Origin of the sequence: Mameliella sp. CS4 (assembly GCF_019392335.1) — a bacterium.
GTDB lineage: Bacteria > Pseudomonadota > Alphaproteobacteria > Rhodobacterales > Rhodobacteraceae > Antarctobacter.
This window is the reverse complement of record NZ_JAHXRQ010000001.1, coordinates 615,257-670,489: the sequence shown is the minus strand read 5'-3', so window position 1 is coordinate 670,489 and position 55,233 is coordinate 615,257. Positions and strand designations below refer to the sequence as shown.

Here is a 55,233-nt window from a genome sequence, read left to right as displayed (position 1 = left end):
CCTGCCAAGATGAAGGCCTTTTTCGATGATATCGGGGTCGACAACCTGCCGCTGCACCGCGATCCCCGCTCGATGCTGGCGCGACAGATGGGCGTTCTGGGTCTGCCGGTGACGGTGATCCTGAACCCCGAGGGACAAGAGGTCGCGCGGCTGACCGGGGACGCGGACTGGGCCTCGGACGAGGCGCGCGCGGTTCTGACGGCTCTGATCGGTGGCGGTGAAGGTTGAGCGCCCTTCGCTTGCGCCAGGTCCGACAAGGAAAACCCCCGTCCAGCGGTGGCTGAACGGGGGTTTTCGGAGAGAGAGAGAGAGAGAGAATTCTGGGGCGGCTTAAAGCCTCGTGTCGGTCGGGGGCCGTTTGACCGCTGCCCGAACGGCCTGCAGTGCGGGCTCCCGCGTCGGGCGGGACTGCAGCGCCAAGGCCACAAGGCCAATCAGGCAAAAGGCTGAAAACGTCATCGTCACGTTTGTTTGCTCCGGGTCGTCGGCCCCCACCGACCAGACTGAAAATGGGCAAAACCGGGGCGCTGGGCAACTGTTTCTGCCCATTTTCGGCAAAATGGCCCCGAAATGCGTGACAGTGCGCCTCTGCTTTCGGCATTGTTTCCGGATACTGTGCAAATTCCGCCACATTTGGCCCGGCGAAACCTCACTGCACCACTCGAATCGCGCGTGCCAAAGGATCAAAAGCGACAAGGCGGATCGCGGGTCGGGCTTTCCAGACTTGCGCGAGGCGGCGCTTTTTCCGATTGCTGTCATCAACCTGTTGCAGCGTTGCCGATTTATTGTGCACATACTTGTAACGGGTTCGTGAGGCTCCCATATGTTAAGTATACCGTAGTATACACAATTTCGGATTAAGCATGTTCGACCTTCTTCTGTCGAACGGGATGTTCCCGTTCACCCTCGCCCTTGCAATGCTCTTCGGCCTGCTGGCACTCGAGGTGGTCTTTGGCCTGTTGGGCGGGACACTTCTGGGCGCAGGGGCGGACGGGCTGGATGCCGACGGGCCGGACCTGGATGTCGACATGCCCGACCTGGGCGACATGGACATCGACCTGGGCCTGGACGGAACGGACATCGACATCGCCGATCTGGAACTGGCAGAGCCGGACCTCGACATCGACACGCCCGACCTGGACACCGACTTGCCCGATGGCGCCCCCGACGGCGCCCCCGACGGCGCGGGCAGCGTGGCCGCCTGGCTGGGTTTCGGCAAGATGCCGGCGCTGATCTGGCTGGCGGCGATCCTGCTGGCCTTCGGCCTGAGCGGGCTGGTGATCCAGACCGTGGCCGACAATCTCTTTGGCGGCCCGCTGCCCTCCTGGCTGGTGGCCCTGCCCGCAGGCGCGGCGGCCATCTGGTTTGCCCGCCAGTTCGGCACGCTCTTTGCCCGCCTCCTGCCGAAGATGGAGACAGAGGCCCTGTCGGAACGCCACCTTGGACGCCGCACCGGCGTCGTGACCCAGGGCACCTCCGCCCGTGGGCGCCCGGCCGAGGTCAAGGTCACCGACCGCTACGGCAATATCCACTACCTGCGCGCCGAACCTCTGCGCGACGACGCGACGATCCCGCAGGGCACAGAGGTCATGGTGCTGCGCCACCGGTACGAGAAGGGCTACCTGCTGGTCGCGCTTTCCTGAGTTATTTCCAACTATTAGGGGACTAGAATGGACAACATACTACCCATTGCCATTATCGTCGTGGCCGTGCTGGCCTTCATCGTTTTGATCATGCTGGTACTCGCCCGCCTCTACCGCCGTGCCACCCGCGAGGTCAGCCTCGTCAAGACCGGCGCCGGCGGCAAGAAAGTCATCATGGACGGCGGTGTCATCGTCATTCCGCTGTTCCACGAGGTCAGCCCCGTCAACATGAAGACCCTCCGCCTTGAGGTGCAGCGCAACGGCGAGGCCGCGCTGATCACCCAGGACCGGATGCGCGTCGACGTGGGCGTGGAATTCTATGTCTCGGTCATGCCCACCGAAGAGGGCATCGCCCGCGCCGCCCAAACCCTCGGCGACCGCACCTTCGACATCAGCCAGCTGCGCGAGATGATCGAGGGCAAGCTGATCGACGCCCTGCGCGCCGTGGCCGCCCAGATGACGATGGACAGCCTGCATGAAAACCGCGCCGATTTCGTGCAGGAGGTGCAGAACACCGTCTCCGAGGACCTGACCAAGAACGGCCTGTCGCTGGAATCCGTCTCGCTCACCGCGCTGGACCAGACACCCTTCGAGGCGCTGGACGAAAACAACGCCTTCAACGCCGTGGGTATGCGCCGCCTGGCCGAGGTGATCTCGACCTCGCGCAAGGAACGCGCCAACATTGAAGCGGAGGCAGACGTCGCCGTCCGCCGGGCCGAGATGGAGGCCGCGCGCCACAAGATCTCCATCGACCAGGACGAGGAACAGGCCCGTATCGAACAGGTGCAGCGCATCCAGACAATGCGCATGGCGCAGGAGGCCGAGATTGCCGCCCGCACCGAGGATTCGAAGCGCGAGACCGAACGCTCGCGGATCGCCCGCGAGGAAGCCGTCCGCACCTCGGAAATCGCCCGCGAACGCAAGATCCGCGAAGCCGAGATCGCCAAGGAGCGCGAACTGGAAGTCGCCGAGCAGGAACGCCAGATCATCATCGCGCAGAAATCCGAGGAAGAAAGCCGCGCCCGCGCCAGCGCCGACCTGGCCCGTGCCGAGGCGACCAAGGCGATGGAGGCCGTGACCACCGCCAAGGAAGTGGCCGAGGCCGAACGGATCAAGCAGATCGCCCTGATCGAGGCCGCGCGTGAGGCGGAACGCGATGCCACCGCCATTCGCCTTGCGGCCCAGGCGGAAAAGGATGCCGCCGCCGACCGCGCCGAGGCCCGCCGTGAAGAGGCCCAGGCCGAGGCCGACGCAATCACCACCACCGCCGAGGCCCGCAAGCTGGACATGCTGGCCCAGGCCGAGGGGACGCGCGCCCTGAACGACGCCGAAAACGCGCTGTCGGATGCGCTGGTGTCCATGCGTGTCGACCTTGCCCGCATCGAGGCCCTGCCGCGCATTTTGGCCGAGGCCGTCAAGCCCGCCGAAAAGATCGACTCGATCCGCATCCATCAGGTCTCGGGCCTGAATGGCGCGGGTGGCTATGGCGGCGCAGGGTCATCCGAGGGAAAGGCCCCGGTGAACCAGGCGCTCGACTCGATCATGGGCATGGCCGTGCAGATGCCCGCGCTGAAAAAGCTGGGCGAGGAACTGGGCATGACGATGGACGGCACCATCGACGGGCTGATGGGCACGACGCCCGCCGCCCCAATCGCCCCCGAGGCCGCAGAGCCCGGTCAGGACGACGCCGCGCCGGACGCCCCGGAAGAGCCGCGGCACTAAGCGTACTCAGGCAGCGCCCCACATTTGGTGAGGCGCTGCCACAATCCTCTGATCAAGAGACATACTGCGTAGGGCGGGATTTATCCCGCCGCACCGTCAGCAAGGCCCGACAGACCTTAGCGGCAGTAGGCGCCGCTGCCATGCCGCCGGGTGTCAAAGTGGAAATGATCCTTGTGGTAGCCGTCCGATCCGGGCCCCAGGACCGTGCCGAAGACCCCGCAGGCGTCCTTGTGCATCCTGCGCAGCGCCCGGCCCTTCCGACCCCTGCCCCAGTTGTCCTCGACCGTGATCGCAGAGCCGTCCTTGAGCAGCACCGCCGAAATGTCGATCGCCTTGCCCCGGCCATGTTCGGAAATCGGCGCGCCGGGCCGGTTGTTGCGGGTCCGGCAGGAATAATGCGCCGCGACCTTCAGGCCGGTCAGACCGCCGCCGCGCCGCCCGACGGCCGGCTTGGCGGTTTCCCGCACCCAGACCTCCAGCGCGCGCGCCGTGGGACAGTCGATCAGCGCCGCCTGGCTCAACCGCACGTTGCCCACCGATTGCAGGCGCACCGCATCCTGGATACCGCAGCCGTTCAGCTTGCCCGGAACAGCGCCCACGACCTCGCCCCGCAAGGAGGGGTCACCACACAATCCGCGTCCGTCACTGCTGGCAAAGGCATTGCCAAGGGCGCCACGCACCCCGTCCAGACCGTTGCCGACACGTTCGCGCACACCGCAGGATCCAAGGATTACCAGACAGAAAAGCCCGAGGGTCAGTCTTTTCACCGTTCCACCTTTGCGCGGCCAAAGTCCGGTTTATCAGTATCCTGCCCGGCCTCCAGAATGCCACGGCGGATGGCCCGCGTATGGGTGAAATAGGCATGAAGCTGCTCACCGTCGCCGGTTCGGATGGCCCGCTGCAAGGCCATCAATTCCTCGGTAAAGCGGCCCAGGATCTCGATCGTGGCGTCCTTGTTGGTCAGAAAAACGTCCCGCCACATGGTCGGATCGCTGGCCGCGATCCGGGTGAAATCGCGGAACCCCGCGGCCGAGAACTTGATGACTTCCTGGTCCGACACGCGGCGCAGATCGTCCGCGACCCCCACCATCGTGTAGGCGATCAGGTGCGGGATATGGCTGACCACGGCACAGACAAGGTCGTGGTGCTCGGCCTCCATCACCTCGGTGTTGGACCCCAGCGCCTGCCAATAGGCCTGCATCCGCTCGACCTCTGCCGGATCGGTGCCCTCGACGGGCACGATCAGGCACCAGCGGTTGTCGAACAGCGTCGAAAAGCCTGCCTCGGGGCCGGAATGCTCGGTCCCGGCCATCGGGTGACAGGGCACGAAATGCACGCCCTCGGGGATATGCGGGCCGACCTCCTCGATCACCGTGCGCTTGACCGACCCCACGTCGATCACCGTGGCGCCCGGTTTCAGGTGCGGGGCGATTTCCTCGGCCACCCGGCCCATGACACCCACGGGGGTTGCCAGCACCACCAGGTCCGCATCCTTGACCGCGTCGATCGCGCTATCGCAAACCTCGTCGCACAACCCGATGCGCCGCGCGGTTTCTCGCGTTTCCTCGGAACGGGCATAGCCGGTCACATGGGTGGCCACGCCGCCGCGTTTCATCGCCCAGAACATCGACGAGGCGATCAGCCCCAGGCCGATCAATGCCACGCGTTCATAGATCACCGTCATCGCGCACCTGCCTTGAACAAACCGATGTTATGCGCAACGCGCCGGCACGAGGGTTCATCCCCCACGGTGATCCGCAGGCAGTTGGGCAGGTTGTATCCGCCCACGCGCCGGACGATCAGCCCCTGGCTTTGCAGGTACAGGTCACAGGCCTCGGCCTCGGCCTGGTCGGCAAAGCGCGCCAGCACGAAATTCGCGGTCGAGGTATCGCAGGGCACGCCATGTTCGGCCAGCGCCTCGGCCAGCCAGTTGCGCATACGGGTGTTCTCGGACCGGCACTTTTCGACATAGGCGGTGTCGTGCACCGCCGCCTCTGCCGCCGCCAGCGCCGTACCTGACAGGTTGAACGGGCCCCGCACGCGGTTCAGCACGTCGATGACCTCTCGCGGGCCATAGCCCCAGCCGACGCGCAGGCCGCCCAGGCCGTAAAGCTTGGAGAAGGTCCGCGTCATCACGACGTTGTCGCGGTGTTCCACCAGCTTGGCGCCGCCGTCATACCCCTCGACATATTCCGCGTAGGCGCCATCCAGCACCAGCAGGCACTGTTCGGGCAGACCTTCGGCCAGGCGCTCGATCTCGGCCAGGCCGATCATCGTGCCGGTGGGGTTGTTCGGGTTGGCGATAAAGACCAGCCGCGTCTTGTCGGTAGAGCCGGCAAGGATCGCGTCGACATCGGTGACCCGCTCACGCTCCTTCACCTCGACCGGGGTCGCACCGGCCGCCAGCGCGCTGATGCGGTACATGGCAAAGCCGTGTTCGGTATGGACAACCTCTGTGCCCGGCCCGGAATAGGCCTGGCAGAGAAAGGTGATGATCTCGTCCGAACCGACGCCGCAGATCACCCGATCCGGATCGACGCCGTGCATCTCGCCGATTGCCTCGCGCAGGCCCCGGTGGTCGGTGGAAGGATAGCGATGCAGCTCGTGAACAGAGCGTTTCACGGCCTCCTGCGCTGCTGGGCTTGGCCCGAACGGATTCTCGTTCGAGCTCAGCTTGACCACGTTGGTCACCCCCTCGACGTGGGATTTGCCACCCACGTAAAGCGCGATGTCCATGATCCCGGGCTGCGGCTTGATCGCTGTCATTTCAACCTCCAAAAGCCCCCCGTGCATAGCGCCGTGCCCTTGCTTAGAAAAGCCACAAACGGGTTCCATTCCACGCCCCGCAGGATACGATGCCGTCAGAAGTTTTTACGGACCCAATTCATGCGGACGCTGTTTGCCATTTTCGTCGCTCTGAACGCGCTTCTGGTCGTTCTATTGCTGGTCTATTTCGGCGCCTTTGCCCCGCGTATCGCGCTGCATGTCCTGGCAGATCCGGCGAACCGCGCGCTTGAACCCGTCCTGGTGGACTGGGCCGAGGACAACAACGCCGAGCTGAGCTTTACCTATCGCGGCTCCGCCGAGATCGCGCGCGACCTGTCAGAAGCGACGGTCGGCGCGTTCGATGCCGTCTGGCCCTCGGATTCGCTGTGGGTGACACTTGGCGAAACCGGCAAGGCCATCCGACATGCCACGCCTGTCCACCATTCCCCCGTCGTGCTGGCCCTTCGAAACTCGACGGCAAATACCCTGGGGTGGACCGGGCGCGACGACATCACCCTGCAGGAGATCCGGGAGGCCGCCGGTGAAGGCAGGTTCCGCCTTGCCATGCCCTCTGCCACCCAATCCGCCACCGGCGCCGCGACCTATCTGGGGATGTGGCACAGCCTTTCGGGCACAGAGGGCGCATTGACGGCAGAGCACCTGGCCGACGAGTCCCTGCGCGACGACATGCGCGCCCTGCTGGACCGGTTAAGCCGGACCTCCGGCGGTTCGGGCCCGCTGACAGAGACGCTGGTGGCGAATTACGAAGCCTTCGACGCGCTTTTCGCCAGTGAGGCGCAGGTGATCACCGCCAACCGGCAGTTGACCGCCAAGGGGATCGAGCCGCTGCAGGTCTTCTACCTGCCCGGAGCGCAGCCGGTGCTGGAATCGCCGCTGGCCCTGCTGGCCGAGGGCGACGAGGACAAGGAAGCCAAATTCTTGGAGTTGCGGGATTTTCTCGAGACAGAAGAGGCACGGGCCCTCCTGTCCAGGCAAGGCTTGCGGGCCGGATCGGTCGTCGAACCGCTCACCGGGGCACCGGACGATTTGGACAGGTCGGTCTGGAACCCGGACTGGGGCATCGACCCTGCCCATGCCCTCACCCCCATGCCCCTGCCCGAGGCCCCCGTGATTGCCGAGGCGCTGGCGCTGTATGACACGGAACTGCGCAAACCCGCGCTGACGGTCTGGGTGCTGGACGTGTCCAGCGCCATGAGCGGCCAGCCCATCGCCGACCTGAAAGACGCGATGACCGGCCTGTTGCAGCCAAGCCCGCAGGACGTGAGCATCGTCATTCCCTACAACCACAACATCCTTGATCCGATGGTGATCGAAGGAGAGGACACGGCAGCGGCACAGGCCGCCCTGCGCAGTTTCGGCACCCTGCAGGCCACGGGCGGCATGGACATGTACTATGCCGTCTACGAGGCTTTCGAGGCGATGAGCCCCTATGTCGAGGACGGGACGATCCCGGACTACCAGCCAAGGATCGTGCTGCTGGCCGCCGGATCGTCCGACACGGAAAGCCGCATCTCTCTGCTGGCCTACCGCGACCAGACCGGCTTTACCAAGGATGTCCCGATCCAGGTCGTCGCCTTCGGGGACGCGGATGCCGGGCAGCTTGCCGAACTCTCGAACATCTCTTCGGGGCGCCTGTTCCGGGCCGAAGGCGACATGGGACGCGCGCTGCGACAGGCCGGGGGGCTGTGACGCGCGCCCGGCCCGGTTGCCAGCCCACAACGGCCTGCAGCAGATAGCCCCGCGCGACCCGCCAGACTGCGAACAGCACGACGTAGAATTGTTCCCCGACCCCCTTGCTCCAGGTCTGCAGCAGGGGCCGGAACTCTCCGACCGGGCCCCAATATCCGCTGGTCAGGGAAGCCAACAGGTTGTTGCCGAAGAACAGCGTCACGACAACGCTTTATCCCAGATTTTCGTAGGGGTCGGGCAGCATGACAAACCGGTCCAGCGCAAGGCAGGGCAGGATCACCGGCAACACGGCGACGGCGCGCCGCCCATCGACCTCCGGGCGGTATTTCATCGAGGCAAACCCCTGTCCGGTCCCTGTCCGGCCGGAAAGTCACGGCTTTCAATCACGCCCAAGGCGGTCATGGCCCCGGACTTTCAGACGACAACTTCCATGGCCTCTTGTTCGCCGACGCCAAAGACACGTTTGTAACGCGCGATTTCATCCGCCGGGCCCATCGCCTTGTTGGGGTTGTCCGACAGTTTCACCGTCGGCTTGCCCTCGGCGCTGACCGCCTTGCAGACCAGGCTGAAGGGCGACAGGCGGTCGTCCTCGACCAGACCACGGAAATCATTGGTCAACAGGGTGCCCCAGCCGAACGACACCCGGACACGCCCGGTGAACTGCTCGTAAAGCTCCAGGATCTTGGTCTCGTCCAGACCGTCCGAGAAGATGATGAGCTTGTTACGCGGATCCTCACCCCGGCTTTTCCACCAGTCGATTGCGATCTCGGCGCCGGTGGCCGGATCACCTGAATCGATGCGGATACCGGTCCAGCCCGCCAGCCAGTCGGGCGCGCGCTGCAGGAAGCCCTCGGTGCCATAGGTATCCGGCAGGATGATGCGCAGGTTGCCCTCGTGTTCCTCATGCCAGTCGGCCAGCACGTCATAGGGTGCCCGCGCCAGCGCGTCGTCATTCCCCGCCAGGGCCGCATAGACCATCGGCAGTTCATGCGCGTTGGTGCCGATCGCCTCCAGATCGCGGTTCTTGGCAATCAGGCAGTTGGAGGTGCCGACGAAACTCGGCCCCAGCCCTTCCAGCATGGCCTGCACGCACCAGTCCTGCCACAGAAAGCTGTGCCGCCGCCGGGTGCCGAAATCGGCGATGCGCAGTTCCGGCACCTGGCGCAGGTGTTCGACCTTCTGCCAGAGCTTGGTCATCGCCCGGGCATAAAGCACCTGCAATTCGAACCGCCCCATGTCGTGCAGCACTGCGCGCCCGCGCAGTTCCATCAGCACCGCCAGCGCCGGGATTTCCCACAGCATGACCTCGGGCCACTTGCCTTCAAAGGTCAGCTCGTACTGATCGCCCACCCGTTCCAGGTGATAGGGCGGCAGGCGCAGGTTCTCGAACCAGTCCATGAACTCGGGCGTGAACATCTGGCGCTTGCCGTAAAAGGTGTTGCCGCGCATCCAGGTGCTTTCGCCCCGGGTCAGGCTGAGCGACCGGATGTGATCCAGCTGTTCGCGCAGTTCGCCCTCGTCGATCAGTTCCGCCAGTGGCACATGGGTCGACCGGTTGATGAGCGAAAATGTCACCTGGGTGTCGCGCTTGTTGCGGAACACCGACTGGCACATCAGAAGTTTGTAGAAATCCGTATCGATCAGGGAGCGGACGATCGGATCGATCTTCCACTTGTGGTTCCAGACCCGTGTCGCAATGTCGACCATGCCCGTCCTCCGTCGCGTCAGCGGTCAGGTAAAGCTGAACCAGCGGCCTCACGCAAGCGTGACGCCCGCCTCTTTCATCCCGTCCAGCGCCGCCTTCAGCGACCCGTCAAGGTCGATCCCCCGGCACAGGTCCTGCCGAACGGTTACCGCAAAGCCCAGTTTTGCCGCATCCACGGCAGAGAAATTCACGCAGAAATCCGTCGCCAGGCCGACCAAGGTGAGGGTGTCGATACCGCGTGTGCGCAAATAGCCCTCGAGTCCGGTGGGAGTCTTGTGGTCATTCTCGAAAAAGGCCGAATAGCTGTCGATCGCCGCGCGAAAGCCCTTGCGGATGATCAGGTCGGCGCGGTCCATCTCCAGCTCGGTGTGGAAGTTCGCGCCGGGCGAGCCCTGGATGCAGTGATCGGGCCAGAGCACCTGCGGACCATAGGCCATCTCGACCATGTCGAAGGGCGCCTTGCCGTCATGCGTCGAGGCAAAGGAGGAATGCCCCGCCGGGTGCCAGTCCTGCGTCAGCACCACGGCGTCGAATTCGGCCATCAGCGCGTTGATCGGCTGCACGATCTCGTCGCCGTGCTCGACCGCCAATGCCCCGCCGGGGCAGAAATCATTCTGAACGTCGATCACGATCAGGGCGTGCATGGGCCATCTCCCGTTTGCGTCCTTGGCGCAGCATAGGGAGGACATCCGGGAATTGCCATGCCGCGCGGGCACTGGTAGGCGTTGCGCCCTTCCGGACAGGAGATTCTGACATGGCACGGCTTGGCGTGGATTTCGGCACGTCCAACACGGGGGCCGCCGTCATGGCGGGTGGACGCCCCTACGCGATCCCGCTGGAACCGGGGGAACAGACGCTGCCCACGGCGATCTTTGTCGATTTTGCCGAACGAAAGTACCTTTACGGAAGCCGCGCCGTCCGCGCCATGATGGACGGCGCCGAGGGCCGGTTCATGCGCGCGCTCAAGAGCATCCTGGGCACGCCACTGGCGCGGGAACCGCGTCGGCTGCTGAACGAACGCCTGACCCTGATCGAGGTCATCGCGCGCTTCCTGGCCGAGATCCGCAGCCGGGCAGAGACACACACCGGCATGACGTTTGACACCGCCCTGTCCGGGCGCCCGGTGCATTTCCATTCTGCCTCGGCCGAACGTGACGCGCAGGCGTTGACCGACCTGACAGAGGCCTACCACCTCGCCGGGTTCAAATCCGTCGACTTCCTGCCGGAACCCGAGGCCGCCGCGCGGGCAGTGGACGGCACCGGGCGGATGCTGATCGTCGACATTGGCGGCGGCACCTCGGACTTCACTCTGTGCGAACGCGACGGCGGAGAGACGCGGGTGCTGGCCAGCGGCGGCATCCGGCTGGGCGGGACGGATTTCGACAAGGTGCTGAGCCTGGCGCATGTCATGCCCCTGCTGGGCTACGGCGCGCAGATCGGTGCCGAACTTGGCTCTGCAACCCATGCCGCCCCGCGCGCCCTCTTCCACGACCTGGCAAGCTGGGAAAAGATCCCCTTCGTCTATGACGCCAGCCTTTTGCGCGAGGTCCGGAAATGGATCCGCCTGGCGCCGGAACCGCGCTGTTTCGAACGGCTGGCCGACGTCCTGGAATCCCACCTGGGCCATGACATCGCCTATGCCGTCGAGGGCGGAAAGATCGCCGCAAATGGTGCCGACGCGGGTGAAATCGCGCTGGGCGTCGTCGAACGCGGGCTGTCGGTGACGCTGCGCGCCGAGGCGCTGACCACTGCCCTGGCGGGCTATGGCGACCATATCGCCGCCTGCGCGCTGGACACCCTGCGCAGGGCGAATTGCGCCCCGGAAAGTGTCGACCAGGTGGTTTATGTCGGCGGTTCCAGCCTGCTGGGCGCCGTCCGCCACGCCATGTCGCGCGCCCTGCCCGGGGCGCAACCCGTGGACAGCGAGGTCTTTACCGCCGTTGTGCACGGTCTTGCCATTGCGGCAGAATAGCCGCTGGACGCCCCGTCTTTGCCTGCGTATCGAAATCCCATGTTCACCGTCTGCGCCCTCTATCACTTCACCCGTTTCGACGACCCCGCCCCGCTGCGCGATCCGCTGCTGGATCTCTGTCGCACGCAAAAGATCACCGGCACGCTGCTACTGGCCCACGAGGGGATCAATGGCACCGTGGCCGGACCCGCCGCGGGGATTGAGGCGGTTCTGGCGCATATCAGCGCCCTGCCCGGCTGCGCCGATCTGGAATGGAAACTCTCCACCGCGACCGAGCGCCCCTTTGCCCGCATGAAGGTGCGGCTGAAGAAAGAGATCGTCACGATGGGCCAGCCCGACGTCGATCCGCGCGCCCGCACCGGCCATTACGTCGACCCCACCGCCTGGAATGATCTTATCCGGTCTCCGGATGTGGCCGTGATCGACACGCGCAACGATTATGAGGTCGCCATCGGCACCTTTCAGGGCGCCGTGGACCCGCAGACCGACAGCTTTCGCGATTTTCCCGCCTGGTGGGAGGCCAACAAGGACCGCTTCCACAACAAGCGCATCGCCATGTTCTGCACCGGCGGCATCCGCTGCGAGAAATCGACGAATTACCTGCTGAGCCAGGGGATCGAGGACGTCTATCACCTCAAGGGCGGCATCCTGAAATACCTTGAAGACGTGCCCGAGGAGGACAGCACATGGCAGGGCGCCTGTTTCGTCTTCGACGGGCGGGTCTCGGTCGAACACGGGCTCCGCGAGGGGCCGCATGACCTCTGCCATGCCTGCCGCCGCCCGATCCTGCCCGAAGACCGCGCGCGCCCCGAGTACGAACACGGCGTGTCGTGCCATCTCTGCATCGGCGAGACGTCGGACGAGGACAAGGCCCGGTTTCGCGAGCGGCAGAAACAGATTGCGCTGGCAAAGGCGCGCGGCGAACGGCATCTGCACGCAGACATCACCGACGAGGATTGACCGGTCTGGGAACTCCGGTGTGGGGCTGCTAGCCTCCCCGCGACGGGGAGAACAAAGATGACAGATCCGATTTCCAGCCATCCGATTTCCAGCCATGTGCTCAGCGATGGCGACACGCAGGTCACGGTGCTTTCACTGGGCTGCGCGGTGCAGGACTGGCAGGTGGCCGGGCGCCGCGTGGTGCTGGGTTACGACGATCCCGAGGCCTACCGCGAGAACCCCGGCTCGATGGGTCTGGTCGTGGGCCGGGTCGCGAACCGCACGGCAGAGGGGCGTTTCACCCTCGACGGCGAAACCTGGCAACTGGATGTCGGGGACGGTCCGCACCACCTGCACGGCGGGCCGATGGGTCTGGGCAAGCGGAACTGGCGGATGGAGCCGGAAGGGCCGCGCGCGGTGCGGCTGAGCCTGCATTCGCCGCACCTTGACCAGGGCTATCCCGGCGCTGTGGATTTCGAGGTGCGGATGTCGCTGGAGGGGGCGACCCTGACCTGGGACATGACGGCGGTGCCCGACCGCGTGACCCCGGTGAACATGGCGCAACACCTGTACTTCAACCTGATGGGGTCGGGAACGGTGCGCGATCACGCCCTGCGGCTGGCGGCCTCGGCCTATACGCCGACCGGTCCCGACCTGATCCCCACCGGCGAGCTGCCAGCGGTCGATGGCACCCGATTTGACTACCGCACGCTGCGCCGCATCGACGAGGCAGACCCGGACGGCGAGGGCTATGACCTGAACTTCGCCCTCGACGGGACAGAAGGACCGGCGACCGAACTTGTGGCGCCGGACGGGATGCGCCTGCGGCTCTGGACCGATCAACCGGGGCTGCAGGTCTATACCTGCGGTTTCCTCAAACCCTTTGCCTCGCCCTGGCCGGGAGTGAACCACGGGAATTTCACCGGTATCTGCCTGGAGGCACAAGCTTTTCCGAACGCGCTGAACACGCCCGGCTTCGGATCGATCCTTGTGTCGCCGGACAAGCCTTACCGGCAGGTGACGCGAATCGAGATTGCCCAAGGCTGACCTTCAGGCCCTTCATTGGGCGGGACGGATACCCTTGCCGCCTTTGCGTTCAAGCGGCCCTGCCCATCGGAGCGAGAAAGAGGTGACCTGCCCGCTCCTGTCCCGGACCGCCATGTTCGCCTAACCAATCCACGCCAGCCCTCTCTCTGGAACATGCGGGCGAGGCCACTTGTATCCCCAAAAGGGTGGCCAGCCCTCGTCAGGCCGGCCCATGATCAGCGCATTAACCTTACCGGCATTAACCTTAATGCGGGCTAAAAGTACCCGCGCACCAGGCTGCCGGCGAGCAGCGCCCAGCCATCCGCCAGGACAAAGAAGGCCAGCTTGAACGGCAGTGACACGATGGCGGGCGGGACCATCATCATGCCCATCGACATCAGTACGGCGGCCACGACAAGGTCGATGATCAAGAAGGGCAGAAAGATCAGAAAGCCCACCTGGAAGGCGCGCGCCACCTCGGACAACATGAAGCTGGGAACGAGAACCGAAAGCGGCGCCTCTGGCGACAGGGTGGTCTCGACCGCGTCCGGGCGCAGGTCGGCCATTGCGCGATAGGTGTCCGGATCGGCCCGGCCCGCCATGAAATCGCGGAAGGGTTCGATGGCCAGAACCGCCGCCTCCTCGACCTCGATCTGTTCCTCCAGCAATGGCTGGACGCCCGTTTCCCAGGCCTCGTTAAAGACCGGCTCCATCACGAAATAGGTCAGGAACAGCGCAAGGCTGACGATCAGCATGTTGGGCGGCGACTGCTGCAGACCCACGGCCTGGCGCAGGATCGCCAGCACCGTCACCATGAAGGGAAAGCAGGTCACCATGATGGCGAGGCCGGGCGCGAGGCTCAGCAGGGTGATCAGTGCGATCAGCTGGATCGAGGTCGCCGTGACCGACCCGCCATCACCCATGTCAATGGCGATGGACTGGGCGCTGGCCATGCCCGGCAAGAGCAGGCACAGCGCCAGCACCGGCAGAAGGATACGCATCTCTCAGGCCGGCGACTGCAGGTCGACCACTTCGGTGATCCGCACCGCCAGCTGACCGGACCCCTCGCCGTCGACGACCTCCAGCACGCCGATGGCAATCAGCTTTTCCCCGACATACAGCTCGACCGGATCGTCCAGCTGCTTGTCCAGGGTTAGCACGGACCCCTCGTTCAGCTGCAGGAGTTCCCGCACCAGCGGGCGGGCGCGGCCGACGGAAACCGTGATTTCGATCGGGACCGAGGTAAAGGGCGTGCCCTGCTCGCCGCGGGCGGCGGTCTGCGCGCTATCCATGTTTCATCTTCCTCTGGTTGTCATGTGCAAAACCTGCAACGGCCTCGGCCAGCGAGGCGGCCAGGTCGCTCAGGTCGATCTGGCGTTCGGTGGCGCCAAAACGGATGTCGGCCTGTTCCTCGGCCAGCGAGTCGTCCGCGGTCAGGCGGATCGGAAAGCCGAAGTCCTGGTCGAGCAGCGGTTTGACCGCCTCGATCCGCTCCGGATGCACCGCGACCACCACGTCCATCCTGCCGATCTCCAGGCTCATGGCCTGCAGTTGTTCGACGATGTGCTGTCCCAGGGTCTGCCGAGCCAGTTCCGGCAAGAGCGAGCGGACCATCTCGTCCAGCAACGGCGTCACCGCGTTCATCACCTGGGTATAGGCCTCGTGATAGGTGAAACTCAGGTCCTGCAAGTGCTGGCCGAAAGCACTGGAGATCCGCGTGCGATCGTCGGACTGCGCCTTGACCGCATCGTCCCAGCCGGCGCGATAGCCCTTTTCGAAGGCCTCGAGTTTCTGCCCCTCGATCTCGGCTTCGCTGATCTGCGGTTCGGCCGGTACCTCTGTTGCGGTGGGTCCAGCCGCCTGCGCCTTGGCGCCGAAATCCTCGAGAAGGTCCGCAAGCGCGCTCATGTCGCGTCTTCCTTGTCTTCCTCAAGCCAGCTGCGCAGGATCTCGACGGTTTCGGTCTTGCGCGCCTCGATCAGGTTGCGCAGGCGTTCGACCGGATCCTCTTCGGCAGGGGCATCGAAATCGACCATGCCCATGCCGCCAAAATCCGGTCCGTCCGCCAGAACAGGCAGGTTGTCGAACCCACTGTCGGGTTCGATCTCGCCCTCCAGCGCCTCGCCTTCGGCAGGGACACCGGGGGCGGGCAGCGCTCCGGCGCTGGCCGTGGCCGTCTCGCCGCCGCGCGACAGGATCGGACGCAGGACAAAAAGCCCGAGGATCAGCGCCACCACGGCAAGAACCGCCATCTGGATCAATCGCATCATGTCGAGCGACCCCGAGAACAGTCCCGGTTCCAACGGGCCGGTGCCCAGGCCGTCCGGCCGTTCGAAGGGCATCGAGCGCAATGTGATCTGGTCGCCGCGCGCCTCGTCGAAACCGACGGCCGAGGCCACGAGGTCGCGCAGCGCCTCCAGCTCTGTATCCGGCAGGGGGACAAAGGTCTGGGTGCCGTCGGCCGCGGGTTCAAAGCTGCCGTTGACCAGCACCGCGACCGTCAACCGCTTGATCGCACCGGGCTGGCGGGTGATCTCGCGGGTGGTCTCGGAGATCTCGTAGTTGATTCGTTCTCGCGTTTCGGACTTGGCGGCGGACGACTGGTCCGGGCCGCCGCCCGCCCCGCCATCGGGCAGGTTCGACGCCACCGTGACATCGCCACCGCCGCCCAGGTTCTCCGACTTGTCGGTGCGCTCCTCGGTGTCGGTCGAGACGATCACGCGCCCGTCGGGATCGAAGCTGTGCTGCCGGATCAGTTCCAGCTCTGTCACCGTGTCGACGCTGACCTCGACCACCGCGTTGCCGGATCCGACGCGGGCCTCCATCAGACGCTGCACCCGGTCCCGCAGTTGGGCGGCCCGGTCATCAGCGGTCACACCGCCGCCGGTCTTGTCCTCGGCCCCGATCAACCCGCCCTTGCCGTCGATCACCGCAACGTTTTCGGGGATCAGACCCGGAACCGCCGAGGCGACAAGGAATTTCAGCGCCCGGGCCTGCGCCGCGTTCAGGACCGCGCCAGTTGTCGTGACCGAGATCGAGGCCGTGGGCGTGACATCGCGTTGAAAGGGATTCGCGCTGGAGTTCGCGATATGGACGCGGGCGCTTGCGATCTGTGGGTTCGAGACGATCGTCCGCGCCAGTTCCCCCTCTTTCGCGCGCCAATAGGCGGCGTCGAACATCTGGCTTGTGGTGCCGAATCCCGACAAACCGTCGAGCAGTTCGTAGCCCTGGCCGCTATTGGCCGGCAGCCCCTCGCTGGCGAGGGTGAGACGCAGCGCGTCACGCTCTGCCTCGGGGACCAGGATCGCGCCGGCACGCACATCATACTGAACCCCGCGCGCCTCCAGCGCCTTGACCACATCGCCTGCGGCATCGTTTTCCAGCCCCGCGTAAAGCAGTGCCATATTGGGGGACGACGCCAGACGCGTCAGTCCGAGAATCGCCAGCATCACCACCACCGTGGCGCCGATGACGATCATGCGTTGACGCCCGGCTAGGGCATTCCAGCTCGACAGTACCTGATTCAAGACCGACCTCCGCTCCAAACATTCTGTTCGGTTGTGCCGAGGTTGACCTATTCGCCTTAACAATCAGTTAGCCCCTTTTCGTTACAACGGGGCCAACGCCGACGAAGAGGTAAAGAATGTCTGACGCCACCGTTGATGAAGACAAGATTGCCGGCAAGACGCCGTCCAAGCTGCCGCTGATCATTGGCCTGGTGCTTGCGCTTGTAGGCGGCGGCGGCGGGTTCTACGCGGTTCAGTCGGGGCTGCTTGGCCTCGGCGGCAGCAAGGCGGCGGACAGCCACGCTCCGGCGGATCACGATGAGCCGCACGTGGCGACCAAGGCGCTGCCGGACGTCACTTTCATAGAGGTGCCGCCGGTGCTGATCTCGCTGGGGCCGAACGCCCAGGCAAACCACCTGCGCTTTCGCGCCAGCCTGGAGGTGCCGTCGGAATACAAGAGTGAGGTCGAGAAGATCCTGCCGCGCATACAGGACGTGCTGAACAGCTATCTCCGCGCGCTCGAAGCGCAGGACATCGAGGCGCAGGGCGCCTTGGTGCGGCTGCGCGGCCAGATGCTGCGGCGAATCAAGCTGGTGGCCGGCGAAGGCCGCGTGCGCGACCTGCTCGTGCTTGAATTTGTCCTGAATTGAGGGAGATGGGAATGGAAGCGATTGCAGATATCCTTCTGGTGGCGGGTGCCCTTGGTGCCGGTTTCTACTGTTTTATCCTGGCGCGGCGGCTGTCCCGCTTCACCGACCTGGAAAACGGCGTCGGCGGCGCCGTCGCGGTGCTGTCGGCGCAGGTCGATGACCTGACCCGGACGCTGGGAAATGCGCAGAAAAGCGCCGGCGAATCGAACAAGTCGCTGGGCGAACTGACCGACAGGGCCGAGGACGTGGCCCGCAGGCTGGAACTCCTGGTGGCCTCGATGCATGACCTGCCACAGAACAGCGCGCCGCCCCAGCAGGACGCGAAGGATCCGGTTTTCCTGCGTCACTCGCGCAACTGAGCGCTCGCATCGCCACGCAATACGAGGGTTGAACATGGCCAAAGCCAAGGTTTCCGCGCGCCCCGGCGCCGCAAAATCCGCGCGCAGAACGCCCAGGCGCAAACCGCGCGGCGCGCTGGCGGCAATCTGCGCCCTGCTGGTGACATCCGGCCTGTTGCGGCTGGCCGTGGGCGCGAGCGAGGCCCTGGCCCGCGAGGGGGACACGGCACCGAAACCACAGCTCGAGGCGGCGCTGGCGGCGGATGCGGCCAAGGCCAGGCCCGCCGCCGGGCACCCGGCCCCCCGCGTCGTGGCAGAGGCCGACATCCAGCCCCTGCTGGAGGCGCTCGACGCCCGCGAGGCCCGCATTCGCAAGCGCGAATCGGCCATCGACGTGCGCATGCAGGCGTTGGCCGTCGCCGAAGAGGAAATCGAGCGCAAGATGCAGGCGCTGGCCGAGGCCGAGGCCAGCCTCAAGCAAACCCTCGCCCTTGCCCGGACTGCCGCCTCGGACGATGTCGAGAAACTGACGGATGTCTACGCCAACATGAAACCCAAGCAGGCCGCCGCGCTCTTCGAAGAGATGGATCCCCAGTTTGCCGCAGGTTTCCTTGGCCGGATGCGCCCCGATGCCGCCGCCGCGATCATGGCCGGGATGACCCCGCAATCCGCCTATCTGGTCAGCGTCGTCCTGGCCGGGCGCAACGCGGATGTCCCAAAGGAATGACCCTGCTCCGCGCCCGGGTGTGCCACGAGGGGCGCAGTTGCACGGCAACGTGACACCCGGCTGGCGGTCGCGGGATTGCTTTTCAGGCCGTCTTGGGCCACATAAATTGCCGCACTTAGGATAAATTCGCAGGGGCTGCCATGCTGAACCGCCGTACCTTCCTTGCCGCCTCGGCCACTGCCGCGGCATTCCCCATGCCCGCGCTCGCCTTTTCGGTGGACACAAAATTCAAGCCTCAGGTCGTCTCGATCAAGCCGGACCTGTCCCCCGGTCAGATCCTGATCCTGTCCAAGGCGCATTTCCTCTACCTGGTCGAGGCCCCGGGACAGGCGCGCCGTTACGGCGTCGGGCTCGGCACCGCCGGACAGGCGATTTCGGGCACGTATGACGTCGGCGGCAAGAAGAAATGGCCAACCTGGCGTCCGACCGACGCGATGATCAAGCGCAACCCGAACGCCTACGAGAAATTCATCGACAACGACTATGTCCAGCCCGGTGGCCCCGGCAACCCGCTGGGCGCGCGGGCGCTCTACCTCTATCGCAACGGGCGCTACACCTTCAACGCGATCCACGGCACGACGTCCCCCCGGTCGATTGGTCGTTCAGTGTCGAACGGCTGTGTCCGGATGATCAATGATCACGTAATCGACCTTTTCGAACGCGTGCAGCCCGGCGCCAAAGTCACCGTTCTGTGACACGGGGACGCGCGCAGGCAACCGGGCGCTTCGATCTGATCGTTCTGGGGGCCGGACCCGCCGGCTCCGCCGCCGCCATGCGCGCGGTCCAGGCCGGGTTGCGCGTTGCCCTGGTCGACAAGGCACGCTTCCCACGCAACAAGCTGTGCGGCGGCGGCCTGACCGGCCGCGCCATTGCGCGCTATCGCCAGACTTTCGGTGGGACTTTGCCGCCCGTTCCGCTGGAACGGCGCGACATGTTCACCTTTCACGCCTACGGCCAACCGCTCGGCGACAGCCGTGATGCCCCGCCCCTGCACCTCGGCATGCGCTATGAGCTGGACGCAGCCCTGGTCGAACAGGCATTGGCGGCTAGTGCGGTGGATTTCACCGGGCAGAGCGGCACGCTGGATTCCGATGGCCCGGCTCTGGACCTGCCCTGCGGACGGATCGAGGCACCGCTGCTGATCGCCGCCGACGGCGTCAACAGCCCCACTGCGCGGACCCTCTTTGGCACGGCCTTCGACAGAGCGCGGATCGGGTTCGCGCTGGAGGTCGAGCATCCCGGCGCCGATCCGGACCGCCCTCTGCGGATCGATTTCGGTGCTGCGGACTGGGGCTATGGCTGGCAATTTCCGAAACCGCGGGGCACCACCGTGGGCCTTGGCGGCGTGATGTCCCGAAACGCCGACATGAAATCCGCGCTCTACCGCTATCTCGACCAGCTTGGCCTGCCGGACACATTGCCGGTCAAGGGACAGTTTCTGCCCTTCGGCGATTTCCGGGCCGTCCCCGGCAAGGGGCGCATCCTGCTGGCAGGCGATGCCGCAGGCCTTGTAGACCCGATCACCGGCGAGGGTATTGCCCACGCGCTCGACAGCGGTGCGCTCGCGGCCGAGGCCGTTTGCCGCGCCCTCGATCAGGGCAGGCCTGACACTGCGCTGGCCAGCTATATTCGTGCGTTACACCCGATCCATCGCGGATTGCGCCATGCCCGGCTGCTGCGCAACCTGATGTTCCGCGAAACCCTCCGCCCCGCCTTTATCCGCAGTTTTCGCAGCTCGCGCACGCTGCGCGGCGAATATCTGCGCATGATGGCCGGAGAGACGGACTATGGCCCCCTGATGCAAAAGATGGCCGCAAGACTGCCGGGTTTTGCCTGGCGCGCGGTCAGCGGAACATGAAGAATCTTAACGAATATCCCCCGCGCCATGCGTCGAGTCTTAAGGTTTTGTTAGGGTCTGGCCGCGTACCTTCCAAACAGATGGAGGGTGTCGTGGCTATTTTCTCATTCCTTATAGGTTGCATGATCGGACTGGTCAGTGCTGTGGTCGGATGGGCTGGTTTCGACATGTCGATCCTCTCCGCCTTCGGGCTTTATCTCAGCGTCAGCCTGCTGGTGGGCATGGCCCTGATCCTGACCACCCTGCACACGCTCGACCACGACTGCGCAGAGGTGGACGCCTGACCGCTCAGCGGTCGACCCGTGAAATCAGTCCTTCCACCTTCGGACCAATCGCCTCGACGATACGCGCCACGCCGGCCCCGTTGGGATGGATGCCGTCGGGCTGCATGTAGCGGCCCAGGTCGCCGGGCATCTCCCCGTCCTGCATCAGGCCCGTGAAGAAACTTTCAAGGTGCAGTGTGTCATAAGCCTCGGCCAGTTCGGGATAGATCGCGTCGAACTGCGCCTTGTAGTCAGGGCCGTAGTTGCCCGGCGCCGACATCCCGATCAGCAACACCTCCAGCCCACGCGCCTCTGCCACCTTCAGGATACCTTCAAGATTGGCGCGCGCCGCCGCCGGGTCGATCCCGCGCAGCAGGTCATTCCCCCCCAGCGTCACGATCATCGCCTGAATCTCGGGCGTCAGTGACCATTCCACCCGCGCCAGCCCGCCCGCCGTGGTATCGCCCGACACGCCGCCGTTGACGATCCGCGCGTCATGGCCGCGCGCGGCCAGCCAGGCCCGCAGCTGCGGCACGAACCCTTCTTGTTCGATCAGCCCGTAGCCCTGCGTCAGGCTGTCCCCCAGCGCCAGGATATGCACCCGCTCCGCCGCCGCGCCCGTCGCCAGCAGCAGGAACAAGGCCGCCAATGCCTTGTTGCGCAGGCCCTCCAGCCCATATCTGACCCAGTGCAACATGTTCCGAGGTCCCCCGTGTCCGATGCCGTTCTCTCGCTCCAAGATGTCACCCTCAGCCTCAGGGGCAATGCCGGACTTGTGGAAATCCTGCACGGAATTTCGCTGGACGTGACGCGGGGTGAGACGCTGGGCCTTGTCGGACCGTCGGGATCGGGCAAATCCTCGCTCCTGATGATCATGGGCGGCCTGGAACGCGCCAGCACCGGGCAGGTCCACGCGCTGGGCCATGACCTGACGACGATGGGCGAGGATGCGCTCGCGCGCTTTCGCCGCGACCACATGGGCGTGGTGTTCCAGTCCTTCCACCTGATCCCCACCATGACCGCGCTGGAAAACGTCGCCACGCCGCTGGAGCTTGCCGGCGACCGAAGGGCCTTTGACCGGGCGCGGGCGATGCTGGACAAGGTCGGGCTTGCCGCGCGCGCCGATCACTACCCGGCGCAGATGTCGGGGGGCGAGCAGCAGCGCGTCGCCCTGGCCCGCGCGCTGGCGCCGGAACCGGACATCCTCTTGGCCGACGAACCCACGGGCAACCTCGACGGCGCCAATGGCGCGGCCATCGTCGACCTGCTGTTCGGCCTGTCGCGGGAACATGACGCGACGCTGGTGCTGGTCACCCATGCGCCGGACCTTGCTGCGCGCTGCGACCGGGTGGTGCACCTGGACGATGGGCGCATCGCCTCGACCGAACTGAGGGCGGCGGAATGAGCCTTGGCACCTCGGCGCGCTTTGCCCGGCGCGAGTTGCGCGGCGGCTTGCGCGGTTTCCGCATCTTCCTGGCCTGTCTTGCGCTGGGCGTGGCGGCCATCGCCGGGGTCGGCTCGGTGCGCTCAGCCATCCAGACCGGGCTGGAGGACCAAGGCGCCGTCCTGCTGGGCGGTGATGCGATGGCCGAATTCACCTACCGCTTTGCCACCGAGGAGGAACGCGCCTGGATGCAGGCGACCGCCAGCGCCGTCTCCGAAGTGACGGATTTCCGCTCGATGGCCAAGGTGACTCGTGACGGAACCACCGAGCGCGGGTTGACGCAGGTGAAATCCGTGGACACCGCCTATCCCCTCTTGGGTGAGATGGTGCTGAACCCGCCGATGCCGCTGGCCGAGGCGCTGACAGATCATGGCGCCGTCATGGCGCCGATCCTGGCCGACCGGCTGGCGCTGCAACCGGGCGACAGCTTTCGCCTTGGCACGCGCGCGTTCACCCTGCGGGCCACCATCGCCGTCGAACCGGACGACGCCGGGGACGGGTTCGGCCTTGGCCCGCGCACCATCGTGCGCACCGCCGACCTGCAAGGCTCGGGCCTGCTCAGTGAAGGATCGCTGTTTGAAACCGAATACCGCATGCTCCTGCCGCCGGGCGCCGACCTCGACACCGTGCGCGCGGACGCGCTGGAGCGGTTCGAGGACAAGGGCCTGAGCTGGCGCGACGCCCGCAACGGCGCCCCGGGCATTGCCCGTTTCGTGGACCAGTTGGGCAGTTTCCTGGTCCTGGTCGGGCTGTCAGGGCTGGCCGTGGGGGGCATCGGGGTGTCGGCGGCGGTGCGCGCCTATCTTGCGCGCAAGACCAGCGTGATTGCCACGCTGCGCACGCTGGGGGCGACCCGAAATACCATCTTCCAGACCTATTTCATCCAGATCGGCGTGCTCAGCCTCGTCGGCATCGCCCTTGGCCTGATCCTTGGCGCGCTGGTGCCCCTCCTCTTTGCCCCGCTTATCGCCGGCGCCTTGCCCGTTCCCACGGTCTTTACCCTCTATCCCGGCGCGCTGGGCGAGGCCGCGCTCTATGGCGTGCTGACCGCGCTCCTGTTCACGCTCTGGCCGCTGGCCCGGGCCGAGGAAGTGCGCGCCGCAACCCTGTTCCGCGACGCGTTGGACAGCGCGCGCCTGCTGCCCGCCTGGCGCTATGTGCTGGCGACGCTGGTGCTGGTCGCCTTGCTGGTCGGCAGCGCGACGCTCTTTGCCGGGCGGCCCGGGCTGACGCTCTGGATCGCGGGCGGCATTGCCGGGGCGCTGCTGGTGCTCTTGGGCGCCGCCTGGGCGATCCGCTGGATCGCCCGCATCGCCACGCCCGTCACCCGTGGCAGACCCGCATGGCGCTGGGCACTGGGCGCCATCGGCGGACCACGCGAAAGCGCCGGATCGGTCGTGCTGTCGCTGGGCCTTGGACTGACGGTGCTGGCCTCCATCGGCCAGATCGACGGCAACCTGCAAAGCGCGATCCAGCGTGACCTGCCAGAGGTCGCGCCCTCGTATTTCTTTGTCGACATCCAGAAGGACCAGATGCCCGGCTACCTCGAAAGGCTGGAAAACGACCCCGCCGTCAGCCGCATCGACAGTGCGCCCATGCTGCGCGGCATCATCACCCGCATCAACGGGCAACCGGCGACAGAGGCGGTCGGCGAACACTGGGTCCTGCGCGGCGACCGTGGCGTGACCTATTCCGAAACGGCAGGGGCGCGCACGACAGTGACCGCCGGGGCATGGTGGCCCGAAGGGTACAGCGGCCCGCCGCAGGTCAGCTTTGCCGCCGAAGAGGCACAGGAAATGGGCTTGCAGCTGGGCGATACGCTGACCGTCAACATCCTGGGACGCGACATCACCGCCACCATCACCTCTTTCCGAGAGGTCGATTTTTCCACCGCCGGGATCGGCTTTGTCATGACGATGAACCCCGCCGCGCTACAGGCGGCGCCGCATACCTTCATCTCGACCGTCTACGCCGAGGAAGAGGCAGAGGCGCAGATCCTGCGCGACCTCGCAGGCCAGTATCCCAACATCACCGCCATCCGTGTCCGCGACGCCATCGACCGGGTCAGCGACCTGCTGGACGGCATCGGCACCGCGATCCGCTGGGGCGCGGCGGCAACCCTGCTGACCGGTTTCCTGGTGCTGATCGGTGCGGCGGCGGCGGGCGAAGGCCCGCGCACCTACGAGGCGGCGGTGCTGAAGACCCTCGGCGCCACCCGCGCCCGCATCCTGCAGAGCTTTGCCCTGCGCTCTGCCCTGCTTGGCGGGGCCGCCGGTGCGGTGGCGCTGGGTGCGGGCATCGCCGGGGCCTGGGCCGTCATGACCTTCGTGATGGAGACGGAATTCGCGGTGATCTGGCCCTCGGCCATCGGGATCGTCACCGGCGGCGTGCTGGCCACCCTGCTGGCCGGTCTGGGCTTTGCCTGGCGCCCGCTTGCGGCGCGTCCAGCCGGTGTGCTGCGCGCCCGGGAATGACGCCCCGGACAGGCTGTCACGTTGCATCCCGTGGCCCGGACTGGCACCACCTTGGGCAACCGAAACCATCGCCGGATCTGTCCCATGAGTGATTCCCTGCCGATGCCGGTCACGGCGCCGCTGACCTCCGCCCAGCGCACGCAGCTGTTCAATCTCGTCCGACGCGCCGCCAAGGCCGAGATCATGCCGCGTTTCCGCAAGCTTGGAACCCATCAGATCGGCGAAAAGACCGGCCCGCATGACCTGGTGACAGAGGCCGACACCAGCGCCGAGGCGATGATCACCCGGGGCCTGCAACGGTTCTTTCCCTCTGCCGTGATCGTCGGCGAAGAGGCCGCCTCGTCGAACCCCGACCTGGTCAAGAAGATCCCCGAGGCAGAGCTTTGCTTTACCATCGACCCGGTCGACGGCACCTGGAACTTTGCCAAGGGCCTGCCGCTGTTCGGGGTCATGGTCTCTGTCCTGCGCTTTGGCCGCCCGGTGTTCGGCCTGCTGTATGATCCGGTGCTGAACGACATCGTCTGGGCCGATAACGAGCACCCGGCGCAAATGCAGTTGCCGCGCCGCGACAGCCGCTTCGTCAACACCGATCACGACCGGAACAAGCCGCTGGACCAGCTCAACGGCTTCGTGCCGCTGTTCCTGATCCCCGAGGACAAGCGCGCCGAGGCCGCCGCCGCCCTGCCGAAATTCGGTCGGGTCTGGTCGCTGCGCTGCGCCTGCCACGAGTTTCGCACGCTGGCCCAGGGAGAGATCGATTTCGTGCTGTTCGCGAAACTCACCGCCTGGGACCAGCCCGCCGGAGTCGTCGTGACCCGGCAGGCGGGCGGCCATGTCGCCATGCTGGACGGGTCGGAATACACGGGCGACACCAGCTCGGGCTACCTGCTGGCGGCCAGCGACAAGGCGACCTGGGACAAGGTGCGCGACGCCTTTGCCTTCCTCGTCGACACCCCCGCGCCCGACCCGGCCCCGGCGCCCGAGAAAAACGCCTATCCGGGTGAACTGGCCGTCGACAACGACGCCTGAGGCGGCGCCCTACCCACAGTCCGCAAAGCGTGCCGCGTAATCGCGCAGCAAGGGCACGCGCCGTGGGCGAAAGCTGCGCCCGTTCAGGGCCGCACTTTCGATCCCCGAGGCGTGGAACAGGCGCCAGTCCTGCCGCAGGCAGCACCAGACCAGCACCATCAACGTGCCCTCCGAATAGCTGATGCCCAGGGGCCAGACCTCGCGCTCTGTGACCTGGTCCTTGAGGTCGCGATACCGCACGTCCAGCGCCAGTTCCTCCCAGCAGGCCCGGCGCAACAGCGCCATGTCCACGGTGACGTCCACCCGGACCGGCGGCGCGCGAAAACTGCGCAGGACCGTGTGCATGGCCTGCCGCGCCTGCTCGTCTGCCAGCGTGGCGATGATCCGGGCCAGGGCGGTGCGGCCCGCCGCCTCCAGTGCCGCATCGCCGGTCTGGCGCAACTCCGCCACGGCAAGCACAAGCGCCTCGATCTCCAGCCGGGAAAAGCTCTGCGGCGGCAAGGCCGGGTCCTCGGTCAGCCGATAGCCCACCCCCGCCTCACCGTCGATCAGGGCGCCGCCCGCGCGCAACGTGGCAATGTCCCGATACAGCTGGCGTCGCGAAACGCCCATCTCCGTCGCCAGCCGCCCGGCGGTGACCGGGGCGGGCAGACGGCGCAAGGCGTCCATGAGGCGAAAGAGGCGGTCGGTCCGGGCCATGCTGACAGCATCTGTCAGCAGGTGTCGGCTAAAGCAAGGCATTCCCGAGTAACAGGAGACACCCATGCTCAAGCTTTTCCACGCCCCGCGCTCGCGCTCGACCTCCATCCTCGTCCTGATCGAGGAGATGGGCATCGCCGACCAGGTCGAAGTCATCGACGTCACCGTCGCCCGTGGGGATGGCAGCGGCGCACCGGACCCGAAGAACCCCCACCCCGAGAAAAAGGTGCCCTATCTGACCGATGGCGCGGACCATGTGCGCGAACGCGGCGCCCTCATGACCTACCTGACCGACAGGTTCCCCGAGTCCGGGCTCGGGCGTCCCGTGGGGCATCCGCAGCGCGGGGCCTTCCTCAGCTGGCTGTTCTACTACCAGGGCGTGATGGAGCCGCTGCTCGTGCTGGACTGGGCCAAGGTCGACCATCCCATCGTGCAGGCGACCTTCCGCGACATGAACACCGTCGTGGCCCGGCTGGCAGAGGCGCTGGACGGTCAGCCCTACCTCTTGGGCGACACCTATTCGGCGGTCGACCTTCTGCTGTCGAGCCCTTTCCAATGGTTGCCGGAGGCGGCGCCGAAGGACCCCGTCGTCAAGGCGTGGATAGACCGCTGCGCCGATCGCCCGGCGATAAAGGCCGTCGCGGACCGGGAAAGCGCGGAGCTGCAGGTATAGGTCCTGAGCGCCGAGAAAAAATGGCAATGCCCTCGCAGCTCCCTGCGAGGGCATTTTCTGGTGCAGCGGCTCTGGTGCCTGTGGACCTACTCCGCCGCCTCGGCGTAATCGCTTATCGGCGGGCAGGTGCAGATCAGGTGCCGGTCGCCATAGACGTTGTCGACCCGGTTGACCGGCGGCCAGTACTTGTCGACCCGGAAAGCCCCCGGCGGGAAACAGCCCTGTTCGCGGCTATAGGGCCGGTCCCAGTCGCGCACGAGGTCCTCCATCGTGTGCGGCGCCAGTTTCAGCGGGTTCTGCTCGCGGTCCATGTCGCCGTCCTCGATGGCGCGGATCTCCTCTCGGATCGCCAGCATCGCATCGCAGAAGCGGTCCAGCTCTGCCTTGGTCTCGGACTCCGTCGGTTCCACCATCAACGTCCCCGCCACCGGCCAGCTCATGGTCGGCGCGTGAAAGCCTGCATCCATCAACCGCTTGGCGATGTCCTCGACCGTCACACCCGCCGATTTCTCGAAAGGCCGGGTATCCAGGATGCATTCATGCGCAACCCAGCCGTTCGAGCCGCGGTAGAGCACGTCATAAGCGCCCTCCAGCCGCTTGGCGATGTAGTTGGCGTTCAGGATCGCCACCCGCGTCGCCTGGGTCAGGCCGCTGCCGCCCATCATCAGGCAATAGGCCCAGGAGATCGGCAACAGCGAAGGAGAGCCAAAGGACGCCGCGCTGACCGCGCCGCCTTCCGCGTCCAGCGGGTTGCCGGGCAGGTGCGGGACAAGGTGCTCCTTGACCCCGATCGGCCCCATGCCGGGGCCGCCCCCGCCGTGCGGAATGCAGAATGTCTTGTGCAGGTTCAGGTGGCTGACGTCCCCGCCCAGGTCACCGGGCCGCGACAGGCCCACCATTGCGTTCATGTTGGCGCCGTCGATATAGACCTGCCCGCCATGTTCATGGGTGATCGCGCAGACCTCTTTCACCGTCTCCTCGAAGACCCCGTGGGTCGAGGGATAGGTGATCATGCAGGCCGCCAGCGCGTCGGAATGCTTCTCCGCCTTGGCGCGGAAATCCTCGACGTCGATCGACCCCTGGGCATCGCATTTCACCGCAACCACCTTCCAGCCCACCATATGCGCCGAGGCCGGGTTGGTGCCATGCGCGTTGACCGGGATCAGGCAGACGTTGCGCTGCCCGTCGCCCCGGTCCATCTGCCAGCGCCGGATCGTCAGCAGCCCCGCATATTCCCCCTGAGCGCCGGAATTGGGCTGCATGGAAATCGCGTCATAGCCGGTGATCTGGCACAGCTTGGCGTTCAGGTTCTCGATCAGCTCGGCATAGCCCCGCGCCTGGTCCTTGGGCACATAGGGGTGGATCATCGAAAACTCGCGCCAGCTGACCGGCATCATCTCGGCAGCCGAGTTGAGCTTCATCGTGCAGGAGCCCAGCGGGATCATCGCCCGGTCCAGCGCCAGGTCACGGTCGGCCAGACGGCGCATGTAGCGCATCATCTCTGTCTCGGCCCGGTTCATGTGAAAGACGTCATGTTCCAGGTAGGCACTCTGCCGGATCATCGCCTCGGGCAGGCGGTACTCGGACTCCGCCGGGTCGTCCTTTTTCACCAGCCCGAAAGCACGCCAGACCGCCTCGATGGTCGAGGGCCGGGTTCGTTCGTCCAGCGTGATGCCGACGCGGGTCTTGCCCACGCGCCGCAGGTTCAGCCCCTGCTGCACGGCGGCCTGCAAGACGCCGCGCTGCAACAGGCCCACATCCACCGTGATCGTGTCAAAGAACTCGGACGGCTCCACCTTGAAGCCCGCCGCCTCCAGCCCCTTGGCCAGGCGCACGGTCTTGCGGTGAATGCGCTGCGCGATGGCGCGCAACCCCTTGGGCCCGTGGAAAACCGCGTAGAACCCGGCCATGACCGCCAAAAGCGCCTGCGCGGTACAGACGTTCGAGGTCGCCTTTTCGCGCCGGATGTGCTGTTCACGCGTCTGCAACGACAGACGGTAGGCGCGGTTGCCGTGGCTGTCGACGGACACGCCGACGATCCGCCCGGGCATCGAGCGTTTCATCGCGTCCTTGCAGGCCATGTAGGCGGCATGCGGGCCGCCATAGCCCACCGGCACGCCGAATCGCTGGGTCGAGCCCACGGCGATATCCGCCCCCATCGCGCCCGGCTCCTTCAGCAGGCACAACGACAACGGGTCGGCGCTGACGATCCCCACCGCATTGGCGGCGTGCAGCGCCTCCATCTCGGCGGTGAAATCCCGCAGGTGGCCATAGGTGCCGGGATACTGAAAGATCGCGCCGAACACCTTGTCGGCCTCCAGCGCCTCCGGCGCCCCCACGATCACCTCGATCCCCAGCGGCTCTGCCCGGGTCTTCATCACCGCGATGTTCTGCGGGTGACAGTTCTCATCGACAAAAAACGCCCCTGCCTTCGATTTCGCCACCCGCTGCGCCATGGTCATGGCCTCGGCGCAGGCGGTCGCCTCGTCCAGCAGCGAGGCATTGGCGATCTCCAGCCCCGTCAGGTCGCAGATCATGGTCTGGAAGTTCAGAAGCGCCTCAAGCCGGCCCTGGCTGATCTCGGGCTGGTAGGGTGTGTAGGCGGTGTACCAGGCCGGGTTCTCCAGGATATTGCGCTGGATCGCCGGCGGCGTGACCGTGCCGTGATACCCCTGCCCGATGAGCGAGGTCAGCACCTTGTTCTTCGACGCCACCTCGCGCAGCCGGTAGATCAATTCACGCTCGGACAGCGGCTTGCCGAAATCCAGCGGCCTGTCCTGCCGGATGTTCGCCGGCACGGTTTCATCCACCAGCTGGTCCAGCCCCGAAACGCCCAGCACGTTGAACATGCGCGCCATTTCCTCGGGCGACGGGCCGATGTGGCGCCGATTGGCAAAATCATAGGGCAGATAGTCGATGGGCTCGTAGGTCATGCACCGCTCCCGGGCTTCTTCTTTCCAAAAATACTCCCGGGGTGAATTGGCCAACTGGCCAAGAGGGGCAGCGCCCCCTGCCCCGGGTGTCGCCCGCGCCACGGCAGGCCTCAGCGTAGGGCGGGGTTTACCCCGCCGCCGCGCTCACGAAATGAAGTCCTTGTAGGCCTTCTCGTCCATCATGTCGTCCAGTGCCGACAGGTCCTCGACCTTCATCTTGAAGAACCAGGCATCACCCTCGGGGTCCTCGTTGATCTTGCCGGGCTCCTCGACGATGGGCTCGTTCACCTCGACGATCTCGCCATCCAGAGGGGCCAGGATGTCCGAGGCCGCCTTGACCGATTCGATCACCACGACTTCCTCGTCCTTGGTCACCTCGCGGCCTTCCTCGGGCAGTTCGACAAAGACGATGTCGCCCAGCTGTTCCGCCGCATGATTGGTGATGCCCACGACGACCAGGTCACCCTCGACCAGCAGCCATTCATGTTCCTCGGTGAATTTCATGTAAGTCTCCCTGTTTCACCGTTTGAACCCAGCCGGCACGAACGGCAGCTTTGCCACCCGCACCGGAACCCGTTTGCCGCGCAGCTCGCCCCAGAGGGCCGTGCCCTCTGCCGCGCATCCTGCCGACACGTATCCCATGGCCACCGGCCCCTCGACAGAGGGGCCAAAGCCGCCCGAGGTCACGGCGCCGACCTCGGCCCCGCCTTCCTCGGCATCATACAGCACGACGCCCGCGCGCATCGGCGCCCGGCCCTCGGGCCGCAGGCCCACGCGCTTGCGCGCCGGGCCATCCGCCATCTCGCGCTGCACCCGGTCCGCGCCCGGATAGCCGCCCGCGCGCGCACCATCGGCGCGCCGCACCTTCTGGATCGCCCAGGTCAGCCCCGCCTCGACCGGGGATGTTCCCGGATCCAGGTCCTGCCCGTACAGGCACAGGCCCGCTTCCAGCCGCAGGCTGTCCCGCGCGCCCAGCCCGATGGGTTCCACCCGGGCATCCGTCAGCAGCGATTTCACCAGATCCACGGCGGCCACATTGGGCACCGAGATCTCAAAGCCATCCTCGCCGGTATAGCCCGACCGCGAGACCCAGCATTCCGCTCCCGCGATGGGCAACGTCTCGACGTCCATGAAACGCATGTCGCGCACCGCGGGGCAATGCTCGGCCAGCACATCCTCGGCCGCGGGCCCCTGCAGCGCCACAAGCGCACGATTTTCCAGCAGTTTCACGGTGATGCCGCCGGGTTCCAGCGCCGCGCGCATGCGCGCCACATCGGCCTCCTTGCAGGCGGCATTGACCACCACAAAGAGGTGATCGCCCCGGTTGGCGATCATCAGGTCGTCCTCGATCCCGCCCGCGTCATTGGTGAAAAAGGCGTAGCGCTGCCGCCCTTCGGCCAGTCCCGCCACGTCCACAGGCACCAGCCGCTCCAGCGCCTCGGCCAGGTTCGGCCCGCGCAGGATCACCTGTCCCATGTGGCTGACGTCGAACAGTCCGGCTTGGGTCCGTGTCTGCAGGTGCTCTTTCAGCACGCCCAGCTTGTACTGCACCGGCATCTCGTAGCCGGCGAATCCCACCATCTTCGCGCCGCGCGCGTGGTGCAACTCGTTCAGGACGGTTGTCTTCAACTCGTTGGGCTCGTCGTCCGCCATGCGCTCCCCTTTGCCCATGACGCACAGCGCGTCCGGGCAGTTCCGCCACGGACCAATTCCGCAGCCCCACTGCCCCCTCTGTCCTTCGGCCTGAGATCGTTATCCCTTCGGCGGACGCACATCCGGCGCCTCTCTCCAGAGTCTTGCCTCTTCGCGGTCCATGCGGCCTGAGCGTTTCCGGGGCGGTTGCGCCTTCGGCACCGGCTCCGGGCCTAGGCCCTCCCCGGTTCTCCCGTCGAAGATGGGCAGACGCTAGTCCATCGCCCCGGCGTTGGCAAGCCGCCCCACTCTGCATCCCTCGCTCGAGATGATGTTCATCAACGCTGCGTTGTCACAGACCAGCGAATCCAGCGTGATCGGGTCCAGCGTCTCGTAAAAGGCGTTGGCGGCCCGGGTCAGCGCATTGCGCAACCGGCAGGCATCGGTCAGCGGACAGGTGTTGTCCACATCGGCAAAACATTCGGCCAGCGGCACCGGCTGTTCCAGCGCGCGGAAAATGTCACCGATGACGATATCCTCCGCCGGACGGCCCAGTTCCAGCCCGCCGTTTCGCCCCCTCTGGGTGTGCAGGAACCCCATCTGGGCCAGCTGGTTGATGACTTGCGCCAGGTGGTTTTCCGAGGCGTTGCACCGTTGGGCAATCTCGTGCTTGGTGACAAGCCGCCCGGGATTCGCGGCGCAATACATCAGTACGCGCATCGCGATATTGGTTCTTTTCGTCACCCGCATGCGGATCTCCAAAATACATTGATCAGTCACCTATCTGGCACGATGCGGGCCTTCGGGGTTTGACATGCGTCAAAACAGGCGAATATTTCGCACATGGAGCATGTATATTTCTTTGGCTACGGGTCGCTGGTGAACCGCACGACCCATGAACACACACCCGCACATCGCGCCCGCCTGCATGGCTGGCGCCGCGCCTGGCGCGCGGTGCCCGAACGGGACCTGTGCTATCTCACCGCCGTGCGCGACCCAGAGGCGCATATCGACGGGCTGATCGCCCCGGTCCCCGGTGACAGCTGGGCAGAGCTCGACCACCGCGAAGGCGCCTATGACCGGCACGACGCCACCCAAAACCTGACTCATGACAGCGACGCGCGGGCCGTCGTCGTCTATGCGATCGATCCCGACCGCCACCGCGATCCGGGCCCGGAAAACCCGATCCTGCTCAGCTATCTCGACGTTGTGGTGGCAGGCTACCTGGCGGAATACGGTCCCGGCGGCCCGGCACAGTTCTTCGAGTCCACCCTGGGCTGGCAGGCGCCGATCCTGGATGACCGCGCCGCGCCCCGCTATGCCCGCGCGCGTCCCCTCACGGACGAGATCCGCACCCTGACCGACGCGGGCTTGTCCGCCCTGGGCAGCCGGATCATCGCCGCCGCCTGAGCCTCAGGCGACACCGGCCTGTCTTCTTTGGGCTTGAAAATACTTCCGGGGGGCGCCAAAGGCGCGGGGGCAGCGCCCCCTCCGACCGCACCAGACAGGCGCCGTCCCGGGACAAACCGCGTAGGGCGGGGTTTACCCCGCCGCGCCCTTGCCACCCGGCTTGACCTGCAACAGCGGCATCACCTCGGCCATCTCCGGCCCGCGCTGCAGCCCGGTCACCGCCTTGCGCAGCGGCATGAACAGCTTCTTGCCCTTGCGCCCCGTGGCGTCCTTGACCGCCGTGGTCCAGCTGCCCCAGGTCTCGGCGTCATAGGGCGGTTCGCCCAGCATGCCAAAGGCCTCGGTCACGAAGTCGCGGTCTTCCTCGTCCACCAGCGGCTCCGCCCCGTCGCGGAACAGCGCCCACCAGCCCGCCATCTCCTTGCGGGTGGTGATGTTGTCGCGCACCACGTTCCAGAAAGCCGCCGCCTTGTCATCGGGCACGCCCAGCGCGCGCACCTCATCCGCCACCGCGTCCAGCTCCAGCCCGTGCAGCTTTTTCGCGGTCAGCGGATACAGGTCCTCGACATCGAACTTGGTCGGCGCCGAACCGAACTGGTCCAGCTCGAACCCCTCGGCGATCTCGTCCAGCGACAGGCGCAGCTCGACCGGCTGCGACGATCCCAGCCGCGCCATCAGGCTCAACAGCGCTTCCGGCTCCACGCCGTTTTCGCGCAGGTCGCGCAGGGCCAGCGTGCCCAGCCGTTTCGACAGAGATTCCCCCTGCGGCCCGGTCAGCAGCGAGTGATGCGCAAAGGCCGGCGGTTCACCCCCCAGCGCGCGGATCATCTGGATCTGCGTCGCGGTATTGGTGACGTGGTCATTGCCACGCACCACGTTGGTGATGCCCATTTCCATGTCATCGACCACCGAGGCCAGCGTATAAAGGAACTGCCCGTCCGCCCGGATCAGCACCGGGTCCGAGACGCTCGCCGCGTCGATGGAGACCTCGCCCAGGATGCCGTCCTCCCAGGCGATGCGCTCGTGGTCCAGCTTGAACCGCCAGACGCCATCGCCACGCTCGGCCCGCAGTTTCGCCTTGTCCTCGTCGGACAAATCCAGCGCCGCGCGGTCGTAGACCGGCGGCTTGCCCATGTTCAGCTGCTTCTTGCGCTTGAGGTCCAGCTCGGTCGGTGTCTCGAAAGCCTCGTAGAACCGGCCCATCTCGCGCAGCTTGTCCGCCGCAGCCTCGTAACGGTCCAGCCGCTGCGACTGGCGTTCGATGCGGTCCCAGGTCAGGCCCAGCCATTCCAGGTCCTGCTTGATGGCGTCGACATAGTCCTCTTTCGACCGCTCCGGGTCGGTGTCGTCGATGCGCAGCACGAACTCACCGCCGCTCTTGCGGGCGATCAGGTAGTTGAACAGCGCGGTGCGCAGGTTCCCGACGTGGATATAGCCGGTGGGCGAGGGCGCAAAGCGGGTGACGGTCATGACGTGGCCTCCTGTCAGGGCGGCGTGTTTTCACAAGGCGCGGGATTTGTCCAGTTCCGCCGCATGTCAGGGCGCGACGCGCGGTGACGCTGGCCCACGTTCCGCCCCGATGCTAGGCAAGGGGTCCGTGGCCCCGAACGCGCCTCCAGAGGAACCGCGCCCATGACAGAGATCCTGACCGTCACCCTGAACCCGGCGCTCGACCTCGCCACTTCCTGCGCCAGCGTCTCGGCGGGGCCGAAACTGCGCTGCGGGCCGGAAACGGCGGAACCGGGCGGCGGCGGCGTCAACGTGGCCCGCGCGGTGGTGCAACTGGGCGGCCAGGCGCGCGCGCTGGTCGCCCTGGGCGGCCCCAACGGCATGGCGCTGGAACGGCTGCTGCGCGACCGGGGTCTGGACCTGATCCGGCACGAGGCGCCGGGCGAGACCCGGCACAGCTTTTCCGTCACCGACGAGTCGACCGGCGGCCAATACCGCTTTGTCCTGTCGGGTCCCGAATGGACCGAGGCCCAGCTTGACGATGTCCTGGACAGGCTCGCCGCCGAGGCCGGAGAGGGGGACTATATCGTGCTGTCGGGCAGTATGCCGCCGGGCTGCGCGCCGGGCTGGATCACCCGCGCCTGCGCCCGGCTGGAGGGGCGCCGCGTGGTGGTGGACACCTCGGGCGCGCATCTGCACCACCAGGCCACGGCACCGGGTCCCGCGCCCTTTGTCCTGCGCATGGACAGCGCAGAGGCACGCGATCTTTCCGGCCTCGGGCTGGAAACTCGTTCAGACAGCGCCGCATTTGCCGAGACCCTGCGCGCCCGCGGCGCCGCAGGGATCGTCATCATCGCCCGCGGCAAGGATGGATCCGTCATGGCAACCGACACGGGCCGCTGGCATGTCTCCGCCGCGAATGACCAGGTCGTCAGCGCCATCGGTGCAGGCGACAGTTTCGTCGGCGGTTTCGTCAAGGCACTGGCCGAGGGGCTGGACCACCCCGAGGCCCTGCGCCAGGGCGCGGCGGCGGCAGCGGCGGCGGTCATGTCGCCGGGGACGCAACTTTGCCTGCCCGAGGATTTCGCCGCCATCCTGCCCCGCACCGAACTGACCGCGCTCTGATGCGGCTCTTCATCGCTCTGTCCCTGCCCGAAGAGGCCCGCGACGCGCTGGACGACCTGCAGTCGCGGTTTTCCGTCGGCCGTCCCACGCCCTACGAGAACCTGCACCTGACGCTCGCCTTTCTGGGTGAACAGGACGAAGAGACAACCGAGGCCGTCCATGACGCGCTGCAGACCCTGCGCGCGCCCGCGCTGGACCTGACGCTGGCCGGGGCCTCGATCTTTGGCGGGCGTCACGGACAGGCCGTCGCGCTGGAGGCCGATGGAAATGCCCCGCTGAACGAATTGCGCGACCGCGTGCTGGCCCGGCTGCGCAGCGTCGGCGTGGCTCCGGAACGCCGCCGGTTCCGCCCGCATGTCACGCTGGCCCGGCTCAAGGGGCAGGCCGATGCCTCGCCGCTGCTGGCCGTGCTGGCCAGCGCCAGCATTGGCCCCTTCGCCTGCAACAGCTTCAGCCTCTTCGCCTCGACCCTGCACCAGGACGGCGCCCTGCACGAGGAACTGGCCCGCTACCCGCTGACCCCGCCCCTGAGTTTGGCACCATGAGCGATACCCAGCATTTCTACGCGGTGGCTGAACGGACCATCGAGAGTTTCCCGGACCCGTTCCGCAACGGCGCCCGCGCGGTGGTCCTGCAGGTGGTCGACTGGCCGCCGCAGGAGATCCTGGACGAGATGCGGATCGACGACCCCCACGAGCTGACCGGGCTTTATGACGGCATCCCCATGACGGAGAAAAGCTTTGCAGATCCGGCACCCTTTCCCGACACGGTCTGGCTGTTCCGTGAACCGATCCTCGACGAATGGCGCACGCGCGGCGATATCGAGCTGGACGACCTGATCGCCCATGTCACCGTGCATGAATTCGCGCATCACTTCGGCTGGTCCGACGGTGACATCGCGGCGATTGACCGGTGGTGGGAATAAACGGCATACCTCTGACGATGCATCCGCTTTGCGGGTTGAGGGGCGATCCTTGGCGGCCCGGCGCCCGATCCTACGCGCCGGTCTGTCGGGGTGCCTGGCAATCTGCAGGATGATACGGATTTAGCCGGGATCGGGCGTCAGACCCATTCGGGCAGGACCGAAAGCCGGATCACTCAAGCGGGGCGATCTCTGCCGTCCACTCGATCGTGGCCGCAACCGGCTCTGCCCCGTCGGCCACCCGCGGTTCGCTGGTATAGCCCGTCAGGCGCAGGAAGGTGCCCTCGACCGTGGCGGTCACGACATTGTCCGGCGTCATCTCGAACGCCACCAGTTTGCCGTCGCCTCCGTCGGCCCCCATCACCATAGGGGCATCATAGCCCTTGTCGTCGAAGATTTCCGCCGAGATCAGCGCCATGTCACCGTTCCGCTTCTGCAAGGTGACCTGCACCATCGGGCGCCCCGGCTTGCCCGTTTCATCGACCACTCGTCCGACGGTGTTGATGGTCAGGAAAGATCCCATGATCATCTTCTGTTCGGCGTAGGGCCGATCCTTTTCCCGGTCGTAGGGGATGACCATCCGGGTGGCTGTTCCGTCCAGCGTGACGGTCATTGTCCCCATGGATTCGTACCGGTCGTCCAGCTCTGCGGCCAGACCCGGCACGGCCATGAGCATTGCCGCAATAAACGAAAGAAAACGTGTCATGCAAACCTCCACATGTCGTGCCCCGACCCTGTCAAAGACGGCGCAGGCATGCAACAGGGTCACGACTCGCCGTCGCGCCACCGGTTGACGATGGGATAACGGCGGTCCAGCCAGAACGCCCGTTTCGTCAGCCGGGCACCGGGCGCCGACTGGAACCGCTTGTATTCGCTGATATAAAGCAGGTGCTCGACCTTCTTGGCGTCCTCGCGGGAATAACCCTTCGCCACGCAGTCGGCGATGGAGCCGTCGTCATCCACGAGGATCTGCAGGATCGCGTCCAGCACCGGGTAATCGGGCAGCGAGTCGCTGTCCTTCTGGTCCTCGCGCAGCTCGGCGCTGGGCGGCTTGGTGATGATCCGCTCGGGGATCACCTCGCCCTCGGGGCCATTCATCCAGGGGCGAAAGTTGGCGTTGCGCCAGCGGCAGGTCTCGAAGACCCGCGTTTTATACAGGTCCTTGATCGGGTTATAGCCGCCCGCCATGTCGCCGTAGATCGTGGCATAGCCCACCGCGACCTCTGACTTGTTGCCGGTGGTCAGCAGCATCTCGCCAAACTTGTTCGACAGCGCCATCAACAGCAGGCCCCGCAGGCGCGACTGGATATTTTCCTCTGTCAGGTCCGGTTCCAACCCTTCGAACAGGGGCGCCAGCGCCTCTGTCACCGCGTCGCGCGGTCCCTTGATCGGCACATAGTCATAGCGGCAGCCCAGCGCCTTGGCACAGCCTTCGGCATCCTCCAGTGACTCCGGCGAGGTATATTCCGAGGGCAGCATCACGCAACGCACGTTGTCGGCGCCCAGCGCGTCCACCGCAATCGCCGCCACCAGCGCCGAATCCACGCCGCCCGACAGGCCCAGCAGCACCTTGGCGAACCCCGCCTTGCGCAGGTAGTCGCGGACCGCCTCGACCATGACGCGGTAATCCTGCTCCCATGCATCGGGATGCACATCGAACACGCCTTCCTCGCAGCGCCAGCCATCAGGCCCGCGCACCATGTCCACCGGCACCACGCATTCCTCGAAAACCGGCAGTTGCACCGCGATCCCGCCATGCGGGTTCAGCACAAAAGAGCCGCCATCAAAGACCTGGTCGTCCTGCCCACCCACCATGTTGAGATAGATCAGCGGCAGGCCCGTCTCGACCACCCGCGCCACCATGTGGTTCAGCCGGGTCTCGTATTTGTTGCGGTAATAGGGCGATCCATTGGGCACCAGCAGGAACTCGGCCCCCGTTTCGGCCAGCGTTTCAGCCACGTCCGGGTGCCAGGCATCCTCGCAGATGGGCGACCCGATGCGCGTGTTGCCCACCGCATAGGGCCCGCCGATGGGGCCGCTGTCGTAGATGCGGACCTCGTCGAACACCTTTTCGTTGGGCAGTTCGTGCTTCAGCACCCGCGTGACGACCTTGCCGCCGTTGCAGATGAAATAGGCGTTGAACAGCTCGGTCCCCTCGACATAGGGGCCGCCAATGGCCAGCGCCGGACCCTCGGCGCAGTCGGCGGCCAGCTTGTCGACCGCCTCCATCGCCGCGATGTGAAAGGCCTGTTTCATCACCAGGTCCTGCGCGTTGTACCCGGCAATGAACATCTCGGGCAGGGCCACCAGGTCGGCGCCCTGCGCGCGCCCCTCTTCCCAGGCGGCCTTCGCCTTTGCCGCATTGCCCGCCAGATCCCCCACCACGGGGTTCAGCTGTGCCAGTGTCACGCGAAACCGATCGCTCATCGCGCTGCCCTTTCCCAAGTCCTTGTGCCCACATAGCAGACCCACGCCTGAGGGGAAGTCACCCGGCACCCGCCGTTGCCCTGCCTGCCCGGCTGACCTAGGTTTCCGAACGATACCCCATCGCCAAGAGGCCCAAGACCGCATGACCCTGACCCGCCCGTCGCCGCTCCTCGCGCTTGCCCTGATGACCCTCCCGCAGATCGCGGCGGCGCAGGACGTCCAGACCCGGACCTATAGCGATGGCAGCACCTACAGCGGACAGCTGGTGGACGGGGTCCAGCACGGACAGGGCACCTACCGGATGCCAAGCGGCTATGAATACAGCGGCAACTGGATCATGGGAGAGATCCAGGGCAAGGGCCGCGCGCGCTTTACCAACGGCGCGGTCTATGTCGGAGAGTTCACCCGCGGACGCCCGGACGGCACCGGCCGCATCGACTATCCCGACGGCGGCCACTACGAGGGCCAGTGGCTGAACGGCAAGATCAACGGCCAGGGCAAGGCGCGCTATGCCAACGGCGTCACCTACGAAGGCAATTTCCTTGACGCCCAGCACCACGGGCGCGGCGTCATGCGCGGCGACAACGGCTATATCTACGATGGCCAGTGGCAAAACGGCGCCAAGCACGGGCAGGCGCGGGTCACCTATCCCGATCAGGCCGTCTACGAAGGCCAGATCAAGAATGGAGAGCGCGACGGCTATGGCAAGATCACCATGCCCGACGGGCTGGTCTACGAAGGCGGCTGGGTCAAGGGCCAGATCGACGGCCAGGGCAAGCTGGTCCAGCCCAACGGCGACATCTTCACCGGCGCCCTCGTCAACGGTCAGCGCCGCGGCAAGGGCACCGTGCATTATGCCAATGGCGACATCTACATCGGCGAATTCCGGAACGACAAGCGCCAGGGACAGGGCACGTTCACGGGCACCGACGGCTATCGCTACGAGGGCCAGTGGATCGACGGTCATATCGCGGGCAAGGGCAAGGTCACCTACCCCGACGGCGCGATCTATGAAGGCCGGTTCAAGGATGATCTGGCCAATGGCATCGGCAAGATCACCTATCCCGACGGCGCCACCTACGAAGGCCAATGGGACAAGGGCGTGATCCAGGGCGAGGGCAAGGCCGTCTACGCAGACGGGTTGACCTACGTGGGCAGCTTCGCGAACACGCGCAACCACGGCTACGGCGTCATGACCTATCCGGACGGCTACCGCTACGAGGGCCAGTGGAAAGACGGCCAGCGCCACGGCCGCGGCAAGGCCACCTACCCGGACGGCACCGTCTACGAAGGCGCCTTCGCCTCGGGCCAGCGCGACGGACACGGGCGGATCGTCATGTCGGACGGGTTCCAGTACCAGGGCGCCTGGGAAAACGGAGAGATCACCGGCAAGGGCATCGCGACCTACGTCAACGGCGATGCCTATTCCGGCCAGTTCCTCAAAGGCAAGCGCCACGGACAGGGCCGTTTGCTCTATGCCGACGGCACGGTACGCGAAGGCATCTGGCGCAACGGCACGCTGGACGGCAACGCCGCCGGTCTGCCACCGGAACCTGACCTGCCAGAGGGGCGCAACGTGACCGTGGGCGGCATCGCGGGCGCCCTGCCCACCAAACGGATTGCCCCGGAGGAAGGCGGCAGCCTGTCGCTCGACGCGCGGCCCTGAAACCACTCTCTCTTTGGTCGACGGTCGCGCCGCCCGGCGAGGCCACGCCCGCCGGGGCAAAATGCATTGCCCCCGGCCCCGGCCTCCTTTAGTTTCCGCAAGGGACGTACACCCAGGGACAGAAAACGGGCAAACGCATGAAATCCGCAGGCAGTTTCCTTCTTGTCATCCCCTTTGCCCTGGCCGGCGCCGCGCTGGCCCAGGACGAAGAGGTGGTGACAAAGCAGTACGACGACGGCGGCGTCTACGAAGGGACATTCCAGGACGGATTGCAGCACGGCACCGGCACCTACCGCCTGCCCAACGGCTATGAATACACCGGCGAATGGGTCCAGGGCGAAATCAAGGGCGAGGGTGTCGCCCGCTTCCCCAACGGCTCGGTCTACGAAGGCCAGTTCGCCAAGGGCAAGCCCGAGGGCAAGGGCAAGATCATCTTTGCCGACGGCGGCACCTATGAGGGCCAGTGGCTGGATGGCAAGATCACCGGCAGCGGCACCGCCATCTACGCCAACGGCGTCCGCTACGAAGGCTCGTTCCGCAACGCGCTGCACCACGGCAAGGGCGTGATGACCGCGCCCAACGGCTATGTCTATGACGGCCAGTGGGTGAACGGCGTCAAGGAAGGCACCGCCAAGATCACCTACCCCGACAAGTCGGTTTACGAAGGCCGCGTCGCCGATGGCGAACGCGACGGGTTCGGCAAGCTGACCATGCCCGACGGTCTGATCTACGAAGGCACCTGGCGCGAAGGCCAGATCGACGGCGAGGGCAAGCTGATCCAGCCCAACGGCGACGTCTACGAGGGCCAGCTTGTCGATGGCCGCCGCGAGGGTCAGGGCAAGGTCACCTACGACAACGGCGACATCTACCAGGGCGCTTTCAACAACGATCAGCGCCACGGCATCGGCACCTTCATCGGCAAGGACGGCTACCGCTACGAGGGCAACTGGATCACCGGCCAGATCGAGGGCAAGGGCAAGGTCACATACCCCGACGGTTCTGTCTACGAGGGCCAGTTCAAGGGCGATCTTGCCAACGGCAAGGGCAAGATCACCTACCCCGACGGCGCCACCTACGAAGGCGACTGGGTCGATGGCGTGATCCAGGGCAAGGGCCGCGCGGTCTATCCCAACGGCCTTGTCTACGAGGGCAGCTTTGACAATGCCCGCAATGACGGCTTCGGCGTGATGACCTACCCCGACGGCTATCGCTACGAGGGCCAGTGGAAGGACGGTCAGCGCCACGGCGAGGGCAAGGCCACCTATCCCGACGGGACCGTCTACGAGGGCCAGTTCCGCGAAGGCCAGCGCCACGGCAAGGGCACCATCGTCATGGCCTCGGGCTTTCGCTACGAGGGCGACTGGGTGCGCGGAGAGATCAACGGCCAGGGGATCGCGGTCTACGCAAACGGCGACATCTACGAAGGCCAGTTCAAGGACGGCAAACGCCAGGGCGAAGGCACGATGAAATACGCCAGCGGCGAAGAGGCCACTGGCGAATGGATCGGCGGCGCGCTGAAATCCACCCCGGCCCCCGCACCCGCACCCGACCCGGCGGAGCAGCCGGCGGACAATTGACCGCCGGGCGCCCGCGCCGCCTCTCCGTCCTGACCCGCATCCGGCGGCCGGCCTTCCTTGGCGGGATCGCACGGGTTACACGCCACCTCCTCATGGTGTTGCTGCTGGCCTGCGGGCTTGTCACTTTCGTCCATGCCCAAGAGGGACCGGAAACGCCGATCCTGCGGATCGGCATCCTCGCCCATCGCGGCTGGGACGCGGGCGAATCCCAGTGGACCTCTCTGGAACGCTACCTGGCCCGGCAGCTCCCCGGCCATGTCGTGCGTTTCGTGCCGGTCACGCTGACCTCGGCCGGGCCGCTCATCAATGCCGGCGGGCTCGACTTCCTGGTGACAAACCCCGGCCACTACATCCAGCTTGCCGATCTCTACCCGTTGAGCGTGCTCGCCACGCGCAAGCGGGCGCTGCCCGATGGCAGTCACATCCGCCAGTTCGGCTCGACGGTGCTGGTCCGGGCCGACAGCGGGCTTGCCACGCTTGGCGACCTGCGCGGCACCCGGCTGGGCGCCGTGGCGCAACAGGCCTTCGGCGGCTTTCAGATCGCTTGGTTCGAGGCTCGTGCGCAGGGCGTCGACCTGTTCGACGATCCGGCCGAGCTGGTGTTCCTGGGGTTCCCGCAGGACGACATCGCCACCGCTGTCCTAAACGGTCGGCTGGACGCGGGCATCGTCCGCAGCGGCTTGCTGGAACATCTCGTCGACGAGGGCCGCGTGCCCGATGGCGCGCTGCGTGCGCTCAATGCCAATGTCACCTACACCCACCCCGAGGCGATCAGCACCCGGCTCTACCCGGAATGGCCTTTCCTCGCGCTGTCGGGCACCGATCCGGGCCTGCGCGATGCGGTGGCGCTGGCGCTCCTCCAGACCGGCAACAGCGACCTTGCCGACCAGTGGGGTGCCCCGGTCAGCTACACTGAGGCGCGCGCGCTGGTGGCCGCCTTCGCCGCGCGCAGGCCAGAGGCCGCCAGCCCTGCGCGCAATCCTCTGGGCATCGCCGCACTGGCCCTTGCCGCCATTGCCCTGGTCGGCGCGCTGCTGTTCTTTGCCCTGCGCGCCCGCCGCCCGGCCCCCACGCCACCTGCGCCGCAGGCAGACGACGTTCCCCTGACCCGGCGCGAACAGCAGGTGCTGACCCAGATCGGCGAAGGACAGTCCACCAAGGAAATCGCCGCCACGCTGGGCATCAGTCCCAAGACGGTCGAGTTCCACCGCGCCAACCTGCTGCGCAAGTTCGAGGTGCGCAGCTCGGCCCAGCTGATCGCCCGCGCCGGACGCCATATTTCGCCCCCGGAAACCGAAACCTAGGGTTTTCCCGAGGTCGAAACCCGCAGGAATCACGGGATTCCGCCGGGTGTGAGGATGGGCACCCCCTGCGTCACTCTGACAAGACCGGGGCGCGCCAGACCGCCCCCAAGGGAGGAGACACAGAACATGACCCATTTTATCCGCCTGATCGCGATCCTGGGCCTGGCCCTGACCGCCTTTGCCATGACCGGCACGGCGCAGGCCGACGGCTATGGCAAGCAGAAGGTCGTCTATCACATCAACTATGTCGGCGGCGAAGGAAACAAGGCCTACAAGGGCGCCATGCGCAACATCCAGAACCACATCAACGCCGTCGGCGCCGAGAACATGGAGGTCAAGGTGGTCATGCATGGCAACGGCCTGGGCCTGCTGGCGGCCGCCAATGGCGATGACACGATGAAAACCACCGTGGCCAGCCTCAAGGGCCAGAACGTGGCCTTTCACGTCTGCAACAACACCCTGAGGGGCCGTAACATCGACTATTCGAACGACCTCTACGATGTCTGGGAGGATGACATCGTGCCCTCGGGTGTGGCGGAACTGTCCAAGCTGCAGCAGCAGGGCTTCACCTATATCAAGCCCTGATTGACCGGGCACGTCGCCGCCCGTGACGGGCGGCGGCACAGCCATTCGTGAATGCTTTATGACCGCTTTGTACAAAATGCGGATTTCGACGTACAAAACGTACGTTTTGTACAAAGTTCAGACCCGCTCACCCGCCTCCATCCGGTCAAGAAAGTCCTGCGCCTCGCGCAATACGGTTTCGCGCCTGTCCGCATCCATCCTGTCAAAGGTCCGGTACATCTGGGCCATGCGCGGGTTGCCCTCGAACCGGTCGCGGTGCCGGTCCATGAAATGCCAGTAGAGCAGGTTGAAAGGGCAGGCGTTTTTCCCTGTCTTGGCTGCTACCGAATAGGCGCAGGGCTTGCAGTGGTCCGACATCTTGTTGATGTAATTTCCCGAGGAAACATAAGGCTTTGAGGCGATGATGCCGCCATCGGCAAACTGGCTCATCCCCACCGTATTGGGCGCCTCGACCCATTCAAAGGCGTCGATGTAGACGCTCAGATACCACTCGTGCAGGGCGTGCGGATCGACCCCGGCCAGCAGGCCGAAATTCCCCGTCACCATCAGCCGCTGGATGTGATGGGCATAGGCCTCGTCCCGCGTCTGTTCCACCGCCTTGGCGACACAGCGCATGTCGGTCTCGGCGCTCCAGTAGAACCAGGGCAGTTTCCTGTTGTGTTTCAACACGTTGCGATCTGGATAGTCAGGCCCCTCGCGAAAGTAGATGCCCCGGACATACTCGCGCCAGCCGATGATCTGGCGAATGAAGCCTTCGGCGGCGTTGATCGGGACATCCCCATTTTCATATGCTTTTTCAATGGCTTGGCAGATCTCCAGCGGGTCCAGAAACCCGATGTTCATGTAGGCCGACAGAAGCGAGTGATAGAGAAAACGGTTCCCGTCCAGCATCGCGTCCTGATAGTCGCCGAAACAGGGCAGCGCATGGTCGATGAAATGCGCCAGCGCCTGCTGTGCCTGCGCTCTGTCCGTGGCAAACCCAAAGGGGCGCAACTTGCCGAAATTATTCGGAAATCTCGCCTCGACCAGATCCAGGACCTCTTTGGTCACAGCGTCGGGTTCGAACCGGAGCGGGTTGTGCGTGACCGCATCCGGGGCCGGTTTTCGGTTGTCGTGGTCAAAGTTCCACTGCTCTCCGGCGGGGTCGTCCCCCTCCATCAGAAGGCCCGTCTTGCGCCGCATCTCGCGATAGAAATACTCCATCCGCAATGCCTTGCGGCCCTCGGCCCACTGGTCGAACATCGCATGCGAGGCAATGAAACGGTCATCCTCCAGCAGGCGCACCTTGAGCGGACAATGCCGCAAGGCATTGATTAGGCGCCATTCTCCGGGTTCGGTGGCGATCACCTCGCTGGCGCCGGTCTCTTCCGCCCGCCGCAACAGCTCACCGCAGATCGACCCGGCGTTCTGCGTGTCGTCCAGCTCGGTATAGCGCACATCCCAACCGTCCTCGCGCAGTTGCGCCGCAAACTTGCGCATGGCGGCAAAAATCAGCGCGATCTTCTTGGGGTGATGGGGCACATAGGCGGTTTCATCCGCGACCTCGGCCATGACCACCACGTCACGGGCCTTGTCCGCCGCCTTGAGCGCCGCGCCCCTCTCACTCAACTGGTCGCCCAGCACCAGGACCAGCCGGCTCACCAGGGGATCTCCCGGCCTTCGTAGTCCAGGAATTTCCCCGTATCCTCGGGGCTTAGCCCCTGCATGACCTTGACCAGACGCTCGGCGGCCTGTGCGGGCGTGACCGTGGGATAGCGGCTGGCGTATTTCGCGGTAAAGGCGGTTTCGACCGTCCCGGGATGCAGGCAGACGCAGGCCAGTTGCCGATGCGAGCGCGCCAGTTCCACCGCCGCCGTGTGGATCAGCTGGTTCACCCCCGCCTTGGCGGCGCGATAGCTGTACCAGCCACCCAAGGCATTGTCCCCGATCGAGCCCACCCGCGCGGACAGAACGGCAAAGACCGCCCGGTCCCGGCGCGGCAAAAGCGGCAGGACATGTTTCAACACCATCGCCGGGCCGATGGCGTTCAGCAGGTATTGATCCGCCAGCGCCTTTGCGTCCAACGATTTCAAGGTCTTTTCCGGTTCCGCCCCGCCGATTTCCAGCGCGCCGGTGGCCACAAAGACCATGTCAAAGGGACCGTCCAGCGCGCCCAGCGCCGCGCGCAGGCTGGCCTCGTCCGTGACGTCCAGCCGGTCGCGTGACCGAGACAGGCCGGTGACCGCCACGCCCTGCCCGCGCAAATGCGCCGCCACCGCCCCGCCGATGCCGCCGCTGTCCCCGATGATCAATGCGTTTTTCATGCAGCGCCAGTTAGCGGTGGCTGGCATGGGTTCAAGCGGTGCCGACATCCTCGCGCGCGATGGCCACCGTCTTGACCACCGCGAAACAGTCGACGCCGGGCACCAGGCCCAGCGTTTCCGCGGACCGCCGCGTGACACGCGCCAGCACCCGGCCCGCCGCCGTGTCGAGAGAGACAAGCGTCCCCGGGCCCTCACCCGCCCGGATCGTAGCCACCTTTCCCGGCAGGATGTTGAGCGCCGACAGCCCCTCGGGGCGTTCACGGGCCAGGATCACCTCTTGCGCCGCGATCCGGATCCGCAGCGGCGCGCCCACGACCTGCGGGACACGCGGCAGGTACAGCGGGATACCCCCGGCATCCAGCTCGGTCAGCCCGTCTTCGTGGTGTGCGGCCACCCGCACCTCCAGTACGGCCCCAACCGCGCGGATGCCTGCGGGCGTCACCGCCGGGTCGCTCAGCACCTCTGCGGCTGTGCCCTGCCGGACAACCCGCCCGTCTTGAAGCACGACCACGGTTGTTGCCAGCCGCGCGACCTCGGCGGCGGAATGGCTGACATAGAGGATCGGACAGCGCGCCTCGTCCCGCAGCCGTTCGAAATAGGGCAGGATCTCGCGCTTGCGGGCCTCGTCCAGCGCCGCCAGCGGTTCATCGGCCAGGATCAGCCCCGGATCGGCCAAAAGCGCGCGCCCGATGGCCACGCGCTGTTTCTCACCGCCTGACAAGGCCCCCGGACGGCGGGTCAGCAAAGGGCCAAGGCCCAACATCTCGACCACCGGGTCCAACGGCAATAGCGATCCGGCAAACCAGCGGCCATACATCAGGTTTTGCCGTACCGAGAGATGCGGAAACAGCCGGCCTTCCTGAAAGATATAGCCCAGGCGGCGCTTGTGCGGCGGCAACCAGATTCCCTGAGAGGTGTCACCCAGAACACGCTCTCCGACCTGCACGCGCCCCTCATCGGGGCGCATCAGACCGGCCACGGCATTGATGACGCTGGTTTTACCCGACCCGGAGCGGCCAAAAAGCACGCAGAGCCCCGGCGGCGCCTCAAAGGCCGCGTCCAGCGTGAAGGCGCCCAGCCGGTGACGCACCGCGACCTCCAGCATCACGCGCCCCCCACCCGCGCCGCCACCCGGCGCGAAATCCATTCCGACAAGAGCAGCGCCAGCATCGCAACGGCAACCGCCACCGCCACCAGCCGTAGGGCCGAGGCCTCTCCACCCGGCACCTGCAAAAAGGCGTAGATCGCCGAGGGCAGGGTCTGTGTCTGGCCGGGAATGTTCGAAACAAAGGTGATCGTGGCGCCGAATTCGCCCATCGCCTTGGCAAAGCCCAGGATTGCGCCCGCCAGCACACCCGGCAGCACCATCGGCAGGGTCACGGTGACAAAGACCCAGGGACGCGAGGCGCCCAAGGTGGCGGCGGCCTGTTCCAGTTTTGGGTCCACCGCCTCGATCGACAGGCGCATGGCGCGCACCATCAGCGGAAAGCCCATGATCCCGGCGGCCAGCGCCGCGCCTGTCCAGTTGAAGGCAAAGCTGATCCCGATGGACTTCAGGAAGGCGCCCACCGGCGCGCGCGGGCTGAGCGTGATCAGCAGCAGGTAGCCGGTGACGACCGGCGGCAGGATCAACGGCAGGTGGACCAACCCGTTGAGGATCTGCTTGCCCGGAAACCGCCAGCGGGCCAGCGCGTAGGCGATGAACAATCCGAAGGGCAGCGCCGCGACCGTGGCCCAGAACGACACACGGAGGGACAGTCTGACCGCCTCCCACTCTGCCGGGCTGAGCCAATCCATCGCGTCAGTGGTCCAGGACAGAGAATCCCTGCGCGACAAAGATCGCCGCCGCCTCGGGCGTTTGCAGGAAAGCCAGGAAAGGGGCCGCCCGTCCGGCGCGGCCCTCGACCGCGGCAACGGGGTAGCGGATCGGCGGGTGGCTGTCCTCGGGGAAAAGGCCCAGGGCATCGACGGCCGGATCCGCCGCCGCGTCGGTGGCATAGACCACGCCCAGCGGCACCTGCCCCAGAGAGACCAGCGCCAGCGCGGCGCGCACGTTATCGGCCTGCGCCACGCGGGGGGCCACGGCCTCCCACAGGCCCAGCGTTTCCAGCGCCGCCTTGCCGTAGATGCCCGCCGGGACCGCCTCGACCAGGGCCATCGCAAGGCGACCTTCACCCAGCATCGCGGCCAGGTCCAGGTCCGGCCCGATCTCGACCGGGTCCGCACCCGCAGGTCCGGCCAGCACCAGGCGATTGCCCAGCAATTCGGTGCGTGTGTCCCGGGCGATCAACCCGTCGCGTTCCAGAACATCCATCCAGTCGGTATTGGCCAGAAAGACCACGTCCGCAGGTGCGCCCTGCTGGACCTGGCGCGCCAATGCCGAAGACCCGGCATAAGACAGGACAAGCTTGCCGTCATAGACATTGGCGACCTCGTCCAGCGCGGTCTTGAGGCTGGCGGCGGCGAACACGGTCACCTGCTCTTCCCCGGACACGGGCCGGGCAAGCGCTAGGGCGAAACACAGGCAGGCAAAGAGTTTTCTCATGGCAGGGCTGGTTCTGGCACGCGCCGCGACGCCTGTCACCTCACAATCTCATGCCGGATACGGCAAAAGGCGCCCTGCCTGCTGGCAAGGCGTCCCGGCTGGGGCGGCCGTCTAGCTGCGGGTCAGACCCTTGCGCAGGGCCACCAGGTCAAGATCCTGCGCGATGAAACTCACTCCGGCATCGATCGCCTTTTGACCGAACTCGGGGTCGGTGGTCAGCGTCCCGGCGGGTTTGCCCGCCGCCGTGATCCGCTTGATCCCGTCGACAACCGCCGCCTGGACCTCGGGGTGGCTCGGTTGGCCGGGGTAGCCCATCGAGGCCCCCAGGTCTGCCGGTCCGATAAAGAGGCCGTCGATCCCCGGCACCGCCGCAATCGCCTCGATCTGGGCCATCGCCTCGACCGTCTCGACCTGGACGATCAGGCAAAGCTCGTCGCGCGCGGTGGCGTGGTAATCGGCGATCCGGCCAAAGCTGCTGGCCCGCGTCATCCCGGCGACACCCCGGATGCCCGCCGGCGGATAGGCGACGGCAGCAGCGGCCTCGGCGGCCTCTTCGGCATTTTGCACATAAGGAACAACCAGCGTCTGCGTTCCGATGTCCAGCAGCCGTTTCATCTCGGGCGCATTCAGCGAGGCGGGCCGCGCCAGGGCAGACACCGGATAGGGCGCCACCGCCTGCAGCATCGGCAGCACGCGGATCGGGTCCATCGGCGAATGCTCGCAGTCGAAGAGCATCCAGTCGTACCCGCAGGTCGCCATCATCTCGGCGGCCAGCGGATCGGACATGCTACACCAGATGCCACGCTGCAGGCGGCCCTCCTGCAAGCCCGCCTTGAAGGCGTTTTTCTTCAGTTCCATCGTCGTCCCTCTATCCGTTCGCGCAAACACTAGACGCATCGCCGGGGATCAGGCAAACGACTCCCCGTAACAGGCACGAATTCTCAGGACCCTGCGCCATGCCCACCGCTCTTGTCACCGGTTCCGCCGGCTTTATCGGTTATCATTGCTGCGCGCGGCTGTTGGATGAAGGCTGGCGCGTGATCGGGCTGGACGCGCTGACCGACTATTACGAGGTGTCGCTGAAACAAAACCGGCACGCCCGTCTGGCTCCGTTGGGCGATTTCGTCCCCGAGATCGGCCGGGTCGAGGATCCGGGGCGCATGGCAGATCTTTTTGCGCGGGAAAAGCCCGACGTGGTGATCCATCTCGCCGCGCAGGCCGGGGTGCGTTACTCGATCGAAAATCCGCGGTCCTATCTGGAATCGAACATCGTTGGCACCTTCGAGATCCTTGAGGCTGCCCGCGCGCATCCCCCGCGCCACCTGCTCTTGGCCTCGACCTCCTCGGCCTATGGCGCGAACACGCGGATGCCCTATCGCGAAACCGACCGCGCGGATTACCAGATGTCCTTTTACGCGGCGACAAAGAAAAGCACCGAAGCCATGGCGCACAGCTATTCGCATCTCTTCGGTGTGCCGACGACCATGTTCCGCTTTTTCACGGTCTACGGCCCCTGGGGCCGCCCGGACATGGCGCTGTTCAAGTTCACCAAGGCCATCCTTCAGAACAAGCCCATCGACGTCTACAACTTTGGCGACATGCAGCGCGACTTTACCTATGTCGACGACCTTGTCGAGGGGATCCGCCTGTTGATGGACGCGGCGCCGGAACGGCCCGCCGACGGGAACGTCCCCGAGGGTGACAGCCTGTCGCCGGTGGCCCCCTTTCGCGTCGTGAACATCGGCAATTCCGAACCCGTGCAACTGACCGAGTTCATCGAGGCCATCGAAGAAGCCACAGGCCTGAACGCGACCCGCAACCTGATGCCGATGCAGCCCGGGGACGTGCCCGCGACCTGGGCGGATGCCACCCTGCTGCGCAGCCTGACCGGTTACACCCCCCGCACCTCGGTGCGCGAGGGGGTGGCAAAATTCGTCGCGTGGTATCGCGACTACTACCTGCGCAACAGCAACGAGTCCGCCTGACGCGGCAGCCGGACTTGTGGCGCCAATACGCTGCGCAGGCCGGAAACATGATGGAAATCGTCATCTTTGACCTTGCACCGGGCCGTTCTTGTCCCACAATAAGGATTGGGGACCGCCAAGGGCGGAAGACACGGGGGACGGGCCGCAGAGTGCCGCAACATGGGATCAGCTCGAACAACGGCCTCTCTTGGGGGGTGTCGAGGTTGTTCCGCTTCTGTCCCTGTGGTCTGCGCGATCCGTGGTGTCCCGTCTCCGGCCTTTGAGGCCGCGCAGACCCGTTCTGTATCCGCGGCAATGGTTCCTTTTTCTGGAATAATCATTGCAATCCTCGCGGTCTTTTCGGAAAAAACGTCAATTTCCTGACCCAGCGGAGACGCGAATGACCACCCAGAGCAGTCTTCTGCCCATCATCGCGCTGCTGCCCTTCCTGGGCGCTCTTGTGCCCGGCATCATGATCCGGGCCGGCCGAACCGCCACCGCCACCTTTACCGCCGTGCCGACCGTGCTTGCGCTGGTCATGCTGGGGACACTGGCCCCGGGCGTGATGGAGGGAACGGTCTATACCATGTCGATCCCCTGGCTGCCCCAGTTGGGGCTGGAGGCCGCCTTTTTCCTCGACGGGCTGGGGCTGATGTTCGCCTGCATGATCCTGGGCGTCGGCCTGCTGATCACGCTTTATGCGCGCTACTACCTGTCCGGAGAGGACCCTGCGGGGCAGTTCTACACCTACCTTCTGCTGTTCCAGGGCGCGATGCTGGGCATCGTGATTTCCGACAACATCCTGCTTTTGCTGATCTTCTGGGAACTGACCTCGCTCTCGTCCTTCCTGCTGATCGGCTATTGGAAACACCTGCCCGAAGGCCGTCAGGGCGCGCGCATGGCGCTGACCGTGACCGGCGCCGGGGGGCTGGCGATGATCGGCGGGATGCTGATCCTGGGCAATATCGCGGGCAGCTACAACCTCACCGACATCCTGGCCGCCGGGGACGCGATCAAGGCGTCGGACTGGTACACGCCCGCCGTGATCCTGATCCTTCTGGGCGCCTTCACCAAGTCGGCGCAGTTCCCCTTCCACTTCTGGTTGCCGCACGCGATGGCCGCGCCGACGCCGGTGTCTGCCTACCTGCACTCGGCCACGATGGTGAAGGCCGGGGTCTTCCTGATGGCCCGCATGTGGCCCGCGCTCTCGGGGACGGAACTGTGGTTCTACGCCGTCGCCACGACCGGCCTTGTGACGATGGTCATGGCCGCCGTGATCGCCCTGTTCAAGGATGACCTGAAAGGCCTCCTTGCCTTCTCGACCGTGTCGCACCTGGGCCTGCTGACCATGCTGCTGGGCTTTGGCACCGAGGCCGCGGCGATTGCCGCCGTCTTTCACATCCTCAACCACCTGACATTCAAGGCGGCGCTCTTCATGACCGCCGGGATCATCGACCACGAGGCCCATACCCGCGACATCAAGCGATTGGGCGGGCTGGCGAAACTGATGCCGATCACCGCCGTGATCGGCACGGTCGCCGCCCTGTCGATGGCGGGGATTCCGCTGTTCAATGGCTTCCTCTCCAAGGAAATGATGCTGGAAGAGGCAAGCCACACCTATTGGTGGGAGAACCCCTGGATCGTGCCCGCACTGGCGACCTTTGGGGCGCTCTTCTCTGTCGCCTATTCGCTGCGCTTCATCTTTCACGTCTTTGGCGGCCCGGTGCGCGACGACTATCCGCACAAACCGCATGATCCGCCCGCCGGCATGTGGCTGTCGCCCGCGTTCCTTTGCGTCTTCGTGGTGCTGATCGGTGTCGCGCCCTTCCTGGCCGAGGACGTGGTCAACATGGCCGCGACCGCCGTTACGGGCCATGAAACCCATGCCCATCTCAAGATCTGGCACGGCGTCACCCCGGCGCTTTACATGTCGATGGCCGCCGTTGCCGGTGGCGCGGTGCTGCTGCTGCTGCACCGTCCGCTGGACGCCGCCTGGATCAAGGCCGGGCCGTTCTACGCCAAGTCGGCCTTCGACGCGGTCATCGCCGGTTGCGTGCGCCTGTCGCGCGGGATCTCGGATACGCTGCACGACGGGTCGATCAGCCGCTACCTGGCGATCTTCACCGCCGCCACGGTCACGGTCGGCTACGTCGCCTTCCTGCGCGGAGAGATTGCCCCCGCCACGCGTGAGATGCTGCCGATCCCGCCGGTCGTTGCCGTGGGATGGGTCCTGCTGGTCTGCGCCACGGCGGTCATCGTCCTGCAGCATCACATGCGCTATCGCGCGCTGGTGGTGCTGGGGGTCATTGGCCTGATGATCTCGGCCGGGTTCATCTACATCTCGGCCCCCGACCTTGCGCTGACGCAGATCTCGGTCGAGACGGTGACGATCATGCTGCTGCTCCTGGCGCTGCACTTTCTGCCCAAGACCACGCCGCAGGAAAACAGCGCCGGACGCCGCGCGCTGGACGGGCTGGTCGCCGTTGCCGCCGGTGTCGGGGTCGCCGCGCTGTCCTTTGCCTTCATGACGCGGGACTTCAGCTCTATCTCGGATTTCCACCTGGCCAATTCCTACAAGGGCGGCGGTGGCACAAACGTCGTCAACGTGATCCTCGTGGATTTCCGGGGCTATGACACCTACGGCGAGATCATCGTTCTGGGCATCGCGGGTCTGGTGATCTTTGCCCTGATGGAGGCGCTGCTGAGCGGTCCGGCAGGCGCAAGGCTACGCAACTCGGGCTACAACTTCGACCGCTCGCATGACCGCCACCCGCTGATGATGGTGATCGCGACCCGCGTGATGATGCCCATCGCGCTGATGGTCGGCGTCTATATCTTCCTGCGCGGCCACAACCAGCCGGGCGGGGGCTTTGTCGCCGGTCTTGTCTTCTCGATCGCGCTGCTGATGCAGTACATGGCCTCCGGTTTCGGATGGACCTCGCGCCGCCAGCAGTTCGAGTATCACGCGATGATCGGCTGGGGCGTGGTCATCGCCGGGCTGACCGGCATGGGCGCCTGGCTGTCGGGGACACCTTTCCTGACCTCGGCCTTCGGCTATGTCCACCTGCCCCCGATCGAGGAATTCGAGCTGGCCACCGCGGCGCTCTTTGACCTTGGCGTATTCCTCTGCGTGCTGGGGGCCGTAATGCTGATGCTCTACAGCCTGAGCCGAATGGCGCGCCACGCGGGCGAGACCGTCAATACAGAACCAATGGACTACGACCCCTCGCGCCCGCGCAAGATGGTCGAGAAAGGAAAGGCGTGACATGGAATTGCTTGTCGCAAGCGCCATCGGCGTGCTGACGGCGGGCGGGGTCTACCTGATCCTGCGGCTGCGCGCCTTCCCTGTGATCCTCGGGCTGTCGCTGCTCAGCTACGCGGTCAACATCTTCCTGGTCTCGACCGGGCGGTTGGCGATCAACGCGCCGCCGATCCTGAACAAATATGCCGATGTCTCCTACACCGATCCGCTGCCGCAGGCGCTGGTGCTGACGGCAATCGTGATCTCCTTCGGGATGACGGCGGTGCTGGTGATGTTCACCCTCGGCGCCTACCTGGAGGCCGGGGATGACACCATCGACATGACGGCGACCGAAGAAAAGGACGACGCGGCATGAGTCACTGGATCATCGCCCCCGTCGTGCTGCCCGCCATGATGGCGCCGCTTATCGGCTATGTCATGCGGCACGACATCGTGCTGGCCCGGGTCGCCTCGGCGGCCTCGACCGTGGCCCTGTTCATCATCGCGCTGGGCCTGGCGGTCTGGGCGGCGGATGGCGGCACCCATGTCTATCGCCTTGGCGACTGGCCCGCGCCCTTTGGCATCGTGCTGGTGCTGGACCGACTGTCGGCCATGATGGTGCTGCTGACCGCCACGCTGGCGCTGATCGTGCTCTGGCACAGTATCGCGACGGGATGGGACGCCAAGGGGCGCCATTTCCACGCGCTTTACCAGTTCCAGCTGATGGGCATCTGCGGCGCCTTCCTGACCGGCGACGCCTTCAACCTGTTCGTCTTCTTCGAGGTCCTGCTGATCGCCTCCTACGGCCTGATGGTGCATTCGGGCGGCAAGGTCCGGATGCAGGCGGGCCTGCAATACGTCGTCATGAACCTGGCCGGTTCGACCCTGTTCCTGTTCGCACTGGGCACGATGTATGCCACGACCGGCACACTCAACATGGCGGACCTGGCGGTGAAGGTGCCGCAGATCGCGGCCGAGGATTCGGGCATGGTGCGCGTCGCGGCGG

Annotated in this window: 53 protein-coding genes and 1 riboswitch (2 of these 54 only partly in view); of the genes, 29 read left to right on the top strand and 24 right to left on the bottom strand. The window is 65.9% G+C overall.

Going from position 1 to position 55,233, the window contains the following annotated elements; translation table 11 throughout:
* The 3 genes from KZZ07_RS03150 to KZZ07_RS03140 form a co-directional block, all read left to right on the top strand.
* On the top strand, positions 1 to 228 hold the 3' end of the coding sequence (locus tag KZZ07_RS03150; protein WP_219512191.1) for a TlpA family protein disulfide reductase. It extends 336 nt beyond the left edge of the window; only the last 228 of its 564 coding nucleotides appear in the window; its start codon lies off the left edge, out of view; its stop codon occupies positions 226 to 228.
* 635 nt (positions 229 to 863) lie between these two features.
* The gene (locus tag KZZ07_RS03145; protein ID WP_219512190.1) at positions 864 to 1,643 is read left to right on the top strand and encodes an OB-fold-containig protein; all 780 of its coding nucleotides are present in this window, start codon (positions 864 to 866) and stop codon (positions 1,641 to 1,643) included.
* 27 nt (positions 1,644 to 1,670) lie between these two features.
* The gene (locus tag KZZ07_RS03140) at positions 1,671 to 3,365 is read left to right on the top strand and encodes a flotillin family protein (protein ID WP_219512189.1); all 1,695 of its coding nucleotides are present in this window, start codon (positions 1,671 to 1,673) and stop codon (positions 3,363 to 3,365) included.
* A gap of 116 nt (positions 3,366 to 3,481) precedes the next feature.
* Here KZZ07_RS03140 and KZZ07_RS03135 read toward each other — a convergent pair whose 3' ends face one another.
* From KZZ07_RS03135 to hisC, 3 genes are read right to left on the bottom strand one after another with little or no spacing between them, the layout of a single operon-like run.
* Positions 3,482 to 4,078 carry an extensin-like domain-containing protein gene (locus tag KZZ07_RS03135; RefSeq protein WP_219512188.1) on the bottom strand — a complete coding sequence of 199 codons (597 nt, stop codon included), beginning with the start codon at positions 4,076 to 4,078 and terminating at the stop codon, positions 3,482 to 3,484.
* Between the two features lie 50 nt (positions 4,079 to 4,128).
* Positions 4,129 to 5,049, bottom strand: coding sequence for a prephenate/arogenate dehydrogenase family protein (locus tag KZZ07_RS03130; protein WP_219512187.1), 921 nt, complete (start codon positions 5,047 to 5,049; stop codon positions 4,129 to 4,131).
* The gene (gene hisC, locus KZZ07_RS03125) at positions 5,046 to 6,131 is read right to left on the bottom strand and encodes a histidinol-phosphate transaminase (RefSeq protein ID WP_219512186.1); all 1,086 of its coding nucleotides are present in this window, start codon (positions 6,129 to 6,131) and stop codon (positions 5,046 to 5,048) included. Before hisC ends, KZZ07_RS03130 begins: the two co-directional genes overlap by 4 nt.
* A gap of 120 nt (positions 6,132 to 6,251) precedes the next feature.
* On the opposite strand from hisC, the gene KZZ07_RS03120 reads away from it, so the two are divergent.
* Positions 6,252 to 7,841 (top strand): substrate-binding domain-containing protein, encoded by a 1,590-nt coding sequence (locus tag KZZ07_RS03120; protein WP_219512185.1) that lies wholly within the window; start codon positions 6,252 to 6,254, stop codon positions 7,839 to 7,841.
* A gap of 414 nt (positions 7,842 to 8,255) precedes the next feature.
* Here the strand turns inward: KZZ07_RS03120 and pncB are convergent, their stop codons facing one another.
* The gene (pncB, locus tag KZZ07_RS03115) at positions 8,256 to 9,548 is read right to left on the bottom strand and encodes a nicotinate phosphoribosyltransferase (protein WP_219512184.1); all 1,293 of its coding nucleotides are present in this window, start codon (positions 9,546 to 9,548) and stop codon (positions 8,256 to 8,258) included.
* Between the two features lie 48 nt (positions 9,549 to 9,596).
* The gene (gene pncA / locus KZZ07_RS03110) at positions 9,597 to 10,190 is read right to left on the bottom strand and encodes a bifunctional nicotinamidase/pyrazinamidase (RefSeq protein ID WP_219512182.1); all 594 of its coding nucleotides are present in this window, start codon (positions 10,188 to 10,190) and stop codon (positions 9,597 to 9,599) included.
* A 110-nt stretch (positions 10,191 to 10,300) separates the two neighbouring features.
* On the opposite strand from pncA, the gene KZZ07_RS03105 reads away from it, so the two are divergent.
* The 3 genes from KZZ07_RS03105 to KZZ07_RS03095 are packed head-to-tail and all read left to right on the top strand — an operon-like array spanning position 10,301 to position 13,504.
* Positions 10,301 to 11,518, top strand: a complete 1,218-nt coding sequence (locus tag KZZ07_RS03105) for an Hsp70 family protein (RefSeq protein WP_219512181.1) — start codon at positions 10,301 to 10,303, stop codon at positions 11,516 to 11,518.
* A 39-nt stretch (positions 11,519 to 11,557) separates the two neighbouring features.
* Positions 11,558 to 12,478 carry an oxygen-dependent tRNA uridine(34) hydroxylase TrhO gene (gene trhO, locus KZZ07_RS03100; protein WP_219512180.1) on the top strand — a complete coding sequence of 307 codons (921 nt, stop codon included), beginning with the start codon at positions 11,558 to 11,560 and terminating at the stop codon, positions 12,476 to 12,478.
* Positions 12,479 to 12,535: 57 nt separating this feature from the next.
* Positions 12,536 to 13,504, top strand: coding sequence for an aldose epimerase family protein (locus tag KZZ07_RS03095; protein WP_219512179.1), 969 nt, complete (start codon positions 12,536 to 12,538; stop codon positions 13,502 to 13,504).
* Positions 13,505 to 13,758: 254 nt separating this feature from the next.
* Here the strand turns inward: KZZ07_RS03095 and fliP are convergent, their stop codons facing one another.
* From fliP to fliF, 4 genes are read right to left on the bottom strand one after another with little or no spacing between them, the layout of a single operon-like run.
* Complete coding sequence (gene fliP / locus KZZ07_RS03090) at positions 13,759 to 14,484, bottom strand: flagellar type III secretion system pore protein FliP (RefSeq protein ID WP_219512178.1); 726 nt, start codon at positions 14,482 to 14,484, stop codon at positions 13,759 to 13,761.
* Positions 14,485 to 14,487: 3 nt separating this feature from the next.
* Complete coding sequence (locus KZZ07_RS03085) at positions 14,488 to 14,775, bottom strand: FliM/FliN family flagellar motor switch protein (RefSeq protein WP_219512177.1); 288 nt, start codon at positions 14,773 to 14,775, stop codon at positions 14,488 to 14,490.
* Entirely contained in the window at positions 14,768 to 15,391 is a 624-nt protein-coding gene (locus KZZ07_RS03080; protein WP_219512176.1) for a FliH/SctL family protein, read from the bottom strand. The genes KZZ07_RS03085 and KZZ07_RS03080 overlap by 8 nt, the downstream gene beginning before the upstream one ends.
* Positions 15,388 to 17,010 carry a flagellar basal-body MS-ring/collar protein FliF gene (gene fliF, locus KZZ07_RS03075; protein WP_219512173.1) on the bottom strand — a complete coding sequence of 541 codons (1,623 nt, stop codon included), beginning with the start codon at positions 17,008 to 17,010 and terminating at the stop codon, positions 15,388 to 15,390. Before fliF ends, KZZ07_RS03080 begins: the two co-directional genes overlap by 4 nt.
* Before the next feature lie 116 nt (positions 17,011 to 17,126).
* On the opposite strand from fliF, the gene KZZ07_RS03070 reads away from it, so the two are divergent.
* The 6 genes from KZZ07_RS03070 to KZZ07_RS03045 all read left to right on the top strand — a co-directional run bounded on the left by KZZ07_RS03070 (position 17,127) and on the right by KZZ07_RS03045 (position 20,846).
* On the top strand, positions 17,127 to 17,639 hold the full coding sequence (locus tag KZZ07_RS03070; RefSeq protein ID WP_219512171.1) for a flagellar basal body-associated FliL family protein: 513 nt from the start codon (positions 17,127 to 17,129) through the stop codon (positions 17,637 to 17,639).
* A gap of 11 nt (positions 17,640 to 17,650) precedes the next feature.
* Complete coding sequence (locus tag KZZ07_RS03065; RefSeq protein WP_219512169.1) at positions 17,651 to 17,998, top strand: hypothetical protein; 348 nt, start codon at positions 17,651 to 17,653, stop codon at positions 17,996 to 17,998.
* A 34-nt stretch (positions 17,999 to 18,032) separates the two neighbouring features.
* Positions 18,033 to 18,704, top strand: coding sequence for a MotE family protein (locus KZZ07_RS03060; RefSeq protein WP_219512167.1), 672 nt, complete (start codon positions 18,033 to 18,035; stop codon positions 18,702 to 18,704).
* Positions 18,705 to 18,844: 140 nt separating this feature from the next.
* Positions 18,845 to 19,399, top strand: coding sequence for a L,D-transpeptidase (locus KZZ07_RS03055; protein WP_219512165.1), 555 nt, complete (start codon positions 18,845 to 18,847; stop codon positions 19,397 to 19,399).
* Positions 19,396 to 20,562 carry a geranylgeranyl reductase family protein gene (locus KZZ07_RS03050; RefSeq protein WP_219512163.1) on the top strand — a complete coding sequence of 389 codons (1,167 nt, stop codon included), beginning with the start codon at positions 19,396 to 19,398 and terminating at the stop codon, positions 20,560 to 20,562. Before KZZ07_RS03055 ends, KZZ07_RS03050 begins: the two co-directional genes overlap by 4 nt.
* Positions 20,563 to 20,654: 92 nt before the next feature.
* Positions 20,655 to 20,846: a hypothetical protein gene (locus tag KZZ07_RS03045; RefSeq protein ID WP_219512161.1), complete on the top strand. Its 192-nt coding sequence runs from the start codon at positions 20,655 to 20,657 to the stop codon at positions 20,844 to 20,846.
* A gap of 4 nt (positions 20,847 to 20,850) precedes the next feature.
* On the opposite strand, the gene KZZ07_RS03040 is transcribed toward KZZ07_RS03045, so the two are convergent.
* Positions 20,851 to 21,522 (bottom strand): arylesterase, encoded by a 672-nt coding sequence (locus KZZ07_RS03040; RefSeq protein ID WP_219512160.1) that lies wholly within the window; start codon positions 21,520 to 21,522, stop codon positions 20,851 to 20,853.
* A 15-nt stretch (positions 21,523 to 21,537) separates the two neighbouring features.
* Between KZZ07_RS03040 and KZZ07_RS03035 the strand changes: the two genes are divergently transcribed.
* From KZZ07_RS03035 to KZZ07_RS03025, 3 genes are all read left to right on the top strand, one after another.
* The gene (locus KZZ07_RS03035; protein WP_219512159.1) at positions 21,538 to 22,230 is read left to right on the top strand and encodes an ABC transporter ATP-binding protein; all 693 of its coding nucleotides are present in this window, start codon (positions 21,538 to 21,540) and stop codon (positions 22,228 to 22,230) included.
* Complete coding sequence (locus KZZ07_RS03030; RefSeq protein ID WP_219512158.1) at positions 22,227 to 24,743, top strand: ABC transporter permease; 2,517 nt, start codon at positions 22,227 to 22,229, stop codon at positions 24,741 to 24,743. Before KZZ07_RS03035 ends, KZZ07_RS03030 begins: the two co-directional genes overlap by 4 nt.
* Positions 24,744 to 24,827: 84 nt before the next feature.
* Complete coding sequence (locus tag KZZ07_RS03025; RefSeq protein ID WP_219512157.1) at positions 24,828 to 25,772, top strand: inositol monophosphatase family protein; 945 nt, start codon at positions 24,828 to 24,830, stop codon at positions 25,770 to 25,772.
* Between the two features lie 9 nt (positions 25,773 to 25,781).
* Here KZZ07_RS03025 and KZZ07_RS03020 read toward each other — a convergent pair whose 3' ends face one another.
* Entirely contained in the window at positions 25,782 to 26,471 is a 690-nt protein-coding gene (locus KZZ07_RS03020) for a helix-turn-helix transcriptional regulator (RefSeq protein WP_219512156.1), read from the bottom strand.
* 64 nt (positions 26,472 to 26,535) lie between these two features.
* Here KZZ07_RS03020 and KZZ07_RS03015 point away from each other — a divergent pair, with 64 nt between their 5' ends.
* Positions 26,536 to 27,144, top strand: a complete 609-nt coding sequence (locus KZZ07_RS03015) for a glutathione S-transferase family protein (protein WP_219512155.1) — start codon at positions 26,536 to 26,538, stop codon at positions 27,142 to 27,144.
* Between the two features lie 86 nt (positions 27,145 to 27,230).
* On the opposite strand, the gene gcvP is transcribed toward KZZ07_RS03015, so the two are convergent.
* The 4 genes from gcvP to KZZ07_RS02995 form a co-directional block, all read right to left on the bottom strand.
* A complete protein-coding gene (gene gcvP / locus KZZ07_RS03010) occupies positions 27,231 to 30,077 on the bottom strand; it encodes an aminomethyl-transferring glycine dehydrogenase (RefSeq protein ID WP_219512153.1) in 2,847 nt (948 codons plus the stop codon).
* A 144-nt stretch (positions 30,078 to 30,221) separates the two neighbouring features.
* Entirely contained in the window at positions 30,222 to 30,581 is a 360-nt protein-coding gene (gcvH, locus tag KZZ07_RS03005; RefSeq protein WP_219512152.1) for a glycine cleavage system protein GcvH, read from the bottom strand.
* A gap of 15 nt (positions 30,582 to 30,596) precedes the next feature.
* Entirely contained in the window at positions 30,597 to 31,730 is a 1,134-nt protein-coding gene (gcvT, locus tag KZZ07_RS03000) for a glycine cleavage system aminomethyltransferase GcvT (protein ID WP_219512151.1), read from the bottom strand.
* Between the two features lie 68 nt (positions 31,731 to 31,798).
* Positions 31,799 to 31,879, bottom strand: a riboswitch (glycine riboswitch).
* 103 nt (positions 31,880 to 31,982) lie between these two features.
* Positions 31,983 to 32,459 carry an RrF2 family transcriptional regulator gene (locus tag KZZ07_RS02995; protein ID WP_219512150.1) on the bottom strand — a complete coding sequence of 159 codons (477 nt, stop codon included), beginning with the start codon at positions 32,457 to 32,459 and terminating at the stop codon, positions 31,983 to 31,985.
* Between the two features lie 93 nt (positions 32,460 to 32,552).
* On the opposite strand from KZZ07_RS02995, the gene KZZ07_RS02990 reads away from it, so the two are divergent.
* On the top strand, positions 32,553 to 33,119 hold the full coding sequence (locus KZZ07_RS02990; protein WP_219512149.1) for a gamma-glutamylcyclotransferase: 567 nt from the start codon (positions 32,553 to 32,555) through the stop codon (positions 33,117 to 33,119).
* A 132-nt stretch (positions 33,120 to 33,251) separates the two neighbouring features.
* Here KZZ07_RS02990 and gltX read toward each other — a convergent pair whose 3' ends face one another.
* Entirely contained in the window at positions 33,252 to 34,589 is a 1,338-nt protein-coding gene (gene gltX, locus KZZ07_RS02985; protein ID WP_219512148.1) for a glutamate--tRNA ligase, read from the bottom strand.
* A gap of 162 nt (positions 34,590 to 34,751) precedes the next feature.
* Between gltX and KZZ07_RS02980 the strand changes: the two genes are divergently transcribed.
* From KZZ07_RS02980 to KZZ07_RS02970, 3 genes are read left to right on the top strand one after another with little or no spacing between them, the layout of a single operon-like run.
* Positions 34,752 to 35,693: a 1-phosphofructokinase family hexose kinase gene (locus KZZ07_RS02980; RefSeq protein WP_219512147.1), complete on the top strand. Its 942-nt coding sequence runs from the start codon at positions 34,752 to 34,754 to the stop codon at positions 35,691 to 35,693.
* On the top strand, positions 35,693 to 36,238 hold the full coding sequence (gene thpR / locus KZZ07_RS02975; RefSeq protein WP_219512146.1) for an RNA 2',3'-cyclic phosphodiesterase: 546 nt from the start codon (positions 35,693 to 35,695) through the stop codon (positions 36,236 to 36,238). Before KZZ07_RS02980 ends, thpR begins: the two co-directional genes overlap by 1 nt.
* Positions 36,235 to 36,618, top strand: coding sequence for a metallopeptidase family protein (locus KZZ07_RS02970; RefSeq protein ID WP_219512145.1), 384 nt, complete (start codon positions 36,235 to 36,237; stop codon positions 36,616 to 36,618). Before thpR ends, KZZ07_RS02970 begins: the two co-directional genes overlap by 4 nt.
* Before the next feature lie 169 nt (positions 36,619 to 36,787).
* Here the strand turns inward: KZZ07_RS02970 and KZZ07_RS02965 are convergent, their stop codons facing one another.
* Together KZZ07_RS02965 and KZZ07_RS02960 are read right to left on the bottom strand one after the other, a co-directional pair.
* Positions 36,788 to 37,321, bottom strand: a complete 534-nt coding sequence (locus tag KZZ07_RS02965; RefSeq protein ID WP_219512144.1) for a hypothetical protein — start codon at positions 37,319 to 37,321, stop codon at positions 36,788 to 36,790.
* A gap of 59 nt (positions 37,322 to 37,380) precedes the next feature.
* The gene (locus KZZ07_RS02960) at positions 37,381 to 39,042 is read right to left on the bottom strand and encodes an NAD+ synthase (protein ID WP_219512143.1); all 1,662 of its coding nucleotides are present in this window, start codon (positions 39,040 to 39,042) and stop codon (positions 37,381 to 37,383) included.
* Between the two features lie 142 nt (positions 39,043 to 39,184).
* Between KZZ07_RS02960 and KZZ07_RS02955 the strand changes: the two genes are divergently transcribed.
* The 4 genes from KZZ07_RS02955 (at position 39,185) to KZZ07_RS02940 (ending at position 44,174) form a co-directional block, all read left to right on the top strand.
* On the top strand, positions 39,185 to 40,708 hold the full coding sequence (locus tag KZZ07_RS02955; RefSeq protein WP_219512142.1) for an MORN repeat-containing protein: 1,524 nt from the start codon (positions 39,185 to 39,187) through the stop codon (positions 40,706 to 40,708).
* 137 nt (positions 40,709 to 40,845) lie between these two features.
* Positions 40,846 to 42,285, top strand: coding sequence for an MORN repeat-containing protein (locus KZZ07_RS02950; protein ID WP_219512141.1), 1,440 nt, complete (start codon positions 40,846 to 40,848; stop codon positions 42,283 to 42,285).
* The gene (locus KZZ07_RS27585; protein WP_255564116.1) at positions 42,282 to 43,589 is read left to right on the top strand and encodes a PhnD/SsuA/transferrin family substrate-binding protein; all 1,308 of its coding nucleotides are present in this window, start codon (positions 42,282 to 42,284) and stop codon (positions 43,587 to 43,589) included. Before KZZ07_RS02950 ends, KZZ07_RS27585 begins: the two co-directional genes overlap by 4 nt.
* A 126-nt stretch (positions 43,590 to 43,715) precedes the next feature.
* On the top strand, positions 43,716 to 44,174 hold the full coding sequence (locus tag KZZ07_RS02940; RefSeq protein ID WP_219512140.1) for a DsrE family protein: 459 nt from the start codon (positions 43,716 to 43,718) through the stop codon (positions 44,172 to 44,174).
* A gap of 117 nt (positions 44,175 to 44,291) precedes the next feature.
* On the opposite strand, the gene KZZ07_RS02935 is transcribed toward KZZ07_RS02940, so the two are convergent.
* The 6 genes from KZZ07_RS02935 to KZZ07_RS02910 form a co-directional block, all read right to left on the bottom strand.
* On the bottom strand, positions 44,292 to 45,818 hold the full coding sequence (locus KZZ07_RS02935) for a cryptochrome/photolyase family protein (protein ID WP_255564140.1): 1,527 nt from the start codon (positions 45,816 to 45,818) through the stop codon (positions 44,292 to 44,294).
* A complete protein-coding gene (locus KZZ07_RS02930; protein WP_219512137.1) occupies positions 45,812 to 46,477 on the bottom strand; it encodes an SDR family NAD(P)-dependent oxidoreductase in 666 nt (221 codons plus the stop codon). Before KZZ07_RS02930 ends, KZZ07_RS02935 begins: the two co-directional genes overlap by 7 nt.
* Positions 46,478 to 46,508: 31 nt before the next feature.
* A complete protein-coding gene (gene modC, locus KZZ07_RS02925) occupies positions 46,509 to 47,582 on the bottom strand; it encodes a molybdenum ABC transporter ATP-binding protein (RefSeq protein ID WP_219512135.1) in 1,074 nt (357 codons plus the stop codon).
* Complete coding sequence (modB, locus tag KZZ07_RS02920) at positions 47,582 to 48,274, bottom strand: molybdate ABC transporter permease subunit (RefSeq protein WP_219512133.1); 693 nt, start codon at positions 48,272 to 48,274, stop codon at positions 47,582 to 47,584. Before modB ends, modC begins: the two co-directional genes overlap by 1 nt.
* Positions 48,275 to 48,278: 4 nt before the next feature.
* Positions 48,279 to 49,022: a molybdate ABC transporter substrate-binding protein gene (gene modA / locus KZZ07_RS02915; protein WP_219512132.1), complete on the bottom strand. Its 744-nt coding sequence runs from the start codon at positions 49,020 to 49,022 to the stop codon at positions 48,279 to 48,281.
* Positions 49,023 to 49,133: 111 nt separating this feature from the next.
* Positions 49,134 to 49,880 carry an HpcH/HpaI aldolase family protein gene (locus KZZ07_RS02910; RefSeq protein ID WP_219512131.1) on the bottom strand — a complete coding sequence of 249 codons (747 nt, stop codon included), beginning with the start codon at positions 49,878 to 49,880 and terminating at the stop codon, positions 49,134 to 49,136.
* A 98-nt stretch (positions 49,881 to 49,978) separates the two neighbouring features.
* On the opposite strand from KZZ07_RS02910, the gene KZZ07_RS02905 reads away from it, so the two are divergent.
* From KZZ07_RS02905 to KZZ07_RS02890, 4 genes are all read left to right on the top strand, one after another.
* Positions 49,979 to 51,007, top strand: coding sequence for an NAD-dependent epimerase/dehydratase family protein (locus KZZ07_RS02905; protein ID WP_219512130.1), 1,029 nt, complete (start codon positions 49,979 to 49,981; stop codon positions 51,005 to 51,007).
* A gap of 379 nt (positions 51,008 to 51,386) precedes the next feature.
* Positions 51,387 to 54,251, top strand: a complete 2,865-nt coding sequence (locus KZZ07_RS02900) for a monovalent cation/H+ antiporter subunit A (RefSeq protein ID WP_219512129.1) — start codon at positions 51,387 to 51,389, stop codon at positions 54,249 to 54,251.
* 1 nt (position 54,252) lies between these two features.
* The gene (locus KZZ07_RS02895; RefSeq protein WP_219512128.1) at positions 54,253 to 54,603 is read left to right on the top strand and encodes a Na+/H+ antiporter subunit C; all 351 of its coding nucleotides are present in this window, start codon (positions 54,253 to 54,255) and stop codon (positions 54,601 to 54,603) included.
* Positions 54,600 to 55,233, top strand: the start of a protein-coding gene (locus KZZ07_RS02890) for a monovalent cation/H+ antiporter subunit D (RefSeq protein ID WP_219512127.1). It continues 965 nt past the right edge of the window; only the first 634 of its 1,599 coding nucleotides appear in the window; its start codon is at positions 54,600 to 54,602; its stop codon lies off the right edge, out of view. The genes KZZ07_RS02895 and KZZ07_RS02890 overlap by 4 nt, the downstream gene beginning before the upstream one ends.

Excerpts from the sequence above, each read along its gene's own strand:
- KZZ07_RS03040 (WP_219512160.1), bottom strand. The coding sequence starts at position 21,522 with ATGTTGCACTGGGTCAGATATGGGCTGGAGGGCCTGCGCAACAAGGCA.
- KZZ07_RS03140 (WP_219512189.1), top strand. The coding sequence starts at position 1,671 with ATGGACAACATACTACCCATTGCCATTATCGTCGTGGCCGTGCTGGCC.
- KZZ07_RS03130 (WP_219512187.1), bottom strand. The coding sequence starts at position 5,049 with ATGACGGTGATCTATGAACGCGTGGCATTGATCGGCCTGGGGCTGATC.
- KZZ07_RS03015 (WP_219512155.1), top strand. The coding sequence starts at position 26,536 with ATGCTCAAGCTTTTCCACGCCCCGCGCTCGCGCTCGACCTCCATCCTC.
- KZZ07_RS02910 (WP_219512131.1), bottom strand. The coding sequence starts at position 49,880 with ATGGAACTGAAGAAAAACGCCTTCAAGGCGGGCTTGCAGGAGGGCCGC.
- KZZ07_RS02905 (WP_219512130.1), top strand. The coding sequence starts at position 49,979 with ATGCCCACCGCTCTTGTCACCGGTTCCGCCGGCTTTATCGGTTATCAT.
- KZZ07_RS03070 (WP_219512171.1), top strand. The coding sequence starts at position 17,127 with ATGTCTGACGCCACCGTTGATGAAGACAAGATTGCCGGCAAGACGCCG.
- KZZ07_RS03030 (WP_219512158.1), top strand. The coding sequence starts at position 22,227 with ATGAGCCTTGGCACCTCGGCGCGCTTTGCCCGGCGCGAGTTGCGCGGC.
- KZZ07_RS02955 (WP_219512142.1), top strand. The coding sequence starts at position 39,185 with ATGACCCTGACCCGCCCGTCGCCGCTCCTCGCGCTTGCCCTGATGACC.
- KZZ07_RS03060 (WP_219512167.1), top strand. The coding sequence starts at position 18,033 with ATGGCCAAAGCCAAGGTTTCCGCGCGCCCCGGCGCCGCAAAATCCGCG.
- modA (WP_219512132.1), bottom strand. The coding sequence starts at position 49,022 with ATGAGAAAACTCTTTGCCTGCCTGTGTTTCGCCCTAGCGCTTGCCCGG.
- KZZ07_RS02960 (WP_219512143.1), bottom strand. The coding sequence starts at position 39,042 with ATGAGCGATCGGTTTCGCGTGACACTGGCACAGCTGAACCCCGTGGTG.
- KZZ07_RS03120 (WP_219512185.1), top strand. The coding sequence starts at position 6,252 with ATGCGGACGCTGTTTGCCATTTTCGTCGCTCTGAACGCGCTTCTGGTC.
- KZZ07_RS03055 (WP_219512165.1), top strand. The coding sequence starts at position 18,845 with ATGCTGAACCGCCGTACCTTCCTTGCCGCCTCGGCCACTGCCGCGGCA.
- KZZ07_RS02980 (WP_219512147.1), top strand. The coding sequence starts at position 34,752 with ATGACAGAGATCCTGACCGTCACCCTGAACCCGGCGCTCGACCTCGCC.
- KZZ07_RS03105 (WP_219512181.1), top strand. The coding sequence starts at position 10,301 with ATGGCACGGCTTGGCGTGGATTTCGGCACGTCCAACACGGGGGCCGCC.
- KZZ07_RS02900 (WP_219512129.1), top strand. The coding sequence starts at position 51,387 with ATGACCACCCAGAGCAGTCTTCTGCCCATCATCGCGCTGCTGCCCTTC.
- pncA (WP_219512182.1), bottom strand. The coding sequence starts at position 10,190 with ATGCACGCCCTGATCGTGATCGACGTTCAGAATGATTTCTGCCCCGGC.
- KZZ07_RS02970 (WP_219512145.1), top strand. The coding sequence starts at position 36,235 with ATGAGCGATACCCAGCATTTCTACGCGGTGGCTGAACGGACCATCGAG.
- trhO (WP_219512180.1), top strand. The coding sequence starts at position 11,558 with ATGTTCACCGTCTGCGCCCTCTATCACTTCACCCGTTTCGACGACCCC.
- KZZ07_RS03025 (WP_219512157.1), top strand. The coding sequence starts at position 24,828 with ATGAGTGATTCCCTGCCGATGCCGGTCACGGCGCCGCTGACCTCCGCC.
- gltX (WP_219512148.1), bottom strand. The coding sequence starts at position 34,589 with ATGACCGTCACCCGCTTTGCGCCCTCGCCCACCGGCTATATCCACGTC.
- modC (WP_219512135.1), bottom strand. The coding sequence starts at position 47,582 with ATGCTGGAGGTCGCGGTGCGTCACCGGCTGGGCGCCTTCACGCTGGAC.
- KZZ07_RS02940 (WP_219512140.1), top strand. The coding sequence starts at position 43,716 with ATGACCCATTTTATCCGCCTGATCGCGATCCTGGGCCTGGCCCTGACC.
- fliP (WP_219512178.1), bottom strand. The coding sequence starts at position 14,484 with ATGCGTATCCTTCTGCCGGTGCTGGCGCTGTGCCTGCTCTTGCCGGGC.
- gcvP (WP_219512153.1), bottom strand. The coding sequence starts at position 30,077 with ATGACCTACGAGCCCATCGACTATCTGCCCTATGATTTTGCCAATCGG.
- thpR (WP_219512146.1), top strand. The coding sequence starts at position 35,693 with ATGCGGCTCTTCATCGCTCTGTCCCTGCCCGAAGAGGCCCGCGACGCG.
- KZZ07_RS02950 (WP_219512141.1), top strand. The coding sequence starts at position 40,846 with ATGAAATCCGCAGGCAGTTTCCTTCTTGTCATCCCCTTTGCCCTGGCC.
- KZZ07_RS03145 (WP_219512190.1), top strand. The coding sequence starts at position 864 with ATGTTCGACCTTCTTCTGTCGAACGGGATGTTCCCGTTCACCCTCGCC.
- KZZ07_RS03085 (WP_219512177.1), bottom strand. The coding sequence starts at position 14,775 with ATGGATAGCGCGCAGACCGCCGCCCGCGGCGAGCAGGGCACGCCCTTT.
- KZZ07_RS03095 (WP_219512179.1), top strand. The coding sequence starts at position 12,536 with ATGACAGATCCGATTTCCAGCCATCCGATTTCCAGCCATGTGCTCAGC.
- modB (WP_219512133.1), bottom strand. The coding sequence starts at position 48,274 with ATGGATTGGCTCAGCCCGGCAGAGTGGGAGGCGGTCAGACTGTCCCTC.
- KZZ07_RS02995 (WP_219512150.1), bottom strand. The coding sequence starts at position 32,459 with ATGCGGGTGACGAAAAGAACCAATATCGCGATGCGCGTACTGATGTAT.
- gcvT (WP_219512151.1), bottom strand. The coding sequence starts at position 31,730 with ATGGCGGACGACGAGCCCAACGAGTTGAAGACAACCGTCCTGAACGAG.
- KZZ07_RS02930 (WP_219512137.1), bottom strand. The coding sequence starts at position 46,477 with ATGAAAAACGCATTGATCATCGGGGACAGCGGCGGCATCGGCGGGGCG.
- KZZ07_RS03020 (WP_219512156.1), bottom strand. The coding sequence starts at position 26,471 with ATGGCCCGGACCGACCGCCTCTTTCGCCTCATGGACGCCTTGCGCCGT.
- pncB (WP_219512184.1), bottom strand. The coding sequence starts at position 9,548 with ATGGTCGACATTGCGACACGGGTCTGGAACCACAAGTGGAAGATCGAT.
- KZZ07_RS03065 (WP_219512169.1), top strand. The coding sequence starts at position 17,651 with ATGGAAGCGATTGCAGATATCCTTCTGGTGGCGGGTGCCCTTGGTGCC.
- KZZ07_RS02895 (WP_219512128.1), top strand. The coding sequence starts at position 54,253 with ATGGAATTGCTTGTCGCAAGCGCCATCGGCGTGCTGACGGCGGGCGGG.
- KZZ07_RS03080 (WP_219512176.1), bottom strand. The coding sequence starts at position 15,391 with ATGAGCGCGCTTGCGGACCTTCTCGAGGATTTCGGCGCCAAGGCGCAG.
- KZZ07_RS02990 (WP_219512149.1), top strand. The coding sequence starts at position 32,553 with ATGGAGCATGTATATTTCTTTGGCTACGGGTCGCTGGTGAACCGCACG.
- gcvH (WP_219512152.1), bottom strand. The coding sequence starts at position 30,581 with ATGAAATTCACCGAGGAACATGAATGGCTGCTGGTCGAGGGTGACCTG.
- KZZ07_RS02965 (WP_219512144.1), bottom strand. The coding sequence starts at position 37,321 with ATGACACGTTTTCTTTCGTTTATTGCGGCAATGCTCATGGCCGTGCCG.
- hisC (WP_219512186.1), bottom strand. The coding sequence starts at position 6,131 with ATGACAGCGATCAAGCCGCAGCCCGGGATCATGGACATCGCGCTTTAC.